General features: G+C 66.8%; 48 protein-coding genes (2 of these 48 running past the window's edge). 17 read left to right on the forward strand and 31 right to left on the reverse strand.

The genetic code is table 11. From position 1 onward, the window contains the following. From RBB46_RS17315 to paaG, 4 genes are all read right to left on the reverse strand, one after another. Window positions 1-488 carry the 5' portion of a TetR/AcrR family transcriptional regulator gene (locus RBB46_RS17315; RefSeq protein WP_306030267.1) on the reverse strand. The gene continues 115 nt to the left of window position 1, outside the view, so the window shows 488 of its 603 coding nt (coding positions 1-488); its start codon is at window positions 486-488; the stop codon falls past the left edge of the window. Window positions 489-572: 84 nt separating this feature from the next. Then, window positions 573-1883, reverse strand: coding sequence for a phenylacetate--CoA ligase PaaK (gene paaK / locus RBB46_RS17320; RefSeq protein WP_306030268.1), 1311 nt, complete (start codon window positions 1881-1883; stop codon window positions 573-575). Window positions 1884-1963: 80 nt separating this feature from the next. After that, on the reverse strand, window positions 1964-2431 hold the full coding sequence (gene paaI / locus RBB46_RS17325; RefSeq protein WP_306030269.1) for a hydroxyphenylacetyl-CoA thioesterase PaaI: 468 nt from the start codon (window positions 2429-2431) through the stop codon (window positions 1964-1966). Beyond that, window positions 2428-3279 carry a 2-(1,2-epoxy-1,2-dihydrophenyl)acetyl-CoA isomerase PaaG gene (gene paaG / locus RBB46_RS17330; protein ID WP_306030270.1) on the reverse strand — a complete coding sequence of 284 codons (852 nt, stop codon included), beginning with the start codon at window positions 3277-3279 and terminating at the stop codon, window positions 2428-2430. Before paaG ends, paaI begins: the two co-directional genes overlap by 4 nt. Before the next feature lie 312 nt (window positions 3280-3591). Here paaG and paaN point away from each other — a divergent pair, with 312 nt between their 5' ends. From paaN to RBB46_RS17360, 6 genes are all read left to right on the forward strand, one after another. After that, entirely contained in the window at window positions 3592-5253 is a 1662-nt protein-coding gene (gene paaN, locus RBB46_RS17335) for a phenylacetic acid degradation protein PaaN (protein ID WP_306030271.1), read from the forward strand. Window positions 5254-5328: 75 nt separating this feature from the next. After that, the gene (locus RBB46_RS17340) at window positions 5329-6483 is read left to right on the forward strand and encodes an ABC transporter substrate-binding protein (RefSeq protein ID WP_306030272.1); all 1155 of its coding nucleotides are present in this window, start codon (window positions 5329-5331) and stop codon (window positions 6481-6483) included. A gap of 154 nt (window positions 6484-6637) precedes the next feature. After that, entirely contained in the window at window positions 6638-7510 is an 873-nt protein-coding gene (locus RBB46_RS17345) for a branched-chain amino acid ABC transporter permease (protein WP_306030273.1), read from the forward strand. Then, window positions 7510-8457, forward strand: coding sequence for a branched-chain amino acid ABC transporter permease (locus tag RBB46_RS17350; RefSeq protein ID WP_306030274.1), 948 nt, complete (start codon window positions 7510-7512; stop codon window positions 8455-8457). Before RBB46_RS17345 ends, RBB46_RS17350 begins: the two co-directional genes overlap by 1 nt. After that, window positions 8454-9257: an ABC transporter ATP-binding protein gene (locus RBB46_RS17355; protein ID WP_306030275.1), complete on the forward strand. Its 804-nt coding sequence runs from the start codon at window positions 8454-8456 to the stop codon at window positions 9255-9257. The genes RBB46_RS17350 and RBB46_RS17355 overlap by 4 nt, the downstream gene beginning before the upstream one ends. Beyond that, window positions 9244-9966: an ABC transporter ATP-binding protein gene (locus tag RBB46_RS17360; RefSeq protein ID WP_306030276.1), complete on the forward strand. Its 723-nt coding sequence runs from the start codon at window positions 9244-9246 to the stop codon at window positions 9964-9966. Before RBB46_RS17355 ends, RBB46_RS17360 begins: the two co-directional genes overlap by 14 nt. A gap of 22 nt (window positions 9967-9988) precedes the next feature. On the opposite strand, the gene RBB46_RS17365 is transcribed toward RBB46_RS17360, so the two are convergent. The 9 genes from RBB46_RS17365 to RBB46_RS17405 all read right to left on the reverse strand — a co-directional run bounded on the left by RBB46_RS17365 (window position 9989) and on the right by RBB46_RS17405 (window position 19651). Beyond that, window positions 9989-10414, reverse strand: coding sequence for a cytochrome c (locus tag RBB46_RS17365; protein WP_306030277.1), 426 nt, complete (start codon window positions 10412-10414; stop codon window positions 9989-9991). Next, window positions 10411-10833 carry a Cu(I)-responsive transcriptional regulator gene (gene cueR, locus RBB46_RS17370; RefSeq protein WP_306030278.1) on the reverse strand — a complete coding sequence of 141 codons (423 nt, stop codon included), beginning with the start codon at window positions 10831-10833 and terminating at the stop codon, window positions 10411-10413. Before cueR ends, RBB46_RS17365 begins: the two co-directional genes overlap by 4 nt. Window positions 10834-10949: 116 nt before the next feature. Further along, window positions 10950-12251: an FAD-binding oxidoreductase gene (locus tag RBB46_RS17375; RefSeq protein WP_306030279.1), complete on the reverse strand. Its 1302-nt coding sequence runs from the start codon at window positions 12249-12251 to the stop codon at window positions 10950-10952. Continuing rightward, entirely contained in the window at window positions 12251-13885 is a 1635-nt protein-coding gene (locus tag RBB46_RS17380; protein WP_306030280.1) for a GMC family oxidoreductase, read from the reverse strand. The genes RBB46_RS17375 and RBB46_RS17380 overlap by 1 nt, the downstream gene beginning before the upstream one ends. Window positions 13886-13901: 16 nt before the next feature. Continuing rightward, entirely contained in the window at window positions 13902-14762 is an 861-nt protein-coding gene (locus RBB46_RS17385; protein WP_306030281.1) for an ABC transporter permease, read from the reverse strand. Window positions 14763-14766: 4 nt separating this feature from the next. Further along, a complete protein-coding gene (locus RBB46_RS17390; RefSeq protein WP_306030282.1) occupies window positions 14767-15639 on the reverse strand; it encodes an ABC transporter permease in 873 nt (290 codons plus the stop codon). After that, window positions 15636-16757 (reverse strand): ABC transporter ATP-binding protein, encoded by a 1122-nt coding sequence (locus tag RBB46_RS17395; RefSeq protein WP_306030283.1) that lies wholly within the window; start codon window positions 16755-16757, stop codon window positions 15636-15638. The genes RBB46_RS17390 and RBB46_RS17395 overlap by 4 nt, the downstream gene beginning before the upstream one ends. A gap of 174 nt (window positions 16758-16931) precedes the next feature. Next, window positions 16932-18002 carry an extracellular solute-binding protein gene (locus RBB46_RS17400; protein WP_306030284.1) on the reverse strand — a complete coding sequence of 357 codons (1071 nt, stop codon included), beginning with the start codon at window positions 18000-18002 and terminating at the stop codon, window positions 16932-16934. 170 nt (window positions 18003-18172) lie between these two features. Continuing rightward, a complete protein-coding gene (locus tag RBB46_RS17405) occupies window positions 18173-19651 on the reverse strand; it encodes a PLP-dependent aminotransferase family protein (protein WP_306030285.1) in 1479 nt (492 codons plus the stop codon). A 166-nt stretch (window positions 19652-19817) separates the two neighbouring features. On the opposite strand from RBB46_RS17405, the gene RBB46_RS17410 reads away from it, so the two are divergent. Beyond that, the gene (locus tag RBB46_RS17410; protein ID WP_306030286.1) at window positions 19818-20924 is read left to right on the forward strand and encodes a mandelate racemase/muconate lactonizing enzyme family protein; all 1107 of its coding nucleotides are present in this window, start codon (window positions 19818-19820) and stop codon (window positions 20922-20924) included. 3 nt (window positions 20925-20927) lie between these two features. Next, window positions 20928-22418 (forward strand): aldehyde dehydrogenase family protein, encoded by a 1491-nt coding sequence (locus RBB46_RS17415; RefSeq protein ID WP_306030287.1) that lies wholly within the window; start codon window positions 20928-20930, stop codon window positions 22416-22418. 9 nt (window positions 22419-22427) lie between these two features. Here RBB46_RS17415 and RBB46_RS17420 read toward each other — a convergent pair whose 3' ends face one another. From RBB46_RS17420 to RBB46_RS17450, 7 genes are all read right to left on the reverse strand, one after another. Continuing rightward, on the reverse strand, window positions 22428-23450 hold the full coding sequence (locus tag RBB46_RS17420; protein ID WP_306030288.1) for a histone deacetylase family protein: 1023 nt from the start codon (window positions 23448-23450) through the stop codon (window positions 22428-22430). Window positions 23451-23539: 89 nt separating this feature from the next. Beyond that, window positions 23540-24472 carry a 3-keto-5-aminohexanoate cleavage protein gene (locus RBB46_RS17425; protein WP_306030289.1) on the reverse strand — a complete coding sequence of 311 codons (933 nt, stop codon included), beginning with the start codon at window positions 24470-24472 and terminating at the stop codon, window positions 23540-23542. 8 nt (window positions 24473-24480) lie between these two features. Then, window positions 24481-25839: an aspartate aminotransferase family protein gene (locus RBB46_RS17430; protein ID WP_306030290.1), complete on the reverse strand. Its 1359-nt coding sequence runs from the start codon at window positions 25837-25839 to the stop codon at window positions 24481-24483. Continuing rightward, window positions 25836-26936 (reverse strand): ABC transporter ATP-binding protein, encoded by a 1101-nt coding sequence (locus tag RBB46_RS17435; protein ID WP_306030291.1) that lies wholly within the window; start codon window positions 26934-26936, stop codon window positions 25836-25838. Before RBB46_RS17435 ends, RBB46_RS17430 begins: the two co-directional genes overlap by 4 nt. Before the next feature lie 78 nt (window positions 26937-27014). Continuing rightward, on the reverse strand, window positions 27015-28160 hold the full coding sequence (locus RBB46_RS17440; RefSeq protein ID WP_306030292.1) for a PotD/PotF family extracellular solute-binding protein: 1146 nt from the start codon (window positions 28158-28160) through the stop codon (window positions 27015-27017). A gap of 66 nt (window positions 28161-28226) precedes the next feature. Beyond that, the gene (locus RBB46_RS17445) at window positions 28227-29012 is read right to left on the reverse strand and encodes an ABC transporter permease (RefSeq protein WP_306030293.1); all 786 of its coding nucleotides are present in this window, start codon (window positions 29010-29012) and stop codon (window positions 28227-28229) included. A gap of 10 nt (window positions 29013-29022) precedes the next feature. Then, window positions 29023-29889 (reverse strand): ABC transporter permease, encoded by an 867-nt coding sequence (locus RBB46_RS17450; RefSeq protein WP_306030294.1) that lies wholly within the window; start codon window positions 29887-29889, stop codon window positions 29023-29025. Window positions 29890-30034: 145 nt separating this feature from the next. Between RBB46_RS17450 and RBB46_RS17455 the strand changes: the two genes are divergently transcribed. From RBB46_RS17455 to RBB46_RS17470, 4 genes are all read left to right on the forward strand, one after another. Then, window positions 30035-31042: a LysR family transcriptional regulator gene (locus RBB46_RS17455; RefSeq protein ID WP_306030295.1), complete on the forward strand. Its 1008-nt coding sequence runs from the start codon at window positions 30035-30037 to the stop codon at window positions 31040-31042. Between the two features lie 181 nt (window positions 31043-31223). After that, window positions 31224-32348: a saccharopine dehydrogenase NADP-binding domain-containing protein gene (locus tag RBB46_RS17460; RefSeq protein ID WP_306030296.1), complete on the forward strand. Its 1125-nt coding sequence runs from the start codon at window positions 31224-31226 to the stop codon at window positions 32346-32348. Window positions 32349-32507: 159 nt separating this feature from the next. Further along, window positions 32508-34496: a potassium/proton antiporter gene (locus RBB46_RS17465; RefSeq protein WP_306030297.1), complete on the forward strand. Its 1989-nt coding sequence runs from the start codon at window positions 32508-32510 to the stop codon at window positions 34494-34496. A 122-nt stretch (window positions 34497-34618) separates the two neighbouring features. Further along, window positions 34619-34981 (forward strand): hypothetical protein, encoded by a 363-nt coding sequence (locus RBB46_RS17470; protein ID WP_306030298.1) that lies wholly within the window; start codon window positions 34619-34621, stop codon window positions 34979-34981. Between the two features lie 38 nt (window positions 34982-35019). Here RBB46_RS17470 and RBB46_RS17475 read toward each other — a convergent pair whose 3' ends face one another. The 3 genes from RBB46_RS17475 to RBB46_RS17485 form a co-directional block, all read right to left on the reverse strand. Continuing rightward, window positions 35020-36024 carry a ChaN family lipoprotein gene (locus RBB46_RS17475; protein WP_306030299.1) on the reverse strand — a complete coding sequence of 335 codons (1005 nt, stop codon included), beginning with the start codon at window positions 36022-36024 and terminating at the stop codon, window positions 35020-35022. Window positions 36025-36129: 105 nt separating this feature from the next. Then, window positions 36130-37323, reverse strand: coding sequence for an acetyl-CoA C-acyltransferase family protein (locus RBB46_RS17480; protein ID WP_306030300.1), 1194 nt, complete (start codon window positions 37321-37323; stop codon window positions 36130-36132). Window positions 37324-37522: 199 nt separating this feature from the next. Continuing rightward, window positions 37523-38038, reverse strand: a complete 516-nt coding sequence (locus RBB46_RS17485; protein ID WP_306030301.1) for a helix-turn-helix domain-containing protein — start codon at window positions 38036-38038, stop codon at window positions 37523-37525. A gap of 94 nt (window positions 38039-38132) precedes the next feature. On the opposite strand from RBB46_RS17485, the gene RBB46_RS17490 reads away from it, so the two are divergent. Continuing rightward, window positions 38133-38798, forward strand: coding sequence for a dihydrofolate reductase family protein (locus tag RBB46_RS17490; RefSeq protein WP_306030302.1), 666 nt, complete (start codon window positions 38133-38135; stop codon window positions 38796-38798). A gap of 61 nt (window positions 38799-38859) precedes the next feature. On the opposite strand, the gene RBB46_RS17495 is transcribed toward RBB46_RS17490, so the two are convergent. Continuing rightward, window positions 38860-39249: a VOC family protein gene (locus RBB46_RS17495; protein ID WP_306030303.1), complete on the reverse strand. Its 390-nt coding sequence runs from the start codon at window positions 39247-39249 to the stop codon at window positions 38860-38862. A gap of 172 nt (window positions 39250-39421) precedes the next feature. Here RBB46_RS17495 and RBB46_RS17500 point away from each other — a divergent pair, with 172 nt between their 5' ends. Next, complete coding sequence (locus RBB46_RS17500) at window positions 39422-40357, forward strand: AraC family transcriptional regulator (protein WP_306030304.1); 936 nt, start codon at window positions 39422-39424, stop codon at window positions 40355-40357. Between the two features lie 176 nt (window positions 40358-40533). Beyond that, a complete protein-coding gene (locus tag RBB46_RS17505; protein WP_306030305.1) occupies window positions 40534-41076 on the forward strand; it encodes a carboxymuconolactone decarboxylase family protein in 543 nt (180 codons plus the stop codon). A gap of 112 nt (window positions 41077-41188) precedes the next feature. On the opposite strand, the gene RBB46_RS17510 is transcribed toward RBB46_RS17505, so the two are convergent. After that, window positions 41189-42688, reverse strand: coding sequence for a CoA-acylating methylmalonate-semialdehyde dehydrogenase (locus RBB46_RS17510; protein ID WP_306030306.1), 1500 nt, complete (start codon window positions 42686-42688; stop codon window positions 41189-41191). Between the two features lie 244 nt (window positions 42689-42932). Here RBB46_RS17510 and RBB46_RS17515 point away from each other — a divergent pair, with 244 nt between their 5' ends. Next, the gene (locus RBB46_RS17515) at window positions 42933-43814 is read left to right on the forward strand and encodes a LysR family transcriptional regulator (protein WP_306030307.1); all 882 of its coding nucleotides are present in this window, start codon (window positions 42933-42935) and stop codon (window positions 43812-43814) included. Between the two features lie 26 nt (window positions 43815-43840). Here RBB46_RS17515 and RBB46_RS17520 read toward each other — a convergent pair whose 3' ends face one another. Beyond that, on the reverse strand, window positions 43841-44968 hold the full coding sequence (locus tag RBB46_RS17520; protein WP_306030308.1) for a Gfo/Idh/MocA family protein: 1128 nt from the start codon (window positions 44966-44968) through the stop codon (window positions 43841-43843). Between the two features lie 174 nt (window positions 44969-45142). Here RBB46_RS17520 and iolG point away from each other — a divergent pair, with 174 nt between their 5' ends. Beyond that, complete coding sequence (iolG, locus tag RBB46_RS17525) at window positions 45143-46141, forward strand: inositol 2-dehydrogenase (RefSeq protein WP_306030309.1); 999 nt, start codon at window positions 45143-45145, stop codon at window positions 46139-46141. 87 nt (window positions 46142-46228) lie between these two features. Here iolG and ileS read toward each other — a convergent pair whose 3' ends face one another. The 5 genes from ileS to RBB46_RS17550 all read right to left on the reverse strand — a co-directional run. Further along, complete coding sequence (ileS, locus tag RBB46_RS17530) at window positions 46229-49366, reverse strand: isoleucine--tRNA ligase (RefSeq protein ID WP_306030310.1); 3138 nt, start codon at window positions 49364-49366, stop codon at window positions 46229-46231. 164 nt (window positions 49367-49530) lie between these two features. Next, window positions 49531-50844, reverse strand: a complete 1314-nt coding sequence (locus tag RBB46_RS17535) for a nucleotide sugar dehydrogenase (RefSeq protein ID WP_306030311.1) — start codon at window positions 50842-50844, stop codon at window positions 49531-49533. Between the two features lie 122 nt (window positions 50845-50966). Continuing rightward, on the reverse strand, window positions 50967-53738 hold the full coding sequence (locus RBB46_RS17540; protein ID WP_306030316.1) for a polymorphic toxin type 4 domain-containing protein: 2772 nt from the start codon (window positions 53736-53738) through the stop codon (window positions 50967-50969). Window positions 53739-53753: 15 nt separating this feature from the next. Next, entirely contained in the window at window positions 53754-56624 is a 2871-nt protein-coding gene (locus tag RBB46_RS17545; RefSeq protein ID WP_306030312.1) for a hypothetical protein, read from the reverse strand. Window positions 56625-56683: 59 nt separating this feature from the next. Further along, window positions 56684-57080: the final stretch of a hypothetical protein gene (locus RBB46_RS17550; protein WP_306030313.1), read on the reverse strand. It continues 602 nt past the right edge of the window; 397 of the gene's 999 nt are visible here — the last part of the coding sequence; its start codon lies off the right edge, out of view; it ends in the stop codon at window positions 56684-56686.

A 57080-nucleotide genomic window follows, 5' to 3' on the forward strand; every position in this document is an offset into this window, starting at 1 on the left:
CCGAAGAGGCTCATGGTGACCGGCTTGAGCAGCACCGACCCGTCGGCGGCAAGCGCCGGCACGGCATCGGTGAGCGCGCCGGCAAAGAGCGCGACGAGACGACGTTCGCGCTCCTTCAGCTCCTCCTGCTGGGCAGGGGGAAGGCGCTTCATCTCGTTGATCTGGATCTTGTGCTCGGCATTGGCGTCGCGATAGGCGTCAAGCAGCGCCGAGACGCAGGCAAGCAGCCGCTGCTCACCCGAAAGACCGGGCGCCACCGCCTCCTCCACCGCCTCGATCAGCTCGTCGAGATGGTCGCGGATGATGTCGAAGAGCAGCGCGTCCTTGTTGGCGTAATAGTGATAGAGCAACGCCTTGGAGACGCCGCAGCCGGTGGCGATCTGGTTCATCGAGGAGCGGTCGAAACCCTGCTCGGCAAAGAGCTCCGCCGACGTCTTCAGGATCGCCTTGCGCTTGTCATCGTAGTCCTCGGCGCGCGGGCGTGCCATGTCTCGAAATCCCCTCGTCGGAACCACCGCGAGCCCGTGCCCGCGGCGGAAAATCGCATTCTGTGTCGGTGGCCGGCCTGCCTATCAGTCCTTCGGCCGGTTGTCGACGACGCGCTTCGCCTTGCCCATGGAGCGCTCCAGGGCACCCGGATCGGCCACCGCGACACGCGCGCTGACGCCGATCACGTTCTTCAGATGCGCCTTCAGCTCGGCGGCGGAAGCCGCCCGCTGCGCATCGTCGGCATGGGAGGAAAGCGCCTCGACGTGGACGGTCATTTCGTCCATCCGGCCCTTGCGTGTCAATTCCACCTGGTAATGCGGCGAAAGGCCGTCGATGCGGAACAGCTGTTCCTCGATCTGCGTCGGGAAGACGTTGACGCCGCGCACGATCATCATGTCGTCGGAGCGGCCCGTCACCTTCTCCATGCGGCGCATGGAGCGCGCCGTGCCCGGCAGCAGGCGGGTGAGATCGCGGGTGCGGTAGCGAATGACTGGCATCGCCTCCTTGGTCAGCGAGGTGAAGACGAGTTCGCCCATCTCGCCGTCAGGCAGCACCTCGCCCGTGACCGGGTCGATGATCTCGGGATAGAAGTGATCCTCCCAGATGTGCAACCCGTCCTTGGTCTCGACGCATTCATTGGCAACGCCCGGCCCCATCACCTCGGAGAGGCCGTAGATGTCGACCGCGTGCATGTCGAAGGCCTGCTCGATCTCCTCGCGCATGGCATTGGTCCAGGGCTCCGCGCCGAAGACGCCGATCCGGATCGAGGAGGAACGCGGGTCGATGCCGCGCGCCTTGTACTCGTCGAGGATGGCCAGCATGTAGGATGGCGTCACCATGATGACATCGGGCTTGAAGTCCTCGATCAGGGTGACCTGGCGCTCGGTCATGCCGCCGGAGATCGGCACGACCGTCATGCCGAGCTCCTCCGCGCCGTAGTGGGCGCCAAGGCCGCCGGTGAAGAGGCCGTAGCCATAGGCGACGTGGCAGATCATGCCGGCGCGCGCGCCGGCGGCACGCAGAGAGCGGGCCATCACCGTCGACCAGGTGCTGATGTCGTTCTTGGTGTAGCCGACCACGGTCGGCTTGCCGGTCGTGCCCGACGACCCGTGCACCCGCACCACCTGTTCGCGCGGCACGGCGAAAAGGCCGAACGGATAGTTGTCGCGCAGGGTCTGCTTGTGGGTGAAGGGGAATTTCGCCAGGTCCGCCAGCGTCCGGATATCATCGGGATGGACGCCGGCCTCGTCGAAGCTCTTGCGGTAGTGGGCGACGTTCTCGTAGGCATGACGGACCGACCATTGCAGCCTGCCCAGCTGAAGCGCCGAAATTTCGTCGCGGGACGCGGTTTCGATGGGGTCGAGGTCGCCCGGCTTGGGTGCCAGATCGAGCATGGATATCCTCCCGGATGATGCGCGCGGCCGCTTTGCGGGCCGCTTCTTGCCGTTCATGTGAAACCGGAAACGCCGTTGCCCTAACCGGCAGGCAGCAACGTTCCCTTGATGGTGCGGGAATTGCCCCGGAACTCGGCCAGCACCTCGCCGGCGCCGTTGGTGACGGTGACATCGGTGATGCCCGAACGCCCCTCGCGCCAGCGCTCCACGGCCGTTGCCACCAGACGCTCGCCGAGACGGCCGGGACGCAGGAAGGAGACCGCGCAATGGCTCGCGACGGTGTTCTGGTTGTGACTGTTGCAGGCGAAGGCGAAGGCGCTGTCGGCGAGCGTGAAGAGGAAGCCGCCATGGCAGATGCCGTGGCCATTGACCATCGCCTCGGTGACCGTCATGGCGATGACGGCGCGGCCCGAGACGACCTCGACGATCTCCATGCCGAGCCCCTGGCTTGCCTTGTCGCCGGCCCACATGGCCTCGGCGCAGGCGCGCGCCAGATCGTCCGGGGTCATGTCCGGGGCGCCGCCCGGCGTGATATCCGCAGCGCTCATGCATCGTCTCCCGGTGCGTGTCCTGCCGGCGGGCGGCCGGTGAAGGCAGGCGCGCGCTTGCCCATGAAGGCGGCAACGCCTTCCGCGTAGTCGGGCGAGCGGCCGGCAAGGCCCTGAAGGTCGCGCTCAAGGTCGAGCTGCGTGTCGAGGTCGTTTTCCGACGAGGCTTCCAGTGCCTGCTTGATCAGGCCGAGACCGAAGGTCGGCGCGGCGGCGAGCTCGCCGGCGAGACGGCGGGCCTCGGTCATCAGTTCGGCATCGGGGACCGCCTTCCAGATCATGCCCCAGCTTTCCGCCTGTTCGGCCGGAACCGGCGTTGCCAGCATGGCGAGCGCCTTGGCCCGGGCCAGGCCGACCAGGCGCGGCAGCGACCAGGTGCCGCCGCTGTCGGGCACAAGGCCGATCTTCGAGAACGCCTGGATGAACTTCGCCGATTGCGCAGCGAGCACGATGTCGCAGGCGAGCGCGATATTGGCCCCGGCACCGGCGGCAACGCCGTTGACCGCGCAGACCACGGGCTTTTGCAGCGCCTTGAGGCGACGCAGCAACGGATTGTAGTTGGCCTCGATGGTGCGAGTGAGATCCGGCGGCGCATCGCCCGGCGCCGTCACCCGATCGCCGAGATCCTGCCCGGCGCAGAAGCCACGCCCGGCGCCGGTAATGAGCAGGCAGCGGATGTCCGGATCGCGCTCGGCCGCGTCCAGCGCCTCGCGCAGGGCGGCGTGCATCGCCTCGTTGAAGGAATTGAGCTTGTCCGGCCGGTTCAGCGTGACGATCAGCACGCCACCGTCGCGCTCGACCAGAACCGGCGGCTCCCCGCCTTGTGCCGCAGAAGTCTCGGTTTGCATGCGCCCTCCCCGTCGCGCCGTTCCGTCTTGCCCCGCCTGGCGGCGGAGCGCGGAACCGGTCGCCTCGTGATTTTTCACTTGACTGACCAACCGGTCGGTTAATTATTATGATCGTCAATCGGGCGCTGTCAATCGCGCCGCGACCAACAAACCGCCCCGCCCTCGCCGGGCCCCCGGGAACAGGCCGGGTGCCACGCATCGCAGGAGGCGGGCAAACAAAGGCGGCGCGTCCGCCGGGAGGACTGCCGGCAGCCCCGGACACGGGAGGCATGCAGGCGTAAGGCCCGGTCCGCGCGCCACAGGGAGACAGGCATGGCCGGATTTTTCGACAGGCACAAGGCGACCCTCGACAAGGCGGTGGAGACGATCCGCAGCCGCGGCTACTGGTCGGCCTACCCGGAAATTCCGTCCGGCAAGGTCTATGGCGAGACCGCCAAGGAGGATGGAGAAGCCGCGTTCAAGGCGCTTGTCGGACAGCCGTTCGAGCTGGATCAGCCGACGAGCGGCGGGCGCACCGGCCACGAAATCAGCCCCTACGGCCTCGACCTTGGCATCTCCTACCCTGCGATCACGCCGGACATGGCGGTGGCGGCGGCGAAGGACGCCATGCGCGGCTGGGCCCGGGCGACGCCGGAGGCACGCGCCGGCGTGTGCCTGGAAATCCTCGCGCGGATCAACGCGCAGAGCTTCCTCTTCGCCCATGCGGTGATGCACACGTCCGGCCAGGCCTTCATGATGGCCTTCCAGGCTGGCGGCCCGCATGCGCAGGACCGCGGTCTTGAAGCCGTCGCCTATGCCTATGACGAGATGAGCCGCATCCCCGACCATGTGCGCTGGGAAAAGCCGCAAGGGCCGAAGGATCCGCTCGTCCTCGACAAGCAGTTCCGCATCGTCCCGCGCGGGCCGGCGCTGGTGATCGGCTGCGCCACCTTCCCCACCTGGAACAGCTATCCGGGCCTCTTCGCAAGCCTTGCCACCGGCAATCCGGTGATCGTCAAGCCGCATCCGGGCGCGATCCTGCCGCTGGCGCTGACGGTGAGGATCGGCCGCGAGGTGCTCGCCGAGGCCGGTTTCGACCCGAACGTGCTGCTGCTTGCCGCCGACACGGCGGAAGCGCCCGTCACCAAGGAGTTGGCGACCCATCCGGATGTCGCCATCATCGACTTCACCGGCTCGCCCGCCTTCGGCGCCTGGGTGCGCGAGAACGCCAAGGGCAAGCTGGTCTACACGGAAGAGGCCGGGGTCAACTCGATCGTCGTCACCGGCACGGAGTCGCTGCGCGGCATGGCTGGCAACATCGCCTTCTCGCTGTCGCTCTATTCCGGCCAGATGTGCACCGCGCCGCAGAACATCTACGTGCCGCGCGAAGGCATCGAGACGGACGAGGGGCACAAATCCTTCGACGAGGTGGCCGGCGCGATCCGGACCGCGATGGACAAGCTGCTTGGCGATCCGCAGCGCGCCGCCGGCGTGCTCGGCGCGGTGCAGAGCGATGCAACGCTCAAGCGCGTCGCGGACGCGCACAAGCTCGGCACGGTGCTGCGCGAGAGCAGCACAGTCGAGGGCATGGACGGAGCGCGCTCGGCAACGCCGCTGATGCTCACGGTCGACGCGAGGGACGAGGCCGCCTATCTGGAGGAGCGCTTCGGCCCGATCAGCTTCGTCATCGCCACCGACGGGAGCGACGATGCCATCGCCAGGGCCTCGGCCTCGGCGAAGACGAAAGGCGCGATCACGGCGGCGCTCTACGCGACGCGGGAAGACGTGATCGACAAGGCGGCGGATGCCTTCGCCGATGCGGGCGTCGCGCTTTCCGTCAACCTGACCGGCGGCATCTTCGTCAACCAGTCCGCTGCCTTCTCCGACTATCACGTCACCGGAGCGAACCCGGCCGGCAATGCCTGTCTGTGCGACAGCGCGTTCGTCGCCAACCGCTTCCGCGTGGCCGCGATGCGCCGCCCGGTCGCGGCGTAGGTCGGGCGGGGGCATGTCCCCCGCCGCCGACGAAAGACCGAAAAAGACCTGCAACAATACCCCTGGGAGGAAACCATGGCTCGTTTTGCAAAATATCTCGGCGGCGCGGCGCTTCTGGCCGGCGCGGCCTTCGCCTGGAGCACTGCCGCCTCGGCCGAGACGATCAAGATCGGCGCGTCGCTGGCGGTGACCGGCCCGGCCTCGTTCCTTGGCGATCCGGAAGCCAAGACGCTGGAAATGTATGTGGCGAAGATCAACGAGGCCGGCGGCGTCAACGGCAAGCAGCTGGAACTCGTCGTCTATGACGACAGTGCCGATGCCAACAAGGCCCGCACCTTCGCCACCCGCCTCGTGGAGGACGACGAGGTCGTCGCCGTGGTCGGCGGTTCGACCACCGGCACGACGATGGCGATGATCCCGGTCTTCGAGGATGCCGGCATCCCGTTCATCTCGCTGGCCGGCGCCGTCGTTATCATCGACCCGGTGAAGGAGTTCACCTTCAAGACGCCGCATACCGACAAGATGGCCTGCGAGAAGATCTTCGCCGACCTGAAGGCGCGCGGCCTCGCCAAGGTGGGCCTGATCTCGGGCACCGGCGGCTTCGGCAAGTCGATGCGCGAACAGTGCGTGTCGGTGGTGGGCGACTACGGCATCGAGATCGTCGCCGACGAAACCTACGGCCCCGGCGATTCCGACATGACGCCGCAGCTCACCAACATCAAGAACGCGGCCGGCCTGCAGGCCGTCGTCAACCCGGGCTTCGGTCAGGGACCGGCGATCGTCACCCGCAACTACAAGCAGCTCGGCATCGACGTGCCGCTCTACCAGAGCCACGGCGTTGCCTCGAAGTCCTTCATCGAGCTTGCCGGCGATGCGGCCGAAGGCGTGCGCCTGCCGGCATCCGCGCTGCTCGTTGCCGACAAGCTGCCGGACAGCGACCCGCAGAAGTCCGTCGTCGCCGACTACAAGGCGGCCTATGAGGAAGCCACCGGCCAGCCGGTCTCGACCTTTGGCGGCCATGCCTATGACGGGCTGATGATCCTCGTCGAGGCGATGAAGCGGGCCGGCTCGGAAGACCCGAAGGCGATCCGCGGCGAGATCGAGAAGACCACCGGCTTCATGGGTACGGCAGGCGTCGTCAACATGTCGGCGGACGACCATCTCGGCCTCGACCTGACGGCCTTCCGCATGCTCGAGATCAAGGGCGGCGACTGGGCCCTGGCCGAGTAAACCGCGCCCCATCGATGACGGCCGCGCCGCGCCAAGGGACTTGTTCCCCTCGCGCGGCGCGGCCCGACCGGTCCCCTTCCCGCATCCGGGCCAGCAACACGGCCGGCAGACGGCCATGGACAAGGCCCGGGGCGGGAAACAACACGGCGAGCCCATGCCCGAACTGCTGCAATTCTGTGTGTCCGGCCTGACCGTCGGCGCGGTCTACGCGCTGGTCGCGCTCGGTTTCACCATCATCTACAACGCCTCCGACGTCGTGAACTTCGCGCAAGGCGAGTTCGTCATGATCGGCGGCATGACGACGGTCTTCGTCGCGGCCGCAGGCGTGCCGCTGCCGCTCGCAGCGCTCGTTGCCATCGCGGTCGCCATGGGCATCGGCCTGCTCCTGCACCGGCTCGCCATCGAGCCGGCACGCGGGGCCTCGGCCGTGACGCTGATCATCATCACCATCGGCGCCTCGATTTTCCTGCGCGGGCTGGCACAGGTCGTTTTCGACAAGCAGTTCCACTCGCTCCCCTCCTTTTCCGGCGACACGCCGATTGCCTTCGGCGGGGCGGCCATCCTGCCGCAGAGCTTCTGGGTGCTGGGCGGGGCGGCGGTGATCGTCGTGCTGCTGTGGGCCTTCTTCAACCGCACGCTGCTCGGCAAGGCGGTGCTGGCGACGGCGGCGAACCGGCTGGCGGCCAGGCTCGTCGGCATCAACACCTCCTTCGTCGTCGGCCTGTCCTTCGTGCTCTCCGCTGCGATCGGGGCCGTCGCCGGCATCCTTGTCACGCCGATCACCCTGACCAGCTACGATGTCGGCACCTTGCTGGCGCTGAAGGGCTTCGCCGCCGCCATGCTGGGCGGCATGGGCAACCCGCTCGGGGCGGTGGTCGGCGGGCTCACGGTCGGCCTGCTGGAGGCGTTCGGCGCCGGCTACATTTCCTCCACCTACAAGGACGCGATCGCCTTCATCGTCATCCTCGCCGTGCTGTTCGTCATGCCGGGCGGACTGTTCGGCAAGGCCAGCGTGGAGCGCGTGTGATGCTGAAAACCGTCCTCGCGCCCCGTTTCGCCGTGCCGCTGGTTCTGGCCGTGCTGGTGGTCGGGCTGTCCTTCGCCCTGCCCTCCAATTTCTATCTGCGGGTCGCAGCTCTCGTGTGGATCTCCGCGCTCGCCGTGATCGGGCTGAACCTTTTGATGGGCTATGCCGGGCAGGTGAGCCTTGGCCATGCCGGCTTCTTCGGCATCGGCGCCTATGCGGTGGCCGTGCTGCCGGCGCAGTTCTCGCTGCATCCCCTGCTCGCCGCCCTCGCCGGGGCGCTGGCGGCAGGCCTCCTCGCCTATGTCGTCGGCCGGCCGATCCTGCGGCTCAAGGGGCATTACCTCGCCGTCGCCACACTCGGTTTCGGCATGCTGATCGCCATGACGATCTCCAACGAGGCCTGGCTGACGGGCGGGCCTGACGGCATGCCGGTGGAGCGGCTGACGCTGCTGGGCTGGCGGGTGCGCGGCGCCGACACCTGGTACTGGATCACCGGCGGCCTTCTCGTCATCGGCGCGTGGATCGCCGGCAATCTCGTCGCCAGCCCGACGGGCCGGGCGCTCAGGGCACTGCACGATTCGGAAGTCGCGGCCCGGGTCGCCGGCATCGACGTGGCGCGGGCCAAGCTCACCGTCTTCGTCATCTCCGCCGTTTATGCCGCGGTTGCAGGTGCCGCGCTCGCCCTGGTCAACGGCTTCGTCACGCCCGACAAGGCGAATTTCATGCATTCCATCGAACTGGTGACGATGGTCGTGCTCGGCGGCATGGGTTCGATCCTCGGCTCGGTCGCGGGCGCGGCGATCCTCGTCGTGCTGCCGCAGGTGCTGACCAGCTTCCACGACTACGAGCACATGGTGCTCGGCCTGATCATGATGGTGATCATGATCGTGCTGCGCTCCGGCATCGTGCCCGGCCTTGCAAGCCTCCTTACGGGGAGACGCAAATGAACGCCCCGTCCACGCCCCTTCTCGCGGTCGAGGAGATCGGCATCTCCTTCGGCGGCGTGAAGGCGGTCGATCATGTCTCCTTCACCGCCAGCCCGGGCGAGGTCTTCTCGATCATCGGCCCGAACGGCGCCGGCAAGACGACGCTGTTCAACCTGGTTTCCGGCGTCTACCAGCCGAAGACGGGCAGCGTCCGGCTCGCCGGCGAGACCGTAACCGCGCTGGAGCCGAACCTGTTGGCGGCGCGCGGGCTGTCGCGCACCTTCCAGAACCTGCAGGTCTTCTTCCGCATGAGCGCGCGGGAAAACGTCATGGTCGGCCGCCACCTGAAGGAAAGGCGCGGGCTCCTCGCCCACCTGCTGGCGCTGCCCTCCACCGGCCGCCAGAACCGGGAAAGCACGGAACACGCCGACCGGCTGCTCGCCCGGGTCGGGCTTTCCGACCATGCCGATACGGCGGCGGCGAACATGCCCTATGGCGCCCTGAAGCGGCTGGAGATCGCCCGGGCGCTCGCCGCCGAACCGAAGGTGCTGTTGCTTGACGAGCCGGCCGCCGGCTGCAACCCGGTCGAGACCGAGGAGATCGAGCGGCTGATCCGCAAGATCGCCGACGAGGGCGTCGCGGTCGTTCTGGTCGAGCACGACATGAAGCTCGTCATGCGCATTTCCGACCGGATCCTGGTGCTCGACCAGGGTCGCATGCTGGCCGAGGGCCTTGCCACCGATATCCGCTCCAACCCGAAGGTCATCGAGGCCTATCTTGGAACCCACGGAACGCGGGAGGCCAATCTTGCGCTCGACTGATCCGCTTCTTGAGGTCTCCGGCCTGCGCTCCGCCTACGGGCGGATCGAGGCCCTGCACGGCGTCTCGCTCCAGGTGGACGCTGGCGAGATCGTCGCCCTTGTCGGGGGCAACGGCGCCGGCAAGACCACGTTGCTGCGCACCATCTCCGGCGTCCAGCCGATGAGCGGCGGCGGCCTCTCCTTCGCGGGACGGGACATCTCCCGGGCAAGCCCGCATGCGCGGGTTGCCGCCGGCATCGCCCAGGTTCCGGAAGGACGGCAGATCTTCGCCCCGCTCGCCATCGAAGACAATCTCCGGCTCGGCGCCTATCTGCGCAAGGATGCCGAAATCGCGGCGGATCTCGCCCGGGTCTACGACCTCTTCCCGGTGCTGAAGGAACGGCGGAAAAACCCGGCAGGCGGGCTTTCCGGCGGACAGCAGCAGATGCTGGCCATCGGCCGCGCCTTGATGAGCCGGCCGAAGCTGCTGCTGCTCGACGAACCGTCGATGGGACTTGCCCCGGTGCTGGTCGACCAGGTGTTCGAGATCATCACCAGGCTCAACCGCGAGGACGGGGTGACCGTCTTCCTCGTCGAGCAGAACGCCTTCGCGGCGCTCTCCATCGCCACGCGCGGCTATGTCATCGAGACGGGCGAGATCGCCATGGAAGGCAAGGGATCGGACCTTCTGGCCGACGACCGCGTGCGCGAGGCCTATCTGGGCGTCTGATCTGGGCGTCTGACAGCCGGTCTCAATAGATGCCGTTGGCGCGCTGCAGGGCGCGGACATAGGCGATGATCGCGGCGACGTCCTGCTGCGTCACATCCGGGACGGCCGGCATGTCGCCGAAGCTCCAGTGGTGCTGGCGCACGCCGCGCGCGATGGCGAGGAGGAACGCGCCATCGGCATGATGGGCCGGCTCGTAGATCACATGGACAAGCGGCGGCGCGATGCCGGCACGCCCGGCGGCGTTCTCGCCGTGGCAAACGGCGCAAGCGCCATCGAAGAGGTCCCTGCCCCGCGCCGCCACGCCCGCAAGCTCCGGCACGGCGACCCGCGCCATCGGCGCGCCGGCCGCCGTCTTTTCCGTGTCATCGCCACCGACAAGAAGGGAGAAGCCGCCGGCAGCGGCGAGCAGCAGCGCCGCGCCGGCAACAAGCGGCAGTCGGTGTCTCATCGCGGCGCCCGGGTCGCGCCGGTCTCCGGCAAGGGCCCGCCGGCAAGATCCTCGAGGATCGGACAGTCGGGCCGCTCGTCGCCGTGGCAGCACTGGACCAGGCGCTTGAGCGTCGCCTTCATGCCCTGCAGCTCGGCGATCTTGCGCTCGACCTCGCCGATCTTCTGGGTGGCGACGGCGCGCACGTCGGCACTGGCCCGGTGCTCGTCCTCGTAGAGCGAGAGCAGCGCGCGGCATTCCTCGATGGTGAAGCCGAGGCTGCGCGCCCTTTGCAGGAAGCGCAGGCGATGCACGTCCGTCTGCGAATAATCGCGATAGCCGTTGGCGGCCCGCGCCGGACGGATCAGCGCGATGTCCTCGTAATAGCGGATGGTCTTGGGCGGCAGGTTCGCATGTGCCGCAGCCTCGCCGATATTCATGGCAGCCGTCCCGTTGGATGATCGTCTCCCCCATGTGAGCCTTCCACTTACTGGAAGGTCAAGGGGGGCCGGTCCGCGTTTCGCCATCCGGCAGGCGCCGACCGGCGACCGGACCGCTAGATCCCCAGCCGGTCGAGCAGGCGATAGGCAAGGACGGACGGGCCCAGGAACCAGGGATTGCCGGTGTAGAAGGGGCGGGTTGGGAAGGCCAGCCCGTCAAAGGCCGTCGCCCCTTGCGCAAGACCCGCCGCCTGCTGGCCGATGCGCATGCCGAGATAGCTCGCCATGCCGACGCCGGAGCCGCAATAGCCCATGGCGTAGTGGAGCCCCTCGTCATTGCCGACATGCATCATCTCGTCGAACGTGTAGGCGACGAAGCCGACCCATGAATGCGAGACGCGGGTGCCGGTCAGCCTCGGGAACAGGCGGATCAGCTCGTCATGCAGCCGGACGGCGCTCTTTTTCGGGTCCGTCTCGGAGAGCGACACCCGCCCGCCGAAGAGGATGCGGCGGCGGTCTGGCGACGGCCGGTAGTAGTAGACAACCCGGCGCGTGTCGCAGAGCATTCGGTCTGTCGGCAACACCTCGTCCATCAGCGCTTGTGGCAATTCCTCCGTGGCGATCACATAGGAGCCGATCGGGATCACCCGCCGCCTGTGCCAGGGGCTGAGCGGTCCGCTGTAGCCGTTGGTCGCAAGCACCACCTTCTCGGCGAAAAGCGTGCCGCGCGCCGTGGCCAGGCGGAAACCGCCCGCCACCCGCTCCAGCCCCGCGACCGGGCAACGGGAGACGATCCGCGCGCCGGCGCGCTGCGCCACGTCCAGAAGCCCTGCGTGGTAGCGCCCCGGATCGACGCTGGCGACACGCGGATAGACGGCGCCGCCGTAATAGGCGTCGGTACCGATCTCGGCGTGCTGGTCGGCGCGCTCGACGGTGTAGGCGCCGGTGTCGAGCACCGGATGCGGCGTCTCCAGTTCACGCCGCATCGCCTCGAAGCGGCCGGGCGTATGCGCGCCATGGAAGCGGCCGCAGACAGAAAAGCCGCAATCGATCCCCTCTTCCGCGACGAGCCGGCCGACATGGTCGCGCGAGGCCTCCCCTTCCCTCAGGATCGCCGCCGCCCGGTCTCGGCCGTGGCGACGGGTGAGCGCTTCGAAATCCGGCTTGACCGAGGTGGAGATCTGGCCGCCATTGCGCGTGCTGCAGCCGAAGCCGGCTGCCTCCGCGTCGAGCACCAGCACGCTCGCGCCGGCGCGCGCCGCCGCGATCGCCGCGTTGAGGCCGGTATAGCCGGCGCCGATGACCGCCACGTCGATGCGCTCCGGCAGGGGAGCGTGCGCGGCTTCGGCGGCCGGCGGCGGCGTCTCGTCCCACCAGTAGGGATGCGGCTTGAAATCGGGGGTGAAGATGTCACTCATCAAAGAGGTGTCCGGTCGCTGGCGTGGTCTTCAAGGATCATGTCCGCACCCTTTTCCCCGACCATGATCGCCGGCGCATTGGTGTTGCCCGAGATCACCGTGGGAAAGATCGAGGCGTCGACGATACGCAGGCCCGCGAGCCCGTGCACCCGCAAACGCTGGTCGACGACGTCCACCTTCGGATCGGGGCCCATCCGGCAGGTGCTGACGGGGTGGAACACGGTGCCCGAACGGGCGCGGATGTCGGCGACGAGATCCTCGGCCGACTGCACTTGCGGCCCGGGGAGGATCTCCTGCGCGATCACGTCGGCAAAGGCTGGCGTTGCGGCAAGCTTGCGCAGGAAGCGCGCGCCCTCAAGCATCTCCTGCAGGTCGTGGTTGGTCGACAGGTAATTGGGGTGGATCGCCGGTGGCTCGAACGGGTCGGCGGAGCGGATTTCCAGATGGCCCCGGCTTGTCGGCCGGGTCGGCTGGATGCCGAGCAGGAAGCCGGGGAACGGGTCCGGGCTCATCAGCGGCCGCTTGCCCGGCGGGGCCTTCGTGTAGCTCACCGGCGAGAAAAAGAGCTGCATGTTCGGCCGGGCAAGCTCCGGCCTGGTGCGGAAGAAGCCGCCGCCCTGGTTGACGCCAAGCGACAGCGGCCCGCGCCGCGCCAGGAGATAGCGCAGCCCGTGCCAGAGCTTGCCGCGCAGCGGGCGGAGTTGCTGGTTCAGCGTCGGCACCTTCGAGCGGTAGAGATAGTCGAGCCCCAAATGATCCTGCAGGTGGCGACCGACGCCCGGCATCTCATGCAGGACCTCGATGCCCTTTCCGGCGAGAAGCGCGGCCGGACCGACGCCCGAGAGCTGCAGCAGCTGCGGCGAATTCACGGCGCCGGCGGCAAGGATCACCTCTCGCGCGGCGAACGCCGTCCGCCGCTCGCCCTTGCGCATGTACTCGATGCCGGTGGCGCGCGCGCCCTCGAACAGGATCCGCGTCGCCAGCGCATGCGTCGTAACGTGCAGGTTTGCCCGCCGCCTTGCCGGATGCAGATAGGCGCGCGCCGCCGACATGCGCAGCCCGCCCTTCGCCGTGTTCTGGTAGAGCCCGACGCCTTCCTGGTCAGCGCCGTTGAAGTCGGGATTGCGCCTCAGCCCCGCCTGTTCGCCGGCGGCGAGATAGGTCTGGCACATGGGGTGCAGGTCGCGCGCCAGGGTGGCGACGTGGAGCGGCCCGTCGCCGCCGCGCCAGTCGTCGGCGCCGGCATCGTTGGTCTCGGACTTGCGGAACCAGGGCAGCACGTCGTCCCAGCCCCAGCCGGGATTGCCCATCGCCTTCCAGTCTTCGTAATCCTGCTGCTGGCCCCGGATATAGACCATGGCGTTGATCGACGACGACCCGCCGAGCACCTTGCCGCGCGGCCAGTAGGAGGTCCGCCCGCCAAGGCCCGGGTCCGGCTCGGTCGTGTACATCCAGTTGATGCGCTTGTCGTAGAAGGCCTTGCCGTAGCCGATCGGCATCCAGATCCAGAAATTGAGGTCGCTGCCGCCGGCCTCCAGCAGCAGCACGCTGTAGCGTCCGCCGGCGCTGAGCCGGTCGGCCAGCACGCAGCCGGCCGAGCCGGCGCCGACAATGATGAAGTCGACTTTTGTCATGGCGGCGGAGGAGCCTTCAGGAAGCGGGCTTGTCCCGCTGCACCGCGATGGAGACCAGCGCGAGCAGGCCGGAACCGAGCATCAGGACGAAGGATACGGCATTCAGCACCGGGGTCGAGCCGACCTTCACCATGCGGTCGTACATGGTCACCGTGAGCGGCGCCTCGGAGCCGACGAGGAACAGCGTGGTGTTGAAGTTCTCGAAGGAGACGAGGAAGGCGACGATGCCGGCGGCGATCATCGCCGGGCGCAGGAAGGGCAGAGTGATCGTGGCGAGCACCCGCGCCCGGCTGGCGCCGAGATTGAGGGCCGCCTCCTCCATGGCGATGTCGAACTTCTTCAGCCGGGCGACGATCACCAGCGAGGTGATGGTGACGATGAAGGAGAACTGCCCGAGCACGACCAGCACGATGCCGGGCCTCAGGAAGGAGAGCTCGATCCCCGTCGTCGTCTCGATGAAATTGGCTACCGTGCTCGCCAGCACCAGGATCGAGATGCCGAGAATGACGCCGGGAATGACCAGCGGCACGATCATCACGATGTAGAGCGCGTTCTTGCCCGGGAAGTTGCCGCGCACGAACAGGAAGGCGTTGCAGGTGCCCACGAACACCGACAGCGCCGAGACGCAGGTGGCGATGACGAAGGAATAGTAGAGCCCGCGCAGCAGCCGCCGGTCATGGAACATGCCGAGCTTGGGTTCGGTGTCGGAGAAGAACCAGTCGAGCGTGAAACCCTGCCAGGGGAGCGCGGGAAACAGGGAATCGTTGAAGGCGAAAGTGCCGGCGGCGACAAGCGGTGCCGCCAGGAAGACGAAGAAGGCCGCCAGATAGAGCCGGTAGCCGATGAGGAAGAGGCCGGGGCGCGCGCTGTTGATCATGATCTCAGCTCCGCGCCACTGTGGTGGCGAGGCTCTGCCCCGACAGCTTCAGGCCGAGCCAGACGACGAGCGAGGTGAAGGCCAGCAGCAGGAAGCCGAAGGCCGCCCCGGATTCCCAGTTGTAGCGGGTGATGAACTGGTCGTAGATCTGCTCGGTGAACCAGCTTGAATTCTTGCCGCCGAGCAGGATCGGCGTCAGGTAGCTGCCCGCCGTCAGCATGAAGGTGACGATGCAGCCCGAGACGATGCCGGGCATGGCGTAGGGGATGATGATCCGGCGCAACACGGTGAAACCGTTGCCGCCGAGATTGTAGCCGGCCTCGATCATGGCGTTGTCCATGCCGTCGAGGGTGGAGACGAGCGGCACGATCATGAACAGGATCACCGTGTAGACGAGCCCCATCACCACGGTGGCGTCCGAGTAGAGGAACTCGACCGGTCCGCCGGCCAGGCCGCTCCATTGCAGCGCCGAGGAGATGACACCGGTCTCGCGCAGGAGCAGGATCCAGCCGAAGGCGCGGATCAGGTCGCTCACCCAGAGCGGGATCAGGATCACCAGGAACAGCGCGCCACGGGTCCGGTTGCCGGCGATCTTGGCGATGTAATAGGCGATGGGAAAGCCGATGACGAGGGCGAGCGCGGTGACCAGCAGCGACATGGAGCCGGTGCGCATCAGCGTGTTCCAGTAGATCGGCTCCTGGGCGAAATCGATGTAGTTGCCGAGGCCATATTCATAGACGCGCGGCGCCACCTTCTCGCGCAGCGACAACACGACCATGCCGGCATGCGGCAGCGCGATCAGCAGCACGATCCACAGCGTGAACGGCGCGAAGAGCAGGATCAGCGACAAGCGCCTGATGTCGCGGGCATTGGTCATGCGGCGCTCTCCGCGGCAAAGCAGCGGGTCTGGGCATGGGCCCAGGACAGCCGCACCGCCTCGCCCGGGCGCAAGTCCTCCGGGCCGCCGGTCAGCACCACGTCGGCCTCGATCAGGGCGTCCTGGGCACCGCGCACCAACACTCGGCTGTTGGCGCCGTTGAAGAGCAGGCTGTCGACCCTGCCTTCGATGACATTGCGCCCGTCCGTGTCCGGCAACGCCTCGCCGGCACGCTCGGCGCGGATGAATTCGGGCCGCACGAAGAGCTCGACCGCGCCCGCCTCGGCAAGCGGGCCAAGCCCGGCAGCGGCGCCCACCAGCGGCAACCCGCCCTGCGTCTCGACCCGCACCGCCCCGCCCGAGCGCGACAGGATGCGACCCGACCAGCGGTTGCTGTCGCCGACAAAGCCGGCGACGAAGGCCGTGTCCGGGTTGTGATAGAGCGCCTGGGGCGTGCCGATCTGGTCGAAGCGCCCCTTGTTCATGATCGCCACATAATCGGACATCACCAGCGCCTCGGACTGGTCGTGGGTGATGTAGATGAAGGTGGTGTTGAACTGGTGCTGCAAGAGTTTCAGCTCGATCTTCATCGCCTCGCGCAGCTTCAGGTCGAGCGCGCCAAGCGGTTCGTCGAGCAGCAGCACGTCCGGGTCGAGGACCATGCAGCGGGCGATGGCGATGCGCTGCTTCTGGCCGCCGGAGAGCTGGTGGATCTCGCGGTTCGCCACATCCGGCAGCGCGATGCGGGCGAGCACGTCCTTGACCTTGCGGTCGATCTCGGCCCTGGGCACCCGGTTGCAGCGCAGGCCGTAGGCGATGTTCTCGTAGACATTCATCATCGGGAACAGCGCCAGATGCTGGAACACCATCTTGACGTTGCGCTTGTTCGGCGGGGTGTTCAGCACCGAACGTCCCTTGATGCGGATATCGCCCGCACCCGGCTCCTCGAAGCCGGCGATCATGCGCATCAAGGTGGTCTTGCCGCAGCCCGAAGGCCCCAGAATGGAGAAGAAACAGCCGTTGGGGATCTCGAAGCTCACATCCCTGACCGCCTGCACGGAGCCGTAATTCTTGGAAACGCCGATGCATTCAAGGTCATGGGGCGCGGTCGATGTCATGCGGGAGCTCGCTCGGTTGCTTCGGATCGCGGACGCCGGTTCGTGCGCCGCTTGTTGCGGACAGGCACCGGCACAAAGGGGCTGACGCGCACGGGGGCGCCGGAGGAGACCAGCCGGGGAACCAAGGGACCCGGCACGCAAGCCTTGCGCGCCGGGTCATTCGGGACATCTGCGTCAGTTGGACGTTGCCGCCTGGATCTTCTCCAGCGTCTTGCCTTCCATGTCCTCGACACCGGGAGGAATGTTGGCGAAGAACTTGAGATTGTCGATATCGGCCGCGGTGAAGGCCGCCTTGACCGCTTCCTGCTTGTCTTCCGGCAGCAGTTCCTGGGCGCCCTTGATCGAGGCCAGCGCGCCGGTGCTCGCCGACATCAGCTTGACGATCTCCGGCTGCAGCACGAAGTTGATCCACTTGTAGGCGGCATCGTCCGCCTCGCCCTTGCGCGGGATCGCAAACGTGTCGATCCAGGCGAGCGCGCCGGTTGCCGGCGGCACGAAGACGATGTTCTTGTTCTCGCCGTAAAGCTTGAAGGCAGTGGAATCCCAGGTCTCGGAGGCGACGATCTCGCCCGAAAGCATCATCGCCGAAAGGTCGTCGCCGCCCTTCCAGTAGGCCTTGATGTTGTCCTTGCAGGCGATCAGCTTGTCGGCGACCTTGTCGAGCAGTTCCTGGTATTTGCCGAGATCCGCGTAGGTGGCGAAGGGGTCCTCGCCCATGGCGAAGGCCGTGCCGAGCAGGATCGTGCGGCGCAGGCGCATCGAGGTCTTGCCCTTGTACGCCGGATCGCAGAGATCGGCCCAGCTCTTCAGATCGGGCGCCTTGGTCTTGTCGACCATGATGCCGGACGTGCCCCACTGGTGCGGCACGGCATAGACGCCGCCGTCGATGGTGGTGTTGGCCTTGACGCCGTCGAGCAGCTTCGGCTCCATGTTGGAGGTGTCGATCTTCGACAGGTCGAGCGGCTTGTAGATGTCGTATTCGAGCTGCACGGCGTAGATGCGGTCATGGCTCGGCTGGGCCAGATCGAAGCCGGCGCCGCCGGTGGCGCGCAGCTTGGCGATCATTTCCTCGTTGTTGGAGAAGGTCACCTCGACATCGATATCGGGGTATTTCTCCTCGAACAGACGGATCACCTCCTCGGGCGCATAGGAGCCCCAGGTCAGCAGGCGCAGCGTCTCCGCATTCGCCGCACCCGACATCAGGGTCGCGACGAGCGCCCCGGCAAGAGTTGCTTTCAAACGCATTTCCAAGACCTCCCATTGGGACCGCACCGAAGAAGGACCTCCCCGCCCGTGGCAGCCACTGGGAGAAAGCTTAGTGAGCCATTGGACTGTGTCATATATCCATTATCGACCTTTCGTGCGGTCCAATTTTCCCATCGCAAAGAGACCGCTCTTGATGTCGAACATCGGCCTCAACCCGATGGCGGCCAGCCGCGCAGGGCTTCCGCCGCGCGGTGAATGTCGAGCGGGGTCGAGCTGCCGAAACCGATGACCACCCCCTTTTCCTCGACCGGCTGCAGACAGTAGCGGGAAATCGGCGCCAGCAGCACGCCGCGCTCGGCCGCCGCGGCGACGGCGCGATCCTCGCCGACACGCCCGCGGAGCAGGCCGATCGTGTGGAAGCCTCCCGATGTCGGCTGCACGTCGAGCTGTCCGGCGAAGGGCGCGAAAGCTTCGATCAGCGCCGCGTGGCGCTCCTCGTAGACCTGGCGCATGGCCCGGATATGAGTGGCGAAAAGCCCCTCCTCCATGAAGTCGGCGATCATCGCCTGCGGCGCCGTCGGCACGCCGCTCAGCCAGGAAACGCTCATCTGCGAGAAAGTCTCCACAAGGCCGCGCGGCGACAGGATGAACCCGACCCTGAGCGAGGGAAACAGCGACTTGGAGAAGGTACCGACATAGATCACCCGTTCCTGGGTATCGATGCTCTTCAGCGGCGGTTGCGGCTGGTTGGAGAAGGTGAACTCGCCGTCGTAGTCGTCCTCGACGATCAGGGCGTCGCTGTCTTCCGCCGCCTCCAGCAGTTCCAGCCGGCGGGCAAGGCTCATCACGTGGCCCAGCGGCTGCTGGTGCGACGGGGTAACGAAGGCGAGGCGGAAATGCGGCGCCTTGTCGAGCCCGTCGGCAACGACCAGGCCCTGCTCGTCGATGGCCACCGGCACGAGATCGGCGCCGTTCGAGACGAGCGCGTTGCGGGCGCCGATGGCGCCGGGGTTCTCGAACCAGACCCGGTCGCCGGGATTGAGCAGCAGGCTGCTGATCAGGGAGAAGGCCTGCTGCGCGCCGCCGACGACGAAGATCTGCTCCGGATCGCACTTGATGCCGCGCATGGCGTTGAGGTGGGTGGCGATGGCCGCGCGCAACCGCGACAGTCCGAACGGCTCGCCATAGCCCATCACCTCCTGCCGGTCGGCACGCCAGTGACGGGCCGACAGCCGCGCCCAGTGTGCCATGGGGAAGACATCAAGCGCCGGCAGCGCGGTGATGAAAGGCTGCATGCGATGCGGCAGCCGGCCGCGCGGAGCGAAATGGCGGGTGGCATGGCGGGTCGCGTGCGACAGGCGCGGCCGGGTGACGGCCTGCCGGTCCTCGGGGCGCGGCGGACGCGTGACCCGCTGCCCTTGCAAGGCGGTGCTGACATAGGTGCCGGCGCCGATGCGCGCCTCCAGCAACCCCTCCGCGATCAGCCGGTCGATGGCGTTGCTGACAGTGGTCCGCGACAGGTCGAGCTCGGCCGCAAGCGTCCGGCTCGCCGGCAGCCGCTCGCCCGCCTTGACGCCGCCGGTCAGGATGATGTCGCGCAGCGCCATATAGAGCTGGACGCTGACCTTGCGCCCCGCCGCGCGGTCGATACGGATCGAGGAAAGCAGTGCGCCGGCCTGGGTTTTCATGTGGCTCCGTTCCCCGTTTCCGCCGGCTCAACGGTCCGCCGGGGAGCCGCGCCGCTTCCAAATTGGCCCGCCTGAATCATCAAAATGGACCTTATCTCGCGGCCAATCGACAATAAAGTGCAGGCTCATCAAACGGCCCGTCGGCGGCCTGCCTTCCGAGGACATCATGAAGATTGCCAGGATCGAGACCTTCACCACGCAGTTCGTCTGTTTCGTGCGGGTGACGACCGACAGCGGCGCGACCGGCTGGGGCCAGGTCGCGCCCTACAATGCCGACATCACGGCGAAGGTGCTGCACCGCCAGGTCGCCCCGTACGCGCTCGGTGCCGACGCGCTCGACATTGCCGGTCTCGTCGACATCATTCCCGAGCGCGAGCACAAGTTTCCCGGCTCCTATGTCGCCCGCGCCATCGGCGGGCTCGACACCGCGCTGTGGGACTTGCGCGGCAAGCTTGAGGAAAAGCCGGTCTGCGCGCTGATCGGCGGGATGCCGGGCCGGGTCCGCGCCTATGCGTCCTCGATGAAACGCGACATCACGCCGGCCGAGGAGGCGCTCCGCTTCCAGCGGCTGCGCGATCGCTTCGGCTTCGAGGCCTTCAAGTTCCGTGTCGGCGCCGAATGCGGGCGCGACATCGATGAATGGCCGGGCCGCACCGAGGAGATCGTGCCAACGATCCGCAAGGCGCTCGGCGATACCGCCGAGCTTCTGGTCGATGCCAATTCCGGCTTCTCGCCGGCTCGCGCCATCGAGGTCGGCCGGATGCTGCAGGATCACGGCGTTGCCCATTACGAGGAACCCTGCCCCTATTGGGAATACGAACAGACGAAACAGGTGACCGACGCGCTCGATATCGACGTGACCGGCGGCGAACAGGATTGTTCGCTGGTCGACTGGCGGCGGATGATCGGAGACCGCGTCGTCGACATCATCCAGCCGGACATCTGCTATCTCGGCGGACTGACCCGCACGCTCCAGGTGACGGAGATGGCGGCGGCTGCCGGCATTCCGTGCACGCCGCATTGCGCCAATCTTTCCATGGTGACGCTGTTCACGATGCACCTGCTGCGGGCGATCCCCAATGCCGGCAAGTATCTGGAGTTCTCCATCGAGGTCGAGGACTACTATCCCTGGCAGGAGGGCCTGTTCGTCTCCTCCCCCTATGCGATCACCGACGGCCATGCGGTCGTGACGGACGCGCCCGGCTGGGGCGTCGAGGTCTCGCCCCAATGGCTGGCGAAGAGCGATCACCAGACCAGCGAAGCGGAAGGCTGACCCATGAACGCTCAAAGCGAACTCGTCGCACAGGTCCGGCGCACCGGCACCCTGCCCGACCTGCCGGACGGTCTCTATCTCGACGGAGGTTTCCGCCCCGCAACCTCGCGGAGAACGATGGAGAGCTTCGATCCCGGCAAGGGCGAGGCCTTCGCCAGCTTCGCGCGGGGCGATGCCGACGACGTCGATGCTGCGGTTACGAGCGCAGCCCGTGCGTTCGAAGCCGGGTGGCGGGACACAGCTCCGGTGGAGCGCGGACGCATCCTTGCCCGCGTGGCGCAGTTGATCCTTGCCGAGGCCGACCGTCTTGCCATCGCCGAATGCCTCGACAGCGGCAAGACGCTTGCCGAAGCGGAAGGCGACGTGCGCGGCGCGGCGCGCGCCTTCGAATATTACGCCGGCGCCTGCGACAAGCTGGAGGGGAAGACCTTCCCGCTGGGCGCCGGTTACCTCGGCTACTCCCTGCATGAGCCGGTCGGCGTCACCGCCCATGTGATCCCGTGGAACTATCCGATCTCGACGGCGGCGCGCGGCCTCGCACCGGCGCTCGCCGCCGGCTGCACGGTGGTCGCAAAGCCGGCCGAGCAGACGCCGTTCACGGCGCTGATGCTGGCGGACATCCTTTCCCGCGCCGGCCTTCCGGCAGGCGTGTGCAACGTGGTGACAGGGACCGGCGCGGAGGCCGGCGCACCGCTCGTCGGTCACCCCGGCATCGCCCATGTCACCTTCACCGGCTCGGTTGCGACCGGAAAGCGGGTGATGAAGTCGGCCGCCGATCACGTCACCCGGCTGGTGCTGGAGCTTGGCGGGAAATCACCCGTCATCGTGCTCAAGGACTGCGACAGGGAGGCGGCACTCAACGGCGTCCTGGGCGCCATCTTCGAGAATGCCGGCCAGATCTGTTCGGCCGGTTCGCGCCTCGTCATCGAACGCCGCATCGCCGACAGCTTCCTTGAGGAACTCGTCGCGCGGACGCGCCGGCTGACCCTGGGCCACGGCTTGCGCAACCCGGACATGGGCCCGGTCAGCTCGGCCGAGCATCTTGCGAAGATTTCCGGCTTCGTCGAGCGGGCAAGAACGCGCGGCTCGGAGATCCTGACCGGCGGCAACATCGCCAGCGATCCGCAGACCGGCCAGGGCTGGTTCTTCGAACCGACCATCATCGCCGACCGGCCGGCCGATGACGAACTGGTGCAGGAGGAGGTTTTCGGCCCGGTGCTGACGGTTCAGATCGCCGAGGATGCCGACCACGCGCTGGAGCTTGCCAACGGCACGCCCTTTGGCCTCGTTGCCGGCATCTACACAAGCGATCACGGCACCGCGCACCGCCTCGCCCGCCGTCTCGACGCGGGCCAGGTCTTCATCAACGAATATTTCGCCGGCGGCATCGAAGTCCCCTTCGGCGGCACCAAGCTCTCCGGTTTCGGCCGGGAAAAGGGGCTGGAGGGGCTTTTGAGCTACTGCCGGACCAAAAGCGTCGCCGCCAAGCTGTAGGAGCCTGGCCTATCCCTCCCTGAAGCCGGTCAGGAAGGCGGTGAGGTTGTCGCCCAGCGCGTCGCACAGATAGCCGCCTTCCTGGACGATCGCCGTCGGCAGCCCGATCCCGGCGCAGCGTGCCCCGATCCGCGCGAACCCGCCGGTGGATACGGTGAGGCCGCCGAAGGGATCGCCCTCGAACGCATCGAGCCCGAGAGCGACGACCAGGGCGCCGGGCGCGAAGGCGCGGATGCGCCCGATGGCGACATCGAGCGCGGCCAGAAACGGCTCGTCGCCCGACCCGCGCGGCAGGGGCAGGTTGAGATTGCAGCCAAGCCCCGCCCCCTCGCCCCGTTCCGAGGCATGCCCCCAGAAGAAGGGATAGAAGCGCACCGGATCGGCATGGATCGAGACGGTCAGGACGTCACCCCGACCGTAGAAGATCCCTTGCGTGCCGTTGCCGTGATGCAGGTCGACATCGAGAATGGCGACCCGGTCATGGGTTCGGCGCAACTCCTGCGCGGCGATCGCGGCGTTGTTGAGGAAGCAGAAGCCGCCGGCGAGATCGGCGAAGGCGTGATGCCCCGGAGGGCGGCTGAGCGCGTAGACGGCCCGCTCGCCGCCGACAACCATGCGCGCGGCATGGACGGCGGTCTGGGCGCTCCAGTAGGCCGCCTCCCAGGTCCCCTCCGAGATCGGGCAGGCCGTGTCGGCCATGTGATAACCGGCCTGGCCGACGGCCGATGCCGGGTAGGAAAAGTCCCGGCGGTCGGGATGAATGTTGGGCACCACTTCGGGCGAGGCATCGGGTATGCGCTGCCAGCGCGCGAAGATCGTCTCCAGGAATTGCAGGTATTCCGGCGTGTGGATTGCGGCCAGCGGCCCTGCCCCGTGATCGTCGGGAGCGACCTCGCCAAGTCCGGCGGCGCGGGCGCCCGCCAGCAGGCGGTCGATGCGGCCAGGCACCTCCGGATTGGGCTGCGGCGCGCCGGAGGAAAGGAAATGGCGCGGATCGTGCCGGTGCTGGGTTTTCGAGAATACCAGTTGCATGCAGGTTTCCGTCTGGTTGGCGGGTGCCGGCCCTGTCCGGTCGGGATCACGGCCTGCCGTGTTTCAAGTCTGAAGCTGCCCGAGGCATCCTAGAAGGCGACCTTGTCGCCCCCCTTGAGGCCAAGCATGGCGCGCGCCTCGGCGGGCGATGCGATGGCGTAGCCAAGATCCTCGAGAACCCGGCGGATGCGCGCGACCTGATGTGCGTTGTCGGGCGCCAGCGCGCGCCCGGCCCCGTCGGTCAGGCTGTCCTCCAGGCCGACGCGCGCGTTTCCGCCCATCACCACGCCCATGGTGGCAAGCCGCATCTGGTGGCGACCGGCCGCCAGCACGGAGAAGCGATAGGCATCGCCCAGCAGCCGGTCGGCGGTCGATTTCATGAACAGGAGGCTTTCGGGACTGGCGTCAATGCCGCCGAGAATGCCGAGCACGAACTGGACGAAGACCGGCGGCCGCACGAGCCCCTTCTTCAGGAAATAGGCCAGGGTCTGGATATGACCGGCGTCGTAGCATTCGAACTCGAACCGCGTGCCGCAGCCCTCGCCGATGTCCGCAAGGATGGTCTCGATATCGGCGAAGGTGTTCTTGAAGACGACATCGCGCGTCGCCTCCAGAAACCCCTTCTCCCACCCATGGACCCAGTCCTCATAGCGCGCGGCGAGCGGGAAGATGCCGAAATTCATCGAGCCCATGTTGAGCGAGCACATTTCCGGCCGGGCCGCGCGCGCCGGCGCCAGCCGTTCGTCCAGCGTCATCTGCGAGGAACCGCCAGTGGAGATGTTGACGACCGCGTCGCTCCCCTGCCGGATGCGCGGCAGGAAGCCCATGAAATGCTCCGGGTTGGCGCTCGGCCGACCGGTTTGCGGATCACGGGCATGGACATGCAGGATCGCAGCGCCCGCCCGTGCCGCGCCCAGCGCCTGCTCGGTCATCTCGTTCGCCGTCACCGGCAGGTGCGGGCTCATGGTCGGGGTGTGGATCGAGCCGGTCAGTGCGCAGGTGAGGATGATCTTGTCCGTCATCTTCCCGCTCACCCGTTGCCGACGGGAAGGCCGAAGCGGGCGGCGAATGCATCGAGGGAGGCGACAAGCTTCTCCATGATCTCGCCGATATGCTCCTCGGTCACGATCAACGGCGGGCAGACCATGAAATGGTCTCCCGTCCGCCCGCCGCGCGTGCGCCGCGAATAGATGATCAGGCCGCGCGCATAGGCTTCCTCGACGAGATGCACATGGGCGTCCATCTCCGTGGGAAGCGGTTCCATCGTGGCCGTGTCGGAAACCAGTTCGAAGGCCAGCAGCAACCCCTTGCCGCGCACATCGCCAATGAAGGGATAGCGGGCCTTCAGGCTCTCGAGTTCCCGCTTCAGGCGAGCGCCCATCAGATCGGCATTGGCGCAAAGCCCCTCGCGCTCGATCTCCTCCAGCACGGCCAGCCCGGCGGCGCAGGCGAGCGGGTTTCCGGCATAGGTGTAGCCATGCACGAAACCGCCCGAGGCAAGCACCGGCTCGACGATGCGCTCATGCGCCACCATGGCGCCGAGCGGCGCGTAGCCGGCGGCAAATCCCTTGGAGAAGGCAACGATGTCGGGTTTCAGATCCCAATGGGACCCGGCCAGGAACCGGCCCGTGCGCCCGGCCCCGGTCATCACCTCGTCGAGAATGAGGAGAATGCCGAATTCCCGGCAGATTTCCGCGATGCGGGCGTAATAGCTGCCCGGCGCGACCAGCGCCCCGGTCGCCGCCCCCCCGACCGGCTCCATGATGAAGGCCAGCACGGTCTCCGGTCCCTCGGAGAGGATCTTGTCGCGCAGCATTTCCGCATAGCGCAGGCCGCGCTCCTCGTGGGTGAGGTCGTCGCGGTCGAGATAGCAGGTCGGCGCCGGCACTTTCGGCATCTGGCGCATCATCGGCGCGAAGGGGTCGCTCATCACGTCCATGCCGGTCAGGGCCAGCGCGCCGAGCGTCGAACCGTGATAGGAGGGAAAGCGCGAGATCACCTTCCAGCGCCGCTCCTGACCGATGGCCAGCGCATGCTGGCGGGCAAGCTTGATGCAGCTCTCCACTGCCTCGGATCCGCCGGAGACGAAGAAGACGCGGTTCAGGCCCTCCGGCATGCGCTGCGCCGTCGCGGTGGCCAGCCGCTCGGCCGGCTCGTTCTCGAAATGCAGGCGATAGGCGAAGGTCGCTTTTTCCATCTGCGCCCGCATGGCCGCGAGCACGCGTTCGTTGGAATGGCCGATATTGGCGACCATGGCACCGCTGGAGCCATCGAGATAGCGCTTGCCGTCGACATCCCAGATGTAGACGCCGCGCGCCTCGGCGACGAGCGGGCGCCGCCCCCGGCTCTGGTAGAACAGGTTCGAGGCCGGCTGGCGCACCATGTTCATGGGCGATCCTCGAGCGGCACCAGCGCGCAATCGCGCCCCCGGATCACGGCATTTACCCTGTCGCCGCGCCGGAAGGGCCTTTCCTCGATCGGATTGAGCGCCTGCAACGTGCGCCCGGCGACCTCGACGAAATAGCGCGCCGCCTGACCCTGGTAGTCGACCGCCGTGACCTCTCCCGGCAGGGACAGCGCGTCGGCATGCGGCGTGTCGTCCTCAGCGCCCAGGAAGAGCTTTTCCGCACGCACGACGATACTGGCGGCCGCGCCCTCGCCGATGCCCCGGCTGCGCGATGCCGGCACGAGAAGCTCGCCAATCCCCTCCACGGCAACCGAAACGGTCTCGCCGCTGCTCTTGCCGACCCTGCCCTCGACGAGATTGGCATTGCCGAGGAAACGCGCGACGAAGGCCGACTTCGGACTGCGGTAGACCTCTTCCGGCGCGCCGACCTGCTCCACATGCCCCTTGCTCATCACGACGATGCGGTCGGACATGGCGAGCGCCTCGGACTGGTCGTGGGTGACGAAGATCGTGGTGATGCCGAGGTGAACCTGGATGCGCTTCAGCTCCACCCGCATGTCCTCGCGCAGATTGGCGTCGAGCGCCGAGAGCGGCTCGTCGAGGAGCAGGACGTCGGGCTCGATGACGATGGCCCGCGCCAGGGCGATACGCTGCTGCTGACCGCCCGAGAGCTGGCGCGGAAAGCGGTCGCCCATATCGGGAAGCTGGACGAGCTCCAGCGCGCGGGCGACCTTCCCGGCGATCTCGCCGCGCGGAACATCACGGTAGCGCAGGCCGAAGGCGACATTGTCGAAAATCGTCTTGTGCGGAAAGAGGGCATAGTTCTGGAAGACAATGCCCAGGTTGCGCTTGTGGATCGGGGTATGGGTGACGCTGCGCCCCTTGATGACGATCTCGCCCTCGCTGGGCTCCAGCAGGCCGGCGATCATCCTCAAGGTCGTCGTCTTGCCGCAACCGGAGGGACCCAGAAGCGTGACGAAACTGCCCTCCTCGATGTCGAGGTCCATGCGGTGAACCGCCGTCAGCCCCCCGAAGCGCTTGACGATGCCGTTCAACTGGACGGCGCTGGAATTTGCCATGGTGATGATCCGCATATCCCGAAGGGAGCAAAGAGGCGGACGGGGCGATCCCCGTCCGCGCGATCCGACACGCCGGATCTAGTAGCCGCGCTCGACCCGGCTGTAGACGCGAGCCCACTCCTCCTCGTTGCCGTTCCAGTATTCGGCATTGAAGAAGTTGAGACCTTCGAGCGTCCCGCTCGGATCGAAGGCCGGCAGCGCCTTGACCTTGTCGGAGAGCTCCACCTTGGCGGGATCGAGGGCCGGCGGATAGTTCTGCCCTTCGGCCACAGCGATCGCCACCTCCGGCTCCAGCATGAAGTTCAGGAGCTCCTCGCAGGCTTCCATCGGGCTGCCCTTGAGCACGAAGATGCACTCCTGCCAGCCGAGGCCGCCGGGCGGATCGAGGTAGCCGATGTCGTGGCCCTGGTCCTGGAGCGCCTTGATGCGTCCCGACCAGCCCTCGGTGACATAGATCTCCTCTTCCGCCAAAAGGCTCATCAGTTCCGCACCCGAGCCCCAGTATTTGAGCACCAGGTCGCGATTGGCGCGGATGGCATCCCAGACGGCGTCCATGTCGCCGATATTGTTGGGGTCCTGGTCGCTTTGCAGCGCGCCGTACCAGATGCGCGTCTTCCAGTCGCTCCAGCCGCCGATCTTGCCCTTGTAGGCGGCATCGATGAGGATCTTGGCACCCTTCTCCTTCATCTCGTCATCGGAGATGTGCTTGCGGTTGTAGGCAATGCCGGTGGTGCCATAGTCATAGGGCACGGCGGAGAGTTTGCCGCCGGTGATGCCACGGAAGACATCCTGCAGCGCGGGGATGACATTGGCGAGATTGGGGATGTTGTCCTCGTTGAGCTCCGAGGTCAGCTCCAGCCCGTGATAGCGGGCATAGTCGAAAACGCCGGACAGATGGGCCAGGTTGAACTCGCCCGGCTGGCTCGCCCGCACGCGGGCGATGTATTCGTCCGCCCCGCCGAACGTGCCGTCGACGACGGCGATGCCGGTCTTCTTGGTGTAGGGGTCGAAGGCATGCTGGCGGAAGGCCTCGGAGACGACACCGCCCCAGCCGTCGAAACGCACCTGCTCGGGCGTCGCCGCCCGGGCGAAGTTGCGGAACGGGCCTCCCATCACCCCGTAGGCCGCGGCCGAGGCGCCGATGAGGCCGAGCATGGCGCGGCGGCTCACATCCCCGTGGCGGTAGCGGTCGAGCAGTCGTTCGTAGCGTCTGGTGTTGTCCATTTCAGGCTCCCGTTTCTGACTGTTGCACCCGCGGATTTACGGAGCGGCGGGGCGCGCTCCCGTCGGTCAACTTCGTGAGGCGGCCAGTCGGCGCGCGACGCCCATGCCGATGAGCGGCAGGGCCACGGTGACGACGATCATCACCGTGCCCAGGGCGTTGATCTCGGGCGAGATGGAGTGCCGCAGCATGGCGAAGATCTGGGTCGGCACCGTCTCCACCCCGCCCGGTTTCCAGAACATCGTGCCGGTGATGTCGTCGAAGGACATGGTGAAGGCGAAGAGCATGCCGGCGAAGACGGCCGGCAGGAGCAGCGGCAATGTCACCGCGAAGAAGGTCTGCAGCGGGTTCGCCCCCAGACTGCGTGCCGCCTCCTCGTATTCCGGCCGGATCGCGACGAGGCGCGCCTGCACCACCAGAAGCACGAAGGGCAGCGTGAAGATGACATGGCCGAGCAGCAGCACGAGGAAACTGCGCGGCATGTCGAGCCAGCGCAGGAAGAGAAGCAGGGCCACGGCAAGCACCACTTCCGGGATCAGGATCGGCGCGATGAGCAGGGTGGTGATCGTGTTCTTGCCCGGGAAGCGGTAGCGCACCAGCGCCAGCGCGGCGAGGATGCCGAGCACCGTGGAGATGACGGCGGTCAGCGCCGCCAGCAGCAGCGAGACGCGAAAGGCGCGCACGATGGCGTCGTTGTTCCACAATTCGACGAACCAGCGAAAGCTCAGCCCTTCCATCGGGAAGGACCCGAACTGCCGGGAATTGAAGGACAACAGCACCACCACCGCGACGGGCAGGAACATGAAGAGATAGACGGCGACGGTGTAGAGCCTGAGGAAGTTCCATCCGGTCACGGTTGCCTCCTCACCCGAACGATCTGGCGATCTGGCCGAGGCCGACCAGGCGGTTGTAGACCATCACCACGGCGCCCAGAACGACGAGAAGCACGATCGACAGGGCCGAGCCGAGCGGCCAGTTGAGCTGGGTGATGACGGCCTCGAAGACCAGGTTGGCGAACATTGCCTGGCGCGGCCCGCCAAGCACCAGCGGCGTGATGTAGGTGCCGGCAGCGAGCACGAAACACAGCAGCCCGCCGGCCGCGAGCCCCGGCAGGGAGAGCGGCAGCGTCACTTCCCGGAAGGTCTGCAGGCTGGAAGCGCCGAGCGAACGGGAGGCGTCGAGCAGGTTGCGGTCGATCGCATCGAGGCTCACATAGACATTGAGCACCATGAAGGGCAGCAGGAAATGCACCAGCCCGAGGATCACCGTCGCCTCGTTGTAGAGCATCTGAACCGGCTCGGGGACGATGCCGAGGCCGACGAGAACGGTGTTGAGCGCGCCGCTCGAGCCCAGGATGTTGATCCAGGACATGGTGCGGATGATGTAGCTGATCCAGAAGGGCAGGATGAGCAGCAACAACAGCAGCGTCTTGTGGCGTGTCGTCGACATGGCGATGACATAGGCCGGGACATAGCCCAGCAGCGCACAGAAAAGCGTGGTGATGGCAGCGATCCGGAGCGTGCCCAGCAGGATGTCCCGGTAGAAGGGATCGCCGAAGACGAGCTGCCAGTTGTCCAGGTGAAAGCCGGGAAGCTCGGCGCCGGTCGCGGTGCGCAGCCAGAACGAATAGACGATGATGAAAAGCACAGGCACGACCAGCAGGAAGGCGACCGTCGCAAGCGCCGGCGACAGCAAGATCCAGGGACGTGCCGCAGCTCCCGTCTCTCCCATCCTGACCGTTTCCCCTCCCCGCCATCGCTTCCAGCATGCGGACCTGGCATCGCTCGAGCGTTCCGGCATGTCCGGGCTTGAGTTTGACTCGGCCGCAAGGCATTCTTCAAATAGATATTGGTAATCCTAAACATAGATTCAGGGAATGGACGAACCCAGGACGCGCAAACTCGGCGAACCGCCCGCACCGACAGGGGGGATGGTCTGGAACCTCGACTGGAACCTGATCCGGACCTTTCTGGTGATCGTCGAGGAAAAAGGCGTCACGGCCGCCGCCAACCGTCTCGGCCTGAAACAGCCGACGATCTCCAACGCCCTGCGCCGCCTTGAAGACAGGCTCGGCAAGCGGCTGGTCCTGCGCGGACCGGGCAGGTTCGAGGTGACGCCGGCGGGGCTGCTGCTCTTCGACGAGGCGGTGGAGATCTTCGGCAGCATCTCGCGGCTCGGCATCCTGATCCGCGACATGGACGAGGAGGTGTCGGGCCATGTGACGCTGGCGCTGGCAAGCCACGTGGTCTCGCCGGTGCTGGACGAGGTGCTGGCGGGCTTCCACCAGCGCCACCCGAAGGCAACGCTCGGCATCGAGGTGATGACAAGCCGCGACGTCATCCAGGCGGTGCGCCAGCGACAGGCGAGCCTCGGCATCTGCCTGGTTCACCAGAAACATCCGCAACTCGACTACAACCGTCTGTTCCGGGAGTATTTCGGCTTCTTCTGCGGGCCGCGCCACCGCCTGTTCGGCAAACGGAACCTCAACCTTGCCGACCTGCGCGGCGAGACCTCGGTCTCGTTCAAGACCGACCGGCTGACCGACGCGCTGCGCCCGGTGGCGCTCATCCGCGCCGAGGCACGGCTCGACGACCGGGTCGTCGGCGTCTCCTCCAGCCTCGAGGAGGTGCGGCGCATGATCGTCGCGGGCCTCGGCATCGGGCCGTTGCCGATCCACGTGGCGACGCGCGACGTCGAGGCGGGACTGCTGTGGCGACTGCCGCCCTACGAAGCGCCGCCCGCCATCGACATCTATGTGGTCAGCAATCCCCACACGCGCTTCAACCGCGCCGAACAGGGCCTTTTGTCCATGCTCAACCAGCGCATCGCCGAGGTGCCCTTCCCGGAGCGCGACTATCACGGGCCGCCCCCGGAAGCGGGCTGAGCGCGGCGATTCCCCGAGAACCTGCCCGACAAGGCGGGTTCACCTCCCGCCTCCGGCAACTTGCCGATAATACCGGCATATCACCGAAACAAGCCGGAATCCCGACACGATGTGTCCTCTTCAGCGGACGTACCGACGGCTATCCTGTTGCCAGATCCCGCTTTTGTAAGGAGGAACCTTCATGAACACCTGGCCAGTTCTCGTAGTCGGCGCCGGCAAGATCGGGCGCACCATCGCTGCCCTGCTCGCCTCCACAGGCGATTATCACGTCACCATCGCCGACCGGGACGAGACGGCACTGGCCGCCTCGCGCCGGCCGGGCGTTGCCACCGCGCGCGTCGATCTCGCCGACGAGGAGGCGCTGGTCGCGGCGCTCGAGGGCAAGAAGGCGGTGCTTTCCGCCGCGCCCTTCTTCCTGACGGGCACGATCGCGCGCGCGGCAAAGCGTGCCGGCGCGCATTATCTCGACCTGACCGAGGACGTCGCCTCGACCCGCGAGGTCAAGGCGCTGGCGACAGGCGCCAACGTTGCCTTCGCTCCGCAATGCGGCCTGGCCCCCGGCTTCGTCTCCATCGCCGGCAACGATCTCGCCAGCCGTTTCGACACGCTCGACACGCTGACCATGCGGGTCGGCGCCCTGCCCCGCTATCCGACCAACGCCTTGAAATACAATCTCACCTGGTCGACCGACGGGCTCATCAACGAATATTGCAACCCGTGCGAGGCGGTGGTCGACGGCGAGAAGACGCTGCTGCAGCCGCTCGAGGGCTACGAGACCTTCTCGCTCGACGGGATCGACTACGAGGCCTTCAACACGTCCGGCGGGCTCGGTTCGCTGGCAGAGACGCTGTCCGGCAAGGTTCAAAGCCTGCGCTACCTGACAGTGCGCTATCCCGGGCACCGCGACATCATGCGCATGCTGCTGACGGATCTCGGCCTGAAAGACCGGCGCGACCTGATGCGGGACGTGCTGGAGACCGCGGTGCCGATCACGCGGCAGGACGTGGTGCTGGTGTTCATCACCGCCTCGGGCCGACGCGCCGACCAGCGCGAGCAGATGTCCTCGGTCTACCGGGTCACCGCGCAGGAGTTCGCCGGCGAGACCTGGAGCGCCATCCAGATCACCACCTCGGCCGGCATCTGCGCGACGCTCGACATGCTGCGCGAGGGCAAGCTTCCGGCCGCCGGCTTCCTGAAGCAGGAGACCATCCCGTTGCCGCAGTTCCTGGCCAACCGCTTCGGCCGTGTCTATGCCGGCGACGGTACGGCCGGCGCGGCTCGCACTTCGACCCGTGCGGCGGCCTGACCACGCGGCCCATGGCGACAGGGTGAGCGGCCGGCGCACCCTGTCATTTTTCCGTGGAGACCCGGCGCGCCCCGGTTCGGACCCGATTGCCTTATAGTCAGGGGGACAAACACGATTCCCGGATGACGCGGGGCGACTCGTGTCCGGAGGTGCGACCGCATGCTCGAAACGCTGAACCTGGTGATCCTGATCGCCGCCGGCCTCGTCGCCGTGTCGGTGTTCACATCGCTGGTCAGCTTTCGCGTCGGCGCGCCCTTGCTGCTTGTCTTCCTTCTCGTCGGCCTTGCCGCCGGCGAGGACGGCCCCGGCGGCATCGCCTTTTCCGACACGCGCACGGCCTATTTCATCGGCTCCATCGCGCTGGCGATCATCCTTTTCGACAGCGGTTTCCGCACGAGGCTCGCGACCTTCCGGCTCGCCGCCGCCCCGGCGCTGGCGCTGGCAACGCTTGGCGTCGCGATAACGGCCGGAGTGGTGGGCGCCGGCGCGCATTACCTGTTCGGCTGGGCCTGGACCGACGGGCTGCTGCTGGGCGCCATTGTCGGCTCGACCGATGCGGCGGCCGTGTTCTTCCTGCTGCGCGTCGGCGGGGTGAACCTGCGCGAAATGATCTCCGCGACGCTGGAAGTCGAATCCGGCTCGAACGATCCGATGGCGATCTTCCTGACAATGACCCTGCTCGGCATGATCACCGCCGGCACGGTCGAGGCGGATGCGGCCGCAGGGGCCGACCTTGCCCTCGAGCTTGTCCGGCAAATGGGCCTGGGCTTCGTCGCCGGTCTCGCCGGCGGCTATGCCATCGTGCAGATCGTCAACCGGGTCAACCTGGAGCCGGCGCTTTACCCGATCGTCGTGCTGGCGCTGGCGCTGGCGCTTTCGGGGGCAACCTCGCTTGTCGGCGGCAGCGGGTTTCTCGCCGTCTACGTCGCCGGCATCGTCTGTGGAAACGTGCGCATCCGCCAGCAACCGGCGCTGAAGAACTTCCAGGGCGGCATGACCTGGCTCGGGCAGATCGGCATGTTCGTGACGCTCGGACTGCTGGCGACCCCCTCGCAATTCGGCGGTTTCGCGCTTGAGGGGTTTTCCCTCGCCGCCGTGCTGATCTTCCTGGCCCGGCCGCTCGCCGTGTGGCTCTGCCTGCTGCCCTTCGGCTTCACCCGCAGCGAGATCGCCTTCGTCTCCTGGGTGGGCCTGCGCGGCGCGGTCTCGATCCTGCTCGCCATCCTGCCGCTGATATCGGGCCTGCCCAACGCGCAGGAGATCTTCAACGTCACCTTCCTGATCGTGCTCACCTCGCTGGTGCTGCAGGGCTGGACGATCCGTCCGATGGCACAGTGGCTGAAACTGACGGTACCGGCCCGCATGGGCCCCGTGGAGCGGATCGAACTGGAACTGCCCGGCGGGCAGGACCACGAACTGGTCGGCTACACGGTGCATCCGGCAAGCGCGGTTGCCCATGGCGAGCGCATACCCCGCTGGGCCCGGCCGGTGCTGATCCTGCGCGAGGGACATGCCGTGCGCCTGCAAAAGGCCGGCAAGCCGCAACCGGGCGACCGCATGTACATCCTGGCGACGGCGCGGCAGGTGCCGGTGCTCGACGCGCTGTTTGCCGGCGCGACGGAACAGGAGCACGATCCGGCGCTGTTCGGCGATTTCGACCTCGACCCGGACGCAAGGCTTGCCGATCTCGGTGCGATCTACGGGTTCCGCGTCGAAAAGGCCGATGCCGGGCTCACCGTGCGCGCCTTCCTTGCCCGCGAGCTCGGCGACGACATCGAGCCGACCGACCGAGTCGCCTATGGCGATATCGACCTCGTGGTGCGCGACATCGACGAGGATCACGGCATCACCGCCGTGGGGCTGGCGGTGGAGCATGTGGAGCCGGACGAACCGGCGCTGCCCTTCTTCTTCTCGCGCGAGGACTTTTCCCGGGCCGGGCGGCGGATCGTCAACAAGGTACGGCGGCGGCGGGCACGGGCCAAGGTTCTGGCGCGGCGGCGCGCCGCCTATGACAAGCCGGAGCCGAAGCCGGAAGAAGCTGCGGCGGACGGTGGCACAGACGAAGAACCGAAGAGCGAGACGGCCGAACGTCCGGCCGATGCGGAGCCGGACGGCGAGCCCGACATCTATCGCGGCCCCCTCACCTGAAGCATGAGGGTGTAGGCGGAAAGTGCTGGATATCGGCCATTGCCGGCTGACAGGGGCGCAACCGCAAACTACTCTGGATTGCAGGTTCTTTCGAAACCCGACAGCCCGGAGACCTCAAGCCCATGATGCGTTCGCTGCCCCTTCTCGCCGTCGGCCTGACGCTTCTTGCCGGCGCGTGTCGCTCAACCAATGCCTATGACACGTTGCCCGGCGAATTCCTCATCCTCAGCCAGTGTTCGTCCGAAGCCACGAACAACCGATACCTGTTCTCGGTCAAGACGATGAGCGGCACTGTCGATCCGTCCAACCCGGTTCCGTTCGAGGAGTTGATCTTCACAAGGGAAGAGCTGCGCCCGAGCGAAACGCCCGCTGCCGGCGCTGCCACGCCCGAGCAGGAACTGGCCGAGGCGCGGGAGAAGGTGAAGCAATGCTACACAGCCAAACGCGAAAACGGCGACTACCGGAAGCGCCCGAAGGCCTCGTGAGAGGGGCGCGCGCACCGACGGCCTGACGCGGGAAACGCCTATTTGGCGTTTTCGAATCTCTTCTCCAGTTCCGCGCAAGGGTCGGTGCGATCCTTGCGCGCGGTGAACCAGAGATAGTCGTAGGGCGCGGCGGCCTCGCCCGTGCCGCCGGCATAGGTCGCCGGATCGGTCTCGCCCTCGGCCACCTCGACCAGGGCGACCGCAACGACGGAGGCATCCGGCTGCCGCCAGCGGAGATAGCGCGGCACGCCGAAATCCGTGCGGGCATGGCCGGCGCCGGCAATCAGAACGGCGCCGTCCCCGCCCTCTTCCGCGGCCGAGATCATCGCATCGGCAAGCGTTGCGTCGCGCAGCCGCTGGACGGAAACCAGCGGCATCAGTCCGGCGCGCGGCATCATTCCGCAATGCCCCTCGAACAGCGTGTCGAGCAGGCCGGCATCCGCCGCCTCGCCGAGCGGCTCATCGAGTTGCAGCACCGCGCGGCGAGCCTCGCCGAGAATGCCGACACCGCCGCGCGCGACGCTCCGGCGTTCGTCCGTCGGCGTGTCTCCGGCGACGACAGGAAGCGACGCGGCAAGCGCAGTCTCGATGATCGGACGGTAGATCATGTAGTCCGGCCAGCCCAGATCGTCCCAGCCGAGCGCAGCCCCGAAGCCGTCGGCCGTTGCATCCGCCTTGCCCAGATAGGCATCGAGACGGGGCTGCAGGTCACGCGGCAGCATCTCCAGCACCACCGCCGGCGCACGGCCCGCGGCAACGGACGCTTCGATCAGATGCGCCTGCAAGGTGTGATGGCGGGGATTGTCGTGGATCTCGCCGACCAGCGCGAAACGCGCGGCGGCGATTGCCGCCCGGACCCTGTCCGGATCGACGAGAGACCGGTCGGCAACGGACCAGACCCGCTCCTCGAGCGGGTGGCGACCGGCGGCCTCCCCTTCAAGGCTCGTCGCCCCGGAGGCGCGCAGGGACGTGCTGCCGGTCAGGATACCGGCGAGCATGCCGGTGCAAAGGGCTGCCGCGAGAAAGCCTGCGCTGCGAGACATGCGGCATCACTCCATGCTGGCCGAACGCAAAAGGCCGCCCCTTTGCATCCGGCCTTTTATCGGTCGAAACCCGGCGATGACAAGGTCACGACCGAAAGAGCCGCCTCAGACCGCGTTGAGGTTCTCGATCGCAAGGGCGATGCCCTGCCCGCCGCCGATGCACATGGTGACAAGGCCGTAGCGGCCGCCGGTGCGCTCCAGCTCGTAAAGCGCCTTGACGGTGATGATGCAGCCGGTGGCACCCACCGGATGACCCAGAGCGATGGCGCCGCCATTCGGGTTCACCCGGTTGGAGGGAAAACCCAGTTCACGCATCACCGCGCAAGCCTGCGCGGCGAAGGCCTCGTTCGATTCGATCACGTCGAAATCGGCCGCGGTCAGTCCGGTGCGCGCGAACAGCTTCTGCACCGCCGGGATCGGGCCGATGCCCATCACGTCGGGCGCGACGCCGGCATGGGCGTAGCCGACGAGACGGGCCATCGGCTTGAGGCCGCGCGCCTCCGCCAGCGCCCGGTCGGCGAGCACCACCGCGGCCGCACCGTCGTTGATGCCCGAGGAATTGCCGGCGGTGACCGAACCGTCCTTGCGGAAGACCGGCCTGAGGCCGCTCAGCGTCGAGATCGATGTGTCGGCCCGGACATGTTCGTCCGTGTCGAAAACGGTCACGTTGCGTCCGGCCTGCACCTCGACCGGCAGGATCTGCTCGACGAAACGGCCGTCCCTGATGGCGATGCCGGCGCGGTGCTGGCTGTCGACGGCAAGCGAATCCTGCGCCTCGCGGCTGATGTTGTGGCGCTCGGCGACGTTCTCGGCCGTGATGCCCATGTGGCCGCCGCCGAAGGGATCGTTGAGCGCGCCGAGCATCATGTCATGCATCACCGCGTCGCCCATCTTCACGCCGAAGCGGGCGCCAGGGCTGGAAAACGGCGCACGGCTCATGGATTCCGCGCCGCCGGCAAGGGCGTAATCCGCATCGCCAAGCAGGATCGACTGGGCCGCGCTGACAATCGCCTGGGCGCCGGAGCCGCACAGGCGGTTCAGCGTCAGGGCCGGTGTTTCCACCGGAATGCCCGCATCCACCGCGGCGACGCGGGCCAGATACATGTCCCTCGGCTCGGTATTGATGACGTGGCCGAAGACGACATGCCCGACTTCCTGTGCGGCAATCCCGGAGCGGCGCACCGCCTCGGCGGCGACCTTGGCTCCCAGTTCCGTCGGGGGAACGGTCTTGAGCGACCCTCCGAATGCCCCGATGGCGGTACGGACACCCGACAGGAAAACGACTTCGCGCTGCGTCATGAAAACCCCTTTTGGCCATCAAGCTAAATCGAGAGGAAACCGGCCGGCACCGTATTGCGACTTCTTTCAACAGGCAAAGCAAAATTCACCTGCCGCGAATTTCTTCATGCCACGACAATCAACAGAGTGTTGCGCGCATCAGGGTAACGTTAGGACACCTGGTCAAGAACTTGCCACGACCGTGTCGCCCGCGCACGGCTCAGACCTTCGCCTGCCTGTCGCGGAGGTCCTCGTAGGCCGCCGTCAGGCGCGCCAGCACGGCGGACGGATGCGCCCCTCCCGCCCCCGAGACCGGATCCTCGACATGCATCACCCGCAGTTCCTCCATGAAGGCGTCCCACATCGGTTGCCCGCCCTCCTCCAGAAGCCGGGCGCGAATGCTCAACTCCTCGCTGACGGGAAGATGCGCGCAGCCCCAGGCCCCTATCATGGCAAGAACCGGGACCAGGCGGATTGCCGGTTCGGTGAGGCTGTAGATCGCCTTCTGCGCATGGCTTGGATCGTCCTGCCGGCTGACAAGGCCGAGCGCCACCAGCCGCTTCAGCCGGGCGGCCAGGATATTGGAGGCGATCCGCTCCTGGGAGCGGGTCAGCAGGTCGCGAAAATGCCGCCGGTTGCCGAACATCATGTCGCGAATGACCACAAGGCTCCACCTGTCGCCCAGCACTTCCATCGTCAGGTTGATGGGGCATCCGGATCGCCGCTCGATATCCACGTTCTTACCTCTCCTGCAAAACCAGTTGCAACATAAGAGCAGTTATGCCAAACAACAACCAGTTTCATATCGCAACCAGAAACGGGAGATCATCATGACCAAGATCCGCGTATCCTGTATCAGCCTGTCCATGGACGGCTTCGGCGCCGGGCCGGATCAGGACCTCGAAAATCCAGGCGGCGTCGGCGGAATAGCCCTTCACGACTGGGCGTTTGCGACCCGCTCGTTCCGGGAGCGGGTGCTTGGCGAAAATGGCGAGGCAAACGAGGGCGAGACCGGCATCGACAATGACTTCATCGAGAGGAGCCTGACCGGCTTCGGCGCCTGGATCATGGGTCGCAACATGTTCGGTCCGGTTCGGGGCGAGTGGCCGGACGAAAGCTGGAAGGGCTGGTGGGGCGACAATCCCCCTTTCCACAAGGACGTCTTCGTGCTCACCAACCATGCCCGTGCGCCCATCGAAATGGAGGGCGGCACCGTCTTTCATTTCGTCACCGACGGCATCCATGCCGCACTGGAGCGGGCAAGGGCGGCAGCCGGAGGGCGGGACGTGCGCATCGGCGGCGGTGTCGAGACGATCCGCCAGCATCTGCAGGCAGGCCTCGTCGACGAGATGCACCTTGCCGTCAGTCCGGTCGTGATGGGCAAGGGCGAGAACCTGCTTGCCGGCATCGACCTGGCCGCCTGCGGCCTCACCCGGGTCGAGCGGACGGTCTCACCAAGGGTGACGCATTACGTCCTGTCGCGCGATCACGCCTAAGACAGCGTGGCATTGCTCCGGACCGTGAATGTCCGGAGCAATGCCTTTCGTGCAAATGAGGTCAGGCGGAAAAGCCCTTGTGAATGACCTCCAGCTTGTTGCCGAAGGGATCGCGGACATAGCCGGTGTAGACGTCGGGAATGGGATAGGCCGCGCGCGGGCCCGGCGCCCCCTCGTCCGTGCCGCCGGCGGCAAGCGCCGCCTTCCAGCCGGCATCCACCGCCTCGCGGTTCGGCGCGGCGAGTGCCACATGGGTGCCGTTGCCGCCGGTGGGCGTACCGCCGTCGAACGGCTTCAGCAGCAGGAATTCCACCCTCTCGGTGCCGTAGGCGGCAAACCCCTCGCCATCGGCGAGGCAGCGGGCGCCGACGGCAGACATCAGCGGATCGTAGAAGCGCCGGCCGGCGGCGATATCCGGCACGCCAACGCTGAGATGATCGATGACAGGCATTGCAATCTCCTTCCTGGTCGGCATCGACGGCGGAAGCGGAACGACCGCTCCGCGCCGATGCCGACGCCAGAAAGACACGCGTCGGCCGGATCGTGAATTTCAGATCGTACGTCAGATATGCCCAATCGTCCGGATTGCTGGACGAACGAGCACGGCTTGCTAGTATGCATCCATGCTCGACCTTCTCAGCGACATCCTCACCCGCCTCTCCCTCAAGGGGACGCTTTATTTCCGCACCAGCTTCACCCCGCCCTGGGGTGTGCAGGTTCCGCAACTCGACAGCGTATGCCGCTTCCACTTCGCCCATCGCGGCGACTGCATGCTGCGCATCCAGGCGACCGGTGAGACGTTCATGGTGGCACAGGGCGACCTGGTGATCATCCCGCATGGCGCCGCCCATATCCTCTACTGCCAGCACACCGGTCCCGATGAGAGCCTGCCTCTGGACGAGGTTTTCGAAAAATCCGGCTATCGCGGCGAAGGCGTGCTCGTCTATGGCGGCGACGACGACACGCGCAGCACCCAGATGATCTGCGGCCATTTCTCGTTCGCGGAAGGATCGCGACACCTGATCTTCGACCGGCTGCCGTCCTGCATACACATCAAGGACTATGGCGCGGAAGCGGGCGCCTGGATGGAGGCGACGCTGCGGGTGATCGGCGGCGAGGCCGGCGTGACACGGCTCGGCGGCGACCTGATCGCGCTGAAAATGTCGGAAGCGATCTTCGCCCAGGCGATCCGCACCTGGCTGGAGCGGCAGGACGGCGAAGGCAACGGCCTCGCCGGCTTCGCCGACCCGCAACTCTCCCGCTCACTGACGGCCTTTCACGGCGATCCGGCCGGCAGCTGGAGCGTGGAAAGCCTGGCGCGCATCGCCGGCCTGTCGCGCACCAGCTTCGCCCAGCATTTCGCCCGCAAGATGGGGGTGACGCCGATGCAATACGTGACGGACTGGCGGATGCAGATCGCACGCCAGGGGCTGGCCGAACGCAAGCTGAACGTTTCCGAGGCCGCCGCCCTTGCCGGCTATGCCTCGGATTCCGCATTTTCGCGCGTGTTCAAGAAGGAAGTCGGCATCTCCCCGGCGAGCTTTCGCGCCGGGCGCTGAACCGGCCAGTTCACACAGATTTCTCAGATCATCCGCTTTTCGTGATCAAAATCGAACGATCTGCAAGATTATGCGGCGTATCTGAAATAGATGAAACGCGGATCCATTCCTATGTTTCCTTCACCGGCATCACGAGGATGCCCGGTTCCCACACGAACCACCGAAGGAGACAGAACATGGCTCGCATTGCGCATCTCACCGATTCCGAGGCCTCAGGCCAGACCGCCGACCTGTTCGGCGCGATCAGGTCCAAGCTCGGCATGGTCCCGAACCTCTACCGGACGGCCGGCAAGCGCCCGGCAGTGCTGGAGGCGATGCTCGGCCTCGGCGAGACGCTCGGCAAGGGAAGCTTCGACACAAAGACCCGCGAGGCGATTGCGCTGGCGGTCGCCGGCGCCAATTCCTGCGACTATTGCGCCTCGGCCCACAGCGCCATCTCGCGCAGCCTGAAGGTGGACGATGCTGCGATCGACGCACATCTGGCCGGTCGTGCCGAGGACCCGCGGCTCGCGGCCATCCTGCGCCTGTCGCTTGCCATCGTCGAGACGCGCGGCCTCGTATCGGATGCCGACATCGAGCAGGCACGTCGCGCCGGACTGGACGACGGCGACATCATCGAGACGACGGCGAACGTCGTTGCCAACATCCTGACCAACTACCTGAACCACATTGCCGGAACGGAGATCGACTTCCCTGCCCGGCGCGCCCGCGCCGCCTGACCCGACCGGCGGCCGGTCCCGACAGCAAAAAGCCCGCCCCGGATCTTCCGGGGCGGGCTTTCGTTTTCAGTCACGGAGAACCAGGCCCAAGGCCGAGATTCTCTGCCGCATCCTACTTCATGGTCGGAATGACGAACTCGGCGCCGTCCTTGAGGCCCGACGGCCAGCGCGAGGTGACCGTCTTGGTCCGCGTGTAGAAGCGGAACGCGTCCGGGCCGTGCTGGTTGAGATCGCCGAAGCCGGACTTCTTCCAGCCGCCGAACGTGTGGTAGGCGAGCGGCACCGGGATCGGCACGTTGATGCCGACCATGCCGATGTTGATCCGGCTGGCGAAGTCGCGGGCCGTATCGCCGTCGCGGGTGAAGATCGCGGTGCCGTTGCCGTATTCGTGGCTCATCGGCAGGTCGAGCGCCTCGTCATAGTCCTTGGCGCGCACCACCGAGAGGACCGGGCCGAAAATCTCTTCCTTGTAGATCGACATGTCCTTGGTGACATTGTCGAACAGGCAGCCGCCCATGAAGTAGCCGTTCTCGTAGCCCTGCATGGTGAAGTCGCGGCCGTCGACGGCAAGCGTCGCGCCGTCCTTGACGCCCTGCTCGACGAGGCCGAGGACGCGGTCGCGGGCCTGGGCGGTGACGAGCGGACCGAAGTCAACGTCGTTGCCGGCCGTGTAAGGCCCGATCTTCAGGCTCTCGACGCGCGGGATCAGGCGCTCCATCAGCGCGTTGGCGGCAGCCTCGCCCACCGGAACGGCAACCGAGATCGCCATGCAGCGCTCGCCGGCCGCGCCGTAACCGGCGCCGATCAGCGCATCGGCGGCCTGGTCCATGTCGGCATCCGGCATGATGATCATGTGGTTCTTGGCGCCGCCGAAGCACTGCGCGCGCTTGCCGTTGGCGGTGGCACGCGAATAGACATAGGCCGCGATGGAGGTGGAGCCGACGAAGCCGACCGCCATGATGTCCGGATCGTCCAGAACGCCGTCGACGGCCTCCTTGTCGCCATTGACGACATTGAGGATGCCGGCAGGCAGTCCGGCCTCGATCATCAGCTCGGCCAGCATCATCGGCACGGACGGATCGCGCTCGGACGGCTTCAGGATGAAGGCGTTGCCGGCGGCGATGGCCGGGCAGAACTTCCACATCGGGATCATCGCCGGGAAGTTGAACGGCGTGATGCCGGCAACGACGCCGAGCGGCTGGCGCATCGAGTACATGTCGATGCCCGGGCCGGCGCCTTCGGTGAACTCGCCCTTCAGAAGGTGCGGCGCGCCGATGCAGAATTCGGCGACCTCGAGGCCGCGAATGACGTCGCCCTTGGCGTCCGGGATGGTCTTGCCGTGCTCGCGCGACAGCGCCTCGGCGAGCTTGTCCATGTCACGATGCAGGAGGTCGACGAACTTCATCAGCACGCGGGCGCGCTTCTGCGGGTTCTGGGCGGCCCATGCGGGCTGGGCGGCGGCGGCGTTCTCGACGGCTGCGCGCAGTTCGGCCTGCGAGGCGAGCGCCACCTTGGCCTGAACTTCGCCCGTCGCCGGATTGTAGACGTCGGCGAAGCGGCCGGACGTGCCGTCCACATGCTTGCCGCCAATGAAATGTCCGATGGTCTTCATGGTCGTTCTCTCCCTTGATCGGCCGGTGGAACCGGCCTTCGGGTTGCGCTTCGACGGCCGCTCCGGGACGGACATGAGGTCCGCGCCCGTCGGCGCCTGCCTTGACGCAAGCCTGCAATTCGAGTGCGGCTCTTTATTGCCTTCGTTTTTTGTCAGGTGCAATAGATGCAAACCCGCATCCGTTGTGCGAAAATAGAAGTCACAAAGATCAGGCCCGACGAAGCGAACCTAAGGCAGGCCGCCGATGAACTGGGACGATACACGGATTTTCCTCGCAGTGGCGCGTTCCGGGCAGCTGCTTTCGGCGGCCCGGGCGCTTGGCGTCAACCACGCCACCGTCGCGCGGCGGCTGTCGGCGCTGGAGACCGACCTCGGCGTCAAGCTGGTCGACCGGCGCACGACCGGTTCGACGCTGACGGCCGCCGGCGAGCGCCTGCTGGGGACGGCGGAGCGGATCGAGGCGGAGGTGCTGGCGGCACGGGCGGAGATCGGCGGCGCGGACGTCGCCGTTTCCGGCACGGTGCGCATCGGCGCGCCGGACGGGTTCGGCGTCGCCTATCTGGCACCGCGCCTGGGCGTGCTGACCGAGCGGCATCCCTCCCTGACGCTGCAGCTCGTGCCGGCGCCGCGCGCGGTCTCCCTGTCTCGGCGCGAGGCAGACATTGCCATCACGGTGGAGCGGCCCGACCATGGCCGGCTGGTGGCTCGCAAGCTGGTCGACTATCGCCTTGGCCTGTACGCCTCGCGGACCTACCTGGCCCGCGCCGGCATGCCCGAGAGCGCACAGGAGCTGAAGGACCACGCCACCGTCGGTTATGTGGAAGACCTCGTCTATTCCACCGCGCTTGCCTATGCGGAGGAAATCGACCGCGCGTTCAGGCCGCGTTTCGAGATCGCCTCGGCGCTGGGGCAGACCGAGGCCGTGCGATCGGGCGCCGGCATCGGCATCCTGCACGCCTTCATCGCCCGACAGGACCGCAACCTGGTGCAGGTGCTGCCCGAGCACACGATCGCGCGCAGCTACTGGCTGGTGCTGCACGAGAGCGTGCGCGATCTCGGCCGGGTCCGGGTCGTCGCCGACTTCATCTCCGAAACGGTGGCCGGGGAACGGGCGATCTTCGCCTGACCGCCTCGCCCGCCGCCCCGCAAGGCTCACTCGACCGCGACCCAGCCGCCGGTCTCGTGGGAGCGCGCCGCGGCATGGACAGTGCGCTCGATCTCCAGCCCCTGCTCGAAGGTGACGGCGATGGCCGGCTCGCCGGCGACGAGGCGCAGCAGTTCGCGGCACTCGATCACCTTGAGATCGTTGAAACCGAGACCGTGGCCGGGGGCGGGAATGAAGCGGTCATAGGGCGGATGGGCGGGCCCTGCGAGGATGCGGGTATGGCCCTGGCGTCCCGCCGGGCCTTCGGCGCGGTAGAGCTCGACCTCGTTCATGCGCTCCTGGTCATAGAGAATGGAGCCTTTCGAGCCGAAGACCTGCAGCGCGATACGGCCCTTGCGCCCCCAGGCGGAGCGGTTGACCAGCAGGCTCGCCTGCACGTCGCCCGGGAACCGCAGCAGGATGTTGGCCATGTCGTGGGTCTCGACGGCGCGGCGTCCCCCGTCCGCCAGCGGGCGGTCGGGATAGGGCTTCGCCATGTCGCAGAAGACCCGCTCCGCCTTGCCGAACAGCCGGTGGACCAGCGACAGCGGATGGACGGCGAAGTCATCGAGCGCGCCATAGCCCGAGGACGAGGCGCTCTTCCAGGAGAAGGGATCGGCGGGATCGGCCATGAAATCCTCGTCCATCTCGGCGCGCAGCTGGAACGGTTCGCCAATGGCCCCGTCCGCGATCATCCTGCCGATCTCGCGGAAGACCGGGTTCTGGATGTAGTTGTAGCCGAGGATCGCAATCCGGCCGCTCTTGCGCGCCGCCTCGCGCATGGCCTGCGCATCCTCGAAGGCCGGCGCCATCGGCTTTTCGCACCATACGTGCTTTCCGGCCCGAAGCGCCGCGATCGCCATTTCCGGATGGAACTGGTTGGGCGTGGTGATCGAGACCACATCCACCGCCGGATCCTCGACCAAGGCCCGCCAGTCGGCCGTGGCGCGGGCGAAGCCGAAGGCAGAGGCGCGCTCACGCGCAAGGTCCTCGTTGACCTCGCACAGGAGTTCAAGACGCGGCCGCGCGACATCGCCAAAGACGGAGCGCACCGCGTTCCAGGCAAGCGCGTGGCACTTGCCCATGTAGCCGGTGCCGATAAGACCCACGCCGAGGGCGTTTGAAGCGGTGCTCATGTCGCATGTCCTTGATCGCGCGGCTGCGGAAACCTCCCCGAACACGGGAGCACGCAGCGGTGTATAATTGCCCAGGGCAACTCCTGTGCTGCCAGGTTCGGCCTTGCACAAATGAAACGCAAATTCTATGATTGCGTCAATATGGAATAAACATTCTCAAAAAGGAACCCGACCTTGCTTTCAGTCACTGTGATCGGCGCGGGACGGATCGGACAGATCCACGCCGCCAACCTCGCCGCGCGGGCGGCGGAAACCGGAGACGTGCGCCTGGCCGGCATCTGCGATGCCATGCCGGAGGCGGCCGAGCAGCTGGCCGGACGGCTCGGTGCGCCGGTGATCACGCTGGACGAGGCGTTGGAGGGCCGCAGTTCCAACGCCGTCCTGATCGCTTCGCCGACGGACACGCATTCGGACTTCATCGAGCGCGCGGCCCGTGCCGGCAAGGCGGTGTTCTGCGAAAAGCCGGTCGACATGTCCGCCGACCGCATCGAAGGCGTTCTGGAGGTCGTCGAGACGGCCCGCGTGCCGCTTTTCATCGGCTTCAACCGCCGCTTCGACCCGAATTTCGCCTCGCTGAGGGCGCGCATCAACGAAGGGCGCATCGGCGATGTCGAGCTCGTCACCATCCTGTCGCGCGACCCCTCGCCTCCGCCGATTTCCTATATCGAGCGCTCGGGCGGCCTCTTCCGTGACATGATGATCCACGATTTCGACATGGCGCGCTTCCTGCTCGGCGAGGAGCCGGTGGAAGTGCACGCGGTCGGGTCCAGCCTCGTCAATCCGGAAATCGGCAAGGCCGGCGATGTCGACACGGCCGCCGTCATGCTGAAGACGGCAAGCGGCAAGATCTGCCAGATCTCCAACTCGCGCCGCGCCACCTATGGCTACGACCAGCGGATCGAGGTGCATGGCTCGCTCGGCCTCTTGCGCGCCGGCAACCAGCACGAAACGACTGTGGAGCTGGCGACGGGCGCGGGCTTCACCGCCGATCCGGTGCAGAACTTCTTCCTGGAACGCTACGCCCGCGCCTATCGCCTTCAGCTCGATGCCTTCGTCGCCTGCGCGCGCGGAGAAGCGCCCCCCTCGCCCGACGGTTTCGACGGGCTGAAGGCGCAGCGCCTTGCCGATGCGGCGACGCTGGCGGCTCAAAGCGGCCAGCCGATCCGGCTCTGAAGTTCCGTTGTTTTCCGACGACAAAGGGCGGTGGGCCTTCCGGTCCACCGCCCTTTTGCATTCCGGCAGTGCCGTGCGCCCCGGGGATCACCCCTCGATGCGCACCACCTCGATGGAGACCTCGGCGCCGCCGACCTCGTGGGTGGCGCGAATGCCCCCCTCCAGCGCGCCGCCGATGGTCAGCTCGAGCGCCAGCGTGTCCTGTGCGATGCGGGCGCGATGCTCCTCGACCGCCTGGACGAGGGCCTCGGGCAGCACCAGGTTGAGGCGGATGCGGTCGGTGACCTGCAGCCCGCCCTCCTTGCGCGTCTGCTGGATGAGACGGACGATGTCGCGGGCGTGGCCTTCGCGCTCCAGCTCCGGATAGACGCGCGTGTCCACGACGACGACGCCGCGGCTGGCATCGAAAAGACCCGTGTCCGAGCCTTCCGGCGCCATCACACGCATCGTGTAGTCGTCGGCCGACAGCTCGACGCCGGCCAGTTCGACAATGCCGTCGGGGCGCAGCGTCCAGTTGCCGGTCTTGGAGGCGATCATCACCTCCTTCATCTTCTGACCCAACCGCTTGCCGATCTGCGGCTTGACGACAAGGCTGTGCTCGCCGACCGAGAGCGGGTCGGCCTCCAGCACCAGATCCTTGACGTTGACCTCGTCGGCGATCAGCTGGGCGTAGGGGCGCAGGTCCTCGATGTCGACATGGGCGACGGTCAGCGTCTTCAGCGGCAGGCGGGCGCGCAGCCGCTTGGTCTCGCGCAGCGACATGACCGAGGCGCAGACGTCGCGGATGAGATCCATGCGGCGGACGAGATCGGGATCGTGCGGCAGCTTCGCCGCTTCCGGCCAGTCGGCCAGATGCACGGACAGCTCGCCCGTCAGCCCCTTGTAGATGCGCTCGGCGACGAAGGGCATCATCGGCGCCAGGGTGCGCATCAGGTGCGTCAGCACCGTGTAGAGCGTGTCCAGCGCGTCGCGCTTGTCGTCGTCGAGATCCTCGCCCCAGAACCGGGCGCGCGAGCGGCGGATGTACCAGTTGTTGAGCGCGTCGATATAGCCCGGCACATGGCTGTAGGCCGAGGGGATGTCATAGGCATCGAGCGAGCCCTCGACCTTCTCGATCAGCTCGCGCGTCTTGGCCAGGATGTAGCGGTCGAGCAGGTTCTCCTGATCGAAACGCAGGCGCGCCTTGTACTGGTCCGCATTGGCGTAGAGCGTGAAGAAGTAGTACGCGCTCCAGATCGGGATGATCGCCTGGCGCAGGGCCTGGGCGATGCCGCGACCGTCCTTGGCAACCGCAAGGTCGCCGCCGACCAGCAGCGGCGAGGACAGCATGTACCAGCGCAGCGCGTCCGCCCCGTAGGTGTCGAAGACACCGACGGGATCGGGATAGTTCATCAGCCGCTTGGACAGCTTCTGCTTGTTCTCGTCGAGCACCACGCCGTGGCAGACCGCGTTGCGGAACGGCGCGCGGTCGAAGATCGCGGTCGAAAGCACCATCAGCGTGTAGAACCAGCCGCGCGTCTGGGCGACATATTCGACGATGAAGTCGGCCGGGAAGTTCCGCTCGAAATGCTCCTTGTTCTCGAACGGATAGTGCTGCTGGGCGAAAGGCATCGAGCCTGAATCGAACCACACGTCGAGCACTTCCGGCACGCGGCGCATCATCGACTTGCCGGTCGGGTCGTCCGGATTGGGGCGCACCAGTTCGTCGATCATCGGGCGGTGCAGATTGTCGACCGTGACGCCGAAATCGCGCTCCAGCTCCTCGATGGACCCGTAGACGTCGGTGCGCGGATAGTTCGGATCGTCGCTGATCCAGACCGGAATCGGGCAGCCCCAGAAGCGGTTGCGCGAGATGTTCCAGTCGCGGGCGTTCTCCAGCCACTTGCCGAACTGGCCGTCGCGCACATGCGAGGGGATCCAGTCGATCTCACGGTTGAGCTCGACCATCCGGTCCTTGAACTGCGACACGGCCACGTACCAGGCGTCGATCGCCTTGTAGATCAGCGGCGTGTCGGTGCGCCAGCAATGCGGATAGTCATGCAAATAGGTCTCGTGGCGATAGACGGTATCACCGCGCGCCTTGAGGTCGCGGATGATGTCCTTGTTGGCCTCGATGACGTTCTGGCCGGCATAGTCGGCGACTTCGGCAGTGAAGTTGCCAGCCTCGTCGACCGGAACGACCAGGGGAATGCCGCGATCGCGGGCAAGCTCGAAGTCGTCCTCGCCGAAGCCCGGCGCGATATGCACGCAGCCGGTGCCGTCGCCAGCCTCGACGAAGTCGGCGGCAAGCACGGCAAAGGCGTTCTCTGTCCTGGCGAAGTAGGGGAAAAGCGGCTCATAGGCGGTGCCGGCCAGCGCCGAACCCTTGAGGGCGTCGACCTTCGTCCACTCGCCGAACTCGCGCTCGTAGCGCTCCAGCGCGGCTTCCGCCAGCACGACGCGCACGCCGTCCTTTTCCAGCACGGCGTAGTCGAGATCGGGCGAGACGGCAAGCGCAAGGTTGGACGGCAGCGTCCAGGGCGTCGTCGTCCAGGCCAGCAGCCGCGTCGGCACGGAGGCGAAGCGTTCGCCCTTCAGCAGGAAGCCGACGGTGAGCGCCGGGTCCTGGCGCTCGCGATAGGAATTGTCGAGCCGCGTCTCGAAGTTGGAGAGCGGCGTCTGCACCGCCCAGGAATAGGGCACGACCCGGTAGCCGCGATAGACCAGATCCTTGTTCCAGAGCTGCTTGAAGCCCCAGATCACGCTCTCCATGAAGGAGAGGTTCATGGTCTTGTAGTCGTTCTCGAAATCGACCCAGCGGCCCTGTCGCTCGACATAGTAGCGCCACTCGTTGGTGAAGCGCATGACCGAGACCGAGCAATGCTCGTTGAACTTGCCGATGCCGTATTCGAGGATCTCGTTGCGCCCCGAAATGCCAAGTTCCTTTTCCGAGGTCAGCTCCGCCGGCAGGCCGTGGCAGTCCCAGCCGAACCGGCGCACGACGCAGTCGCCGCGCATGGTGCGGTAGCGCGGGATCAGGTCCTTGACGAAGCCGGTGGCCAGGTGCCCGTAATGCGGCAACCCGTTGGCGAAGGGAGGGCCGTCATAGAAGACATATTCGCCCGAACCGTCCTCCTTGCGCCGGTTCTCCACCGAAGCCTCGAAAATCCGGTTCTCTTCCCAGAACTTGAGGATGTCTTCCTCGAGCTTGGGGAAATTGGGATTAGGATCGATGGCTTCGTACATCACGAATGTCCCGTTGTTCTTGTCCGCCCGGTTCGGGCAAGGAATGCGACCGCGTCCGGTCGAACGGTGGGTTAGCCGACCGGCGGGCAAAATACAATCGCCGGCACGCAAGAGCCGCGCCCAAGGCACCTTGCGCGAGCCGCTCACCCGGAGCGCCTTTGCCCTCAGGCGCGGGTCACCTTGGGGTCGCTCGCCGGATAGCGGCCGCGCGTGTCGACGATCAGCGGCGCGACACGGGCGATCATCTCGTAGTCGAACGCGTCATGGTCGGTGGCGATGATCACCGCGTCCTGGGCCGCGACCGTCGCCTCGTCGGCGAGGACGCTTTCAAGCCGCGTGCCTCCGTCCAGCGTCAGCGCGGGCACGAAGGGATCGGCATAGGAAAGCACCCCTCCCCGTTTGGCGATGCCGTCCATCACCATCAGGCTCGGCGACTCGCGAATGTCGTCGATGTTCTTCTTGAAGGCGGCACCGAGCACCAGCACGCGAGAGCCGTTCAGCGCCTTGCGATGTCCGTTCAGCGCGTCCATCAGCTTCTCGACGATGAAGTCCGGCATGTAGCGGTTGATCTCGCCGGCAAGCTCGATGAAACGGGTGTGGAGCCCGTATTCGCGGGCCTTCCAGGTGAGGTAGAACGGGTCGACCGGAATGCAGTGACCGCCGACGCCCGGCCCCGGATAGAAGGCGGTGAAGCCGAAAGGCTTGGTGGCGGCGGCGCGGATCACGTCGAAAATGTCGATGCCCATGCGGTCGGCCAGCGTCTTCATCTCGTTGACGAGGCCGATATTGACCGCCCGGTGGATGTTCTCCAGCAGCTTGGTCATCTCCGCGACCCGGGTCGAGGCGACCGGAACGAGCGTGTCGACGGCACCGCCATAGAGGGCCTGCGCCGCCGCGAGGCAGTTCTGCGTCACGCCGCTCACCACCTTGGGGATCTGGCGGATGCCGAAGCTGGCATTGCCGGGATCCTCACGCTCGGGCGAATAGACGACGAAGATGTCCTTGCCGACGACGAGATCGTCACGCGCCATCTCGGGCAGCATGTCGTCCTCGGTGGTGCCGGGATAGGTGGTCGATTCCAGCGCCACGACCTGGCCGGGGCGCAGATGCGGGCGAATGCGCCGCGCCGCGTCGAGGATGTAGCCGATATCGGGGTCATGAAAACGGCCGAGCGGCGTCGGCACGCAGATGATCAGCGCGTCGCACTCGGCCGAACGGCTAAAATCGTCCGTCGCCTCGAAGGCGCTGGCGAAACGCACCTCCTCGCGGGTCTTGCCGACATAACGGCGGAAGCCGCGATCGGCATTCAGCTCGGCGATCTTGGCCGTATCGACATCGAAACCGATGACCGCATGGCCCAGCTCGGAAAAGCGCAGGGCAAGCGGAAGGCCGACATAGCCGAGACCGATGACGCCGATCACGGCGGTACGGTCGTCAAGGCGCTGGCGCAGGTCGGTGAGTGCCTGGGGTGCGGTCATTTCGGCTGCCATCGGTGAAAGGTCAGGGTCGGAACCAGCCGTGTCGCACAGGCAGGGCGCGGCGGCAAGAGCCATGCCAACCGGCGGGGAAGCAACGGGGCCCGTCGGTCACGGACAAACGGTCATTTGGTCACGGTGCCCTTGGCGGTTTTCGCACTGACGGCTTTGGGCTTGCCGAAAGACGCCCACTTCTGGACCAGCCGGTCGAACATCTCCCGCCGGCGATCGACGATCGCGACAGGCAGATCGTTGATGGGCAGATGGCTGAACGCCTCGGGATCGACATGTGTGAGATCCTCCGCGAGGGAGATCAGAGGCTTCTCGGCACTGCCCTCGACACGAATGCCGGTGGTAAGAACCGTGCGCCCCTCCCCGCCGAACACGGCCTCGACCCGGTAGGTGATCTGCTTCAACCGAAGGGAGCGCGGATGAAGGGTGGTCGCCGTGATGAGCTTGTAGGTCACACCGCGCAACTGGTTGTCATGGAGTATGCGCAGGAACTCCTCGATGCCGAGATTCTGCAGGATCTGGTTGACCTCCGACGGCGCGTAGGCAATGGCGTAGAAGCTTTCGAAGCCGGTTCCCTGCCCCTGCGCGTGGGCAAGTTCCATGCGCGACTTGGCATAGGACGGGTCCATTTCGCCCCGGCGAAAATAAGCCCGCTCGAAATATTTCCGCTTCGACGAGGGACCAAGCACGCTCTCCACAACCGTGGCCGGCTCGTCCCCCGCCGTGCGCCAGACGCGCTCGCCATTGGGAAATTCGAGGACGATGCCGTTCGGCACGAGGTCCGGCGGGTTTTCCGGATCGATGACGACGCGTTTCCATCGCTCGGGTGCGAGCGACCAGGCTTTCTGACGGATCGGCCCGATGAACGTCTCCCGGCTGCCCAGCGCCGCCGGTCGCCCGCGCGGCGGCCGAACCACAGCCGGCCCCACCACCGTTGCGGAGGATGCAGGTGCGATCGACCGATCGAGGCCCTGACGCATGGCCTGGCCAGCGCGGGCGCTTGCAAGGGCGGCATCGGGATCGCGTCCCGTCGCGCGCGCCATGCCGCGCGTGATCGCATCATTGAGAAAGTCGTAGCCCTCGCGGATGAACCCCATTTTCCTCCACTCCCCCTTGAGGCGAACGAAGGCGTTCGGGTTTCCGGCCATCCGGCGGGCGAGGTCGTCCTCCAGCCGCTCCAGTCCGCCGAAGCCGGCGGCATAGTCGTCCAGGCGCTTCCTGTCGGCCAGATAGGCGGCGCTTTGTGCTTCCGCTACGGGCGGGGACTGCACCGCCGCCTCTGCGGCAGCAGGAGGAAGCTCGACCGGACGCGACGCTTCAACAGCTTCCAGCGGCGACGGAGCTGCAGCGCGGGCCGGTGGAAGGGTCGGTGGAGGGGTCGGTGGAGGGGTCGGTGGCACCGGAGGATCGCCCGCCAGGGTGAACCGTGTCACGCCGGCCTCGCCCGACGACAGCCGGCGACTTGCGGCGCGCGCCGCCTCCAGCGCTTTCGCGGCTGCCTCGCGCATTTCGCCGAGCGCCCGGCCCCGGCGAACGGCGGCCGCCCCTTGCGCAAGGCCGGCGACGCCGACCGGCAGCATGACGAGCGACAGGGCCCCGAGCCACCAGCCGAGCCGCGCGGTTTCCGGATCGCTGGCAACGAGAAGGGAGGCATCGACCATCGCGAGACGATTGAACTCCTCCCGCTCCAGGTTCCGGGCCTCGACCATGCCCTCGTGCACGGAAATCGCGGCGGTCTGAAAGCCCAGATCGGCAATACCGATCAAGACCCCCGCGAGCAGCCCGCCCACGCCGAACGAGGCAATCGCGAGTGCCACGGCCAGCACCGTCGCCTTGGCGGCAAAGTCGTCTGCGTCCGTCCATGCCCTGCTTGCCTCCGCGATCAACTCGTCGAGAAGAGTCCGGACAACGGAACCGGGTGCGTCGTCCGCAGCGATGATGTCGGCGGCCATGACCAGCAGCGGCCGGAACTTCGACCAGTCCACCCGCCCGGCAAGTTCGTCCTCCAGCTCGAGTGCGGTGGCGCGGCACTGGCCGATACACAGGCCGACAATGCGTCTGATGGCGGCCGCGCGCGCGGCGGCCGGCAGGCCCAGGATCTCGACAAGGGCCCCGGGCAGCGCCGGATGCGTTGGGTCTCGCCAGGGCCCGAGATGCTGGACGATCAGAAGCACGGGGTGGCGAAGATAGAGCGCTTCCCGCAGGGCCTCGTCGCCGATCGCGCCGAGCCCCTGCAGCACGCGGAACCTGGGATCGGCGGCCGCCTCGCCGCCCTCCATGGCGCGCCAGGGGACATAGCCGACAGCAGCCCAGACAAGCCCGATCCTGTCGCCGCGCTCGGCCAGGTCTCGCTCGTGGCGATCCGCGGGCAGGCGGGGCGACTGCGGTGCGGCGGCGACCGACGGGCCCACGGCCGCCTCTCCGGCCGCTGGCCGATACGGCTGCAGCTCCGGCAGGACGGACACCTCGTCATAGAGCGGCACGAAACGCGCCCGCGAGACGAAGGGCAGCCAATCGCGCATGGCGCGCGTCAGACCCTCGATCTCGGCTGCCGCGTCGGGGCCGCGCAGATAGCGTTCGCCGAGATCGTCGGCAACGGCACGCATGCGCTCGAAGGCCGAAACGCCGCATTGCCCGGCCGCCGCTTCCAGGGCACCGCGCAAGGCCTCTTTGTCGACCTCGAAATCCGTCTGCGAATAGGCTGTCGCGAGCAGTCCCGACCGTGCGACCCCGCTCACTCCGGCCCAGTCGTCATCGGACCGCGTGAAGGGCTGCAGGTGTTTCAGCGGAATGGCCCTTCGGGCGGCAAGAATGGCCGCCCCCCGCGCGCGCAACCGGCACAGGACCGACGCAAGTTCCAGATCGTCGGGACAGCCGGGAACCATCGCCACGGAACGGGACTAGGGACGGGACGGTGCGACGGGGTCGCCATCGTCGTCGCCGGCCTGCGCATCGTCGAGCGCAACCAGATCGGCGAGGCGATCCGCGCCGGCAATAACGGTCATCCGCTCGATGTCCGGGTCGCCAAGACGACCTTCGGCGAGGCGGGCGGCGTAGCGACCGTTCTCCAGCCTCCTGGAGAGCACGTCCTCATAGGCCGACAGGACATCCATGTAGCGGTGCATCGCCTTGAACGGCTCGAGCGAGGACATCGTGTCGACCTCGCGGGTGAGGACGACATCGTTCGAATCCACCAGGATGCGGCGCGTGTGCAGGTTCCGCAGCAGATAGTCGAAATACCGGTTGCGCAGCCGGTCGCGGTCGGGTTCGGGCAGCGTCTCCCATGCGATCTCCTCCGCCGACAGGCCGTCGCCGATCGCGGAGCAATCGGCGAACTGCGCCATGCAGGTGCGGATGACCCCGGGCGTGAAGATGCTTGCCGCCTGGTCCTCGCGCAATGGGCCCGAACTCCATTTCAGGGCACGCAGTTCAGGGTCTTCCAGCACCGGCAACAGGCGCACGCTGACCTCGAACACCTGCCCGTCGACCAGCACCGCGGCCGGGCTCCTTGGCTCGATCCAGCAGCGAACGCCCTGGAACTGAACCGGTCTGCCGGGCGTGAAGGGAACAAGCTCCACCTGTTCGAAGACACCGGCGGCCTGTTCGACCTCGACCGCGAAGGCCGGCTCAGGCGATACGACATGGACCAGGCGGAAGTTGCGCTCCTCCTGGCGCGAAGGCGAGGCAACCGCATAGCAGGTCCAGTGCGCCGCATCGCGCGGCTGCGCCGGGCGGATGCGGGTGCTGATCTGCTGATAGGGCCGGCGCGCCAGATTGATCATGTCGATCAGCTGGTCCCATTGCTCGCTGAACTTCAGCCGATAGATGCTGTAATTGCCGCTGAAGCCGATGGGGCCCGACAGGTCTGCCAGATCGGAAAGCGGGCGCGTGTCCCTCGCGAAGTCCTCGATGGCCGGCGCGAATGCCCCGTCGATCATGTAGCTGCCCGGCGCCCCGGTGGCGACGAACTCCCAGCGGACGGGCACCTGGATCTCGCGGAACCGCATCATGCGCGAATCCGGGTCCTCGGCCGACCAGATCGCCCGGCAGTAGTGCAGGATATTGTCGTAGACATGCGCACGCAGGCGGCGCACCGAACGCAGGAAGGTCTCGCGCTGCGCGCGCCGGGCCCGTTCACGCTCGACCTCGCGTTCATAGGCCTGCTGCATGTTCTGGAAGAGATCGGGGATCGTGCCGCGCATGTTGGCGTAGGTATCGGGAATGCCGGCACGATCGCCCGGCGCCTGCCCGCTGAGCGATCCCATCAGCCGGTCGATGCGCGGGTCTATCGGTTCGCCGGCATCGTCGGCCACCTCCCAGCTTCTTATGGTCTCAAGGTCGGAGCGGAAGGATTCGTCCTTCAGCGCGGCCGCCAGGATCCAGTCGTGGCGGCGGATCCAGTCCGCCGTGATGTCCTTGGGAGCGGGCAGCGCCTCGGCGACGTAAACGACGGCGTTGACCTCGTTCAGGAAGCTCTGGATCTCGTATTGCCGCTGCAGACGGGAGTAGATGTAGGTGACGGCAATCTCGTCGTTGGGATTGGTGATTTCCGAGTGCTGCGTGCGCTCCGAGCTGTCCTCCCAGTCCGTCGAAACGACGATCTTCGTTTCGGCGCGGATCCTGCTCGCCGACTTGCTGACGGCCTCGTTGAGAAAGGTCTTGGTGTCGCGGGAGGTGTTGGAGACCTCGCCGCCCGCCTCGCCGTTCAGTCCTCCCGTCGCCGCCTCGCCGAGCGGGCCGGCGATGTTGGCCTTGAGGTTCCAGTCGAACTGTCCGAACGCCTCGGCCACCACCTCATGGGAGTCCTTGGACGAGGCCGAGGCTTCCGTCGATGTCTCGATGCCGCGTGTCGCTTCCGAGAGCCGGCTGGACTTCCGCGTCTGCACCACCTTGAGGCCGATCTTCTCCGACTGGCGGGGACCGAGCGGCAAGGTGCGCACGACATCGCCCGCCTGGGTCCCGAGCGGCACCCAGGTCTGGCGGTAGATCGTCTGAAAGCCGAAATTGACGCTTCCGGGGCGAAACGGCGTGAACGGATAGGCCGTCGGCAGCCTTTCGCCGAAGAGCGGCGCCTCGTTCATCTCCCGTTCCGCGCCAAGCCGCTCGAACGGACCGATCTGCTCGACGACCGCGGCGATCCCTTGCGCCCAGAACGCAACGGACTGGACATGCTCGAAATCCGCGACCCGAAGGGTACGGTCGGTGCCGGACAATGCACGCAGCCGGCTCGTGAACCAGTCCCGCACGACGCGGCGGGCCCGATCGACAAAGGGGAACCGTGCCTTTGCCGTCAGGTAGAGCTCGAACAGTGCCAGTCCCATCGAGGCGCGAAACGCCTCGGCGCATTGCGCGACCGCCTGCCGCAAACTGGCCTGCACCTCGGTTTCGGCGCGCAGGTCGGTGAGGAAGATGACACCGTACTCTCCATCGATCTCGAAGCGGATCGAGGTCGAGAGGTGCTCCGACTGCAGCACCAGCAGAAAGTCCTGCGGAAACAGGCGCACGAACCAGTCGAAATCGACCCAGCGATCCATGTCGACCGGCGCGTCCCGCGAAACGCCGGGATCAGGCGTGCTGAAATGGATCAGTTGCGGCTCCAGAAGCGACCGATAGGCGGCAAAGTCGTAAAAGGCGGTCTCCCGGATGGGCGTCTTCGCCCGCATCGTGCCGCTGCCTCCCGGCGACAGGTTCAAGATGCCCTTCAGCAGGTCCCCGGGGATCGCGTCCCCGTCGGGACGCGCGATGTCCTCCAACGTCAACTTCTCGGGCATTGGTTCCGTCCTATGCGATCTGGTTGGCGTCGTGGCTGGGGCATCCGGTTTCTCGGCGACTAGCCCGGTCGCCGGATCGCCGAAGGTTTGCGTGAAAAGGGTTCAACGGAACCGTGCGGCGGCCTTGCCCCCAACGGCAAGTGCAGGCTCGTCTGCGAAACCGGGGTCTGGATCGCAAGCTGGCCGCGGTTGCGCGTCCTCGCCCCGGGTTTCCAGGCCTGGGCCTGAGACAGCAGCTCGCGAACCCCGGCCTCTCCCTCGTGGAAGTCCGCCGCATCGCCCTTGCGCGGGCCGCCGCGCCACTTGACCACGCGTATGTCCCTGGCGCCCAGCGCGGACAGGCGCTGCGCCACGCGCTCCATGTGCCTGACGCCGATGCTGTCATTGTCCGGCCAAAGATAGACCGTCTTGAACGCGGCCAACGGCTCCAGTGCCGGGCGCGTGGGCGTGTGCAGG

It is taken from the genome of Stappia sp. MMSF_3263 (genome assembly GCF_030733745.1).
Lineage (GTDB): Bacteria > Pseudomonadota > Alphaproteobacteria > Rhizobiales > Stappiaceae > Stappia.

What these genes read in the sequence shown, in the direction of transcription:
- paaK (WP_306030268.1), bottom strand. Translation starts at nt 1,883, where the DNA reads ATGCTCGATCTGGCACCCAAGCCGGGCGACCTCGACCCCATCGAAACC.
- paaI (WP_306030269.1), bottom strand. Translation starts at nt 2,431, where the DNA reads ATGAGCGCTGCGGATATCACGCCGGGCGGCGCCCCGGACATGACCCCG.
- paaG (WP_306030270.1), bottom strand. Translation starts at nt 3,279, where the DNA reads ATGCAAACCGAGACTTCTGCGGCACAAGGCGGGGAGCCGCCGGTTCTG.
- paaN (WP_306030271.1), top strand. Translation starts at nt 3,592, where the DNA reads ATGGCCGGATTTTTCGACAGGCACAAGGCGACCCTCGACAAGGCGGTG.
- RBB46_RS17340 (WP_306030272.1), top strand. Translation starts at nt 5,329, where the DNA reads ATGGCTCGTTTTGCAAAATATCTCGGCGGCGCGGCGCTTCTGGCCGGC.
- RBB46_RS17345 (WP_306030273.1), top strand. Translation starts at nt 6,638, where the DNA reads ATGCCCGAACTGCTGCAATTCTGTGTGTCCGGCCTGACCGTCGGCGCG.
- RBB46_RS17350 (WP_306030274.1), top strand. Translation starts at nt 7,510, where the DNA reads ATGCTGAAAACCGTCCTCGCGCCCCGTTTCGCCGTGCCGCTGGTTCTG.
- RBB46_RS17355 (WP_306030275.1), top strand. Translation starts at nt 8,454, where the DNA reads ATGAACGCCCCGTCCACGCCCCTTCTCGCGGTCGAGGAGATCGGCATC.
- RBB46_RS17365 (WP_306030277.1), bottom strand. Translation starts at nt 10,414, where the DNA reads ATGAGACACCGACTGCCGCTTGTTGCCGGCGCGGCGCTGCTGCTCGCC.
- cueR (WP_306030278.1), bottom strand. Translation starts at nt 10,833, where the DNA reads ATGAATATCGGCGAGGCTGCGGCACATGCGAACCTGCCGCCCAAGACC.
- RBB46_RS17375 (WP_306030279.1), bottom strand. Translation starts at nt 12,251, where the DNA reads ATGAGTGACATCTTCACCCCCGATTTCAAGCCGCATCCCTACTGGTGG.
- RBB46_RS17380 (WP_306030280.1), bottom strand. Translation starts at nt 13,885, where the DNA reads ATGACAAAAGTCGACTTCATCATTGTCGGCGCCGGCTCGGCCGGCTGC.
- RBB46_RS17385 (WP_306030281.1), bottom strand. Translation starts at nt 14,762, where the DNA reads ATGATCAACAGCGCGCGCCCCGGCCTCTTCCTCATCGGCTACCGGCTC.
- RBB46_RS17390 (WP_306030282.1), bottom strand. Translation starts at nt 15,639, where the DNA reads ATGACCAATGCCCGCGACATCAGGCGCTTGTCGCTGATCCTGCTCTTC.
- RBB46_RS17395 (WP_306030283.1), bottom strand. Translation starts at nt 16,757, where the DNA reads ATGACATCGACCGCGCCCCATGACCTTGAATGCATCGGCGTTTCCAAG.
- RBB46_RS17400 (WP_306030284.1), bottom strand. Translation starts at nt 18,002, where the DNA reads ATGCGTTTGAAAGCAACTCTTGCCGGGGCGCTCGTCGCGACCCTGATG.
- RBB46_RS17405 (WP_306030285.1), bottom strand. Translation starts at nt 19,651, where the DNA reads ATGAAAACCCAGGCCGGCGCACTGCTTTCCTCGATCCGTATCGACCGC.
- RBB46_RS17410 (WP_306030286.1), top strand. Translation starts at nt 19,818, where the DNA reads ATGAAGATTGCCAGGATCGAGACCTTCACCACGCAGTTCGTCTGTTTC.
- RBB46_RS17415 (WP_306030287.1), top strand. Translation starts at nt 20,928, where the DNA reads ATGAACGCTCAAAGCGAACTCGTCGCACAGGTCCGGCGCACCGGCACC.
- RBB46_RS17420 (WP_306030288.1), bottom strand. Translation starts at nt 23,450, where the DNA reads ATGCAACTGGTATTCTCGAAAACCCAGCACCGGCACGATCCGCGCCAT.
- RBB46_RS17425 (WP_306030289.1), bottom strand. Translation starts at nt 24,472, where the DNA reads ATGACGGACAAGATCATCCTCACCTGCGCACTGACCGGCTCGATCCAC.
- RBB46_RS17430 (WP_306030290.1), bottom strand. Translation starts at nt 25,839, where the DNA reads ATGAACATGGTGCGCCAGCCGGCCTCGAACCTGTTCTACCAGAGCCGG.
- RBB46_RS17435 (WP_306030291.1), bottom strand. Translation starts at nt 26,936, where the DNA reads ATGGCAAATTCCAGCGCCGTCCAGTTGAACGGCATCGTCAAGCGCTTC.
- RBB46_RS17440 (WP_306030292.1), bottom strand. Translation starts at nt 28,160, where the DNA reads ATGGACAACACCAGACGCTACGAACGACTGCTCGACCGCTACCGCCAC.
- RBB46_RS17450 (WP_306030294.1), bottom strand. Translation starts at nt 29,889, where the DNA reads ATGGGAGAGACGGGAGCTGCGGCACGTCCCTGGATCTTGCTGTCGCCG.
- RBB46_RS17455 (WP_306030295.1), top strand. Translation starts at nt 30,035, where the DNA reads ATGGACGAACCCAGGACGCGCAAACTCGGCGAACCGCCCGCACCGACA.
- RBB46_RS17460 (WP_306030296.1), top strand. Translation starts at nt 31,224, where the DNA reads ATGAACACCTGGCCAGTTCTCGTAGTCGGCGCCGGCAAGATCGGGCGC.
- RBB46_RS17465 (WP_306030297.1), top strand. Translation starts at nt 32,508, where the DNA reads ATGCTCGAAACGCTGAACCTGGTGATCCTGATCGCCGCCGGCCTCGTC.
- RBB46_RS17470 (WP_306030298.1), top strand. Translation starts at nt 34,619, where the DNA reads ATGATGCGTTCGCTGCCCCTTCTCGCCGTCGGCCTGACGCTTCTTGCC.
- RBB46_RS17475 (WP_306030299.1), bottom strand. Translation starts at nt 36,024, where the DNA reads ATGTCTCGCAGCGCAGGCTTTCTCGCGGCAGCCCTTTGCACCGGCATG.
- RBB46_RS17480 (WP_306030300.1), bottom strand. Translation starts at nt 37,323, where the DNA reads ATGACGCAGCGCGAAGTCGTTTTCCTGTCGGGTGTCCGTACCGCCATC.
- RBB46_RS17490 (WP_306030302.1), top strand. Translation starts at nt 38,133, where the DNA reads ATGACCAAGATCCGCGTATCCTGTATCAGCCTGTCCATGGACGGCTTC.
- RBB46_RS17495 (WP_306030303.1), bottom strand. Translation starts at nt 39,249, where the DNA reads ATGCCTGTCATCGATCATCTCAGCGTTGGCGTGCCGGATATCGCCGCC.
- RBB46_RS17500 (WP_306030304.1), top strand. Translation starts at nt 39,422, where the DNA reads ATGCTCGACCTTCTCAGCGACATCCTCACCCGCCTCTCCCTCAAGGGG.
- RBB46_RS17505 (WP_306030305.1), top strand. Translation starts at nt 40,534, where the DNA reads ATGGCTCGCATTGCGCATCTCACCGATTCCGAGGCCTCAGGCCAGACC.
- RBB46_RS17510 (WP_306030306.1), bottom strand. Translation starts at nt 42,688, where the DNA reads ATGAAGACCATCGGACATTTCATTGGCGGCAAGCATGTGGACGGCACG.
- RBB46_RS17515 (WP_306030307.1), top strand. Translation starts at nt 42,933, where the DNA reads ATGAACTGGGACGATACACGGATTTTCCTCGCAGTGGCGCGTTCCGGG.
- RBB46_RS17520 (WP_306030308.1), bottom strand. Translation starts at nt 44,968, where the DNA reads ATGAGCACCGCTTCAAACGCCCTCGGCGTGGGTCTTATCGGCACCGGC.
- ileS (WP_306030310.1), bottom strand. Translation starts at nt 49,366, where the DNA reads ATGTACGAAGCCATCGATCCTAATCCCAATTTCCCCAAGCTCGAGGAA.
- RBB46_RS17535 (WP_306030311.1), bottom strand. Translation starts at nt 50,844, where the DNA reads ATGACCGCACCCCAGGCACTCACCGACCTGCGCCAGCGCCTTGACGAC.
- RBB46_RS17540 (WP_306030316.1), bottom strand. Translation starts at nt 53,738, where the DNA reads ATGGTTCCCGGCTGTCCCGACGATCTGGAACTTGCGTCGGTCCTGTGC.
- RBB46_RS17545 (WP_306030312.1), bottom strand. Translation starts at nt 56,624, where the DNA reads ATGCCCGAGAAGTTGACGTTGGAGGACATCGCGCGTCCCGACGGGGAC.